Source organism: Bacillus sp. BB081, assembly GCF_008368895.1.
Lineage (GTDB): Bacteria > Bacillota > Bacilli > Bacillales > Bacillaceae_G > Bacillus_A > Bacillus_A wiedmannii.
In genome coordinates this window covers 230685-285816 of the sequence record NZ_QOZX01000016.1, presented here as the reverse complement: position 1 = coordinate 285816, position 55132 = coordinate 230685, and the positions used below count along the sequence as shown (strand labels likewise).

The 55132-nt window shown below is 36.5% G+C and carries 72 protein-coding genes, 1 pseudogene and 1 riboswitch (2 of these 74 only partly in view); of the genes and pseudogenes, 22 read left to right on the top strand and 51 right to left on the bottom strand.

Features of this window, described 5'->3' with window-relative positions; genetic code table 11:
• Positions 1 to 82: the 3' end of a 2-thiouracil desulfurase family protein gene (locus DN394_RS09475; protein WP_048542270.1), read on the top strand. The gene continues 380 nt to the left of window position 1, outside the view; 82 of the gene's 462 nt are visible here — the last part of the coding sequence; its start codon lies off the left edge, out of view; the stop codon is at positions 80 to 82.
• Between the two features lie 28 nt (positions 83 to 110).
• Here the strand turns inward: DN394_RS09475 and DN394_RS09470 are convergent, their stop codons facing one another.
• Both DN394_RS09470 and DN394_RS09465 read right to left on the bottom strand, forming a co-directional pair.
• Entirely contained in the window at positions 111 to 464 is a 354-nt protein-coding gene (locus DN394_RS09470) for a YxeA family protein (protein WP_064472480.1), read from the bottom strand.
• Positions 465 to 569: 105 nt separating this feature from the next.
• Positions 570 to 710 carry a hypothetical protein gene (locus DN394_RS09465; RefSeq protein ID WP_064472481.1) on the bottom strand — a complete coding sequence of 47 codons (141 nt, stop codon included), beginning with the start codon at positions 708 to 710 and terminating at the stop codon, positions 570 to 572.
• A 172-nt stretch (positions 711 to 882) separates the two neighbouring features.
• Between DN394_RS09465 and DN394_RS09460 the strand changes: the two genes are divergently transcribed.
• The gene (locus tag DN394_RS09460; protein ID WP_097994431.1) at positions 883 to 1446 is read left to right on the top strand and encodes a GNAT family N-acetyltransferase; all 564 of its coding nucleotides are present in this window, start codon (positions 883 to 885) and stop codon (positions 1444 to 1446) included.
• A 139-nt stretch (positions 1447 to 1585) separates the two neighbouring features.
• Here the strand turns inward: DN394_RS09460 and DN394_RS09455 are convergent, their stop codons facing one another.
• From DN394_RS09455 to DN394_RS09445, 3 genes are all read right to left on the bottom strand, one after another.
• A complete protein-coding gene (locus DN394_RS09455; protein WP_000573830.1) occupies positions 1586 to 1939 on the bottom strand; it encodes a HesB/IscA family protein in 354 nt (117 codons plus the stop codon).
• 41 nt (positions 1940 to 1980) lie between these two features.
• Positions 1981 to 2847, bottom strand: coding sequence for a diaminopimelate epimerase (gene dapF, locus DN394_RS09450; RefSeq protein ID WP_064472483.1), 867 nt, complete (start codon positions 2845 to 2847; stop codon positions 1981 to 1983).
• 237 nt (positions 2848 to 3084) lie between these two features.
• Positions 3085 to 3324 carry a YuzB family protein gene (locus DN394_RS09445; protein ID WP_000595024.1) on the bottom strand — a complete coding sequence of 80 codons (240 nt, stop codon included), beginning with the start codon at positions 3322 to 3324 and terminating at the stop codon, positions 3085 to 3087.
• A 350-nt stretch (positions 3325 to 3674) separates the two neighbouring features.
• Here DN394_RS09445 and DN394_RS09440 point away from each other — a divergent pair, with 350 nt between their 5' ends.
• The 4 genes from DN394_RS09440 (at position 3675) to DN394_RS09425 (ending at position 6647) form a co-directional block, all read left to right on the top strand.
• Positions 3675 to 4745, top strand: a complete 1071-nt coding sequence (locus tag DN394_RS09440) for an NAD(P)/FAD-dependent oxidoreductase (RefSeq protein ID WP_000682062.1) — start codon at positions 3675 to 3677, stop codon at positions 4743 to 4745.
• A 233-nt stretch (positions 4746 to 4978) separates the two neighbouring features.
• Positions 4979 to 5152 (top strand): aspartyl-phosphate phosphatase Spo0E family protein, encoded by a 174-nt coding sequence (locus DN394_RS09435; RefSeq protein WP_001054620.1) that lies wholly within the window; start codon positions 4979 to 4981, stop codon positions 5150 to 5152.
• Positions 5153 to 5206: 54 nt separating this feature from the next.
• Positions 5207 to 5866 (top strand): ABC transporter ATP-binding protein, encoded by a 660-nt coding sequence (locus DN394_RS09430; RefSeq protein ID WP_098092330.1) that lies wholly within the window; start codon positions 5207 to 5209, stop codon positions 5864 to 5866.
• Positions 5850 to 6647 (top strand): ABC transporter permease, encoded by a 798-nt coding sequence (locus DN394_RS09425; protein WP_048542284.1) that lies wholly within the window; start codon positions 5850 to 5852, stop codon positions 6645 to 6647. The genes DN394_RS09430 and DN394_RS09425 overlap by 17 nt, the downstream gene beginning before the upstream one ends.
• 196 nt (positions 6648 to 6843) lie before the next feature.
• Here DN394_RS09425 and phnA read toward each other — a convergent pair whose 3' ends face one another.
• The 5 genes from phnA to DN394_RS09400 all read right to left on the bottom strand — a co-directional run bounded on the left by phnA (position 6844) and on the right by DN394_RS09400 (position 10461).
• Positions 6844 to 7185, bottom strand: coding sequence for an alkylphosphonate utilization operon protein PhnA (gene phnA / locus DN394_RS09420; protein ID WP_000212737.1), 342 nt, complete (start codon positions 7183 to 7185; stop codon positions 6844 to 6846).
• Positions 7186 to 7420: 235 nt separating this feature from the next.
• Complete coding sequence (locus DN394_RS09415) at positions 7421 to 8215, bottom strand: DUF2628 domain-containing protein (protein WP_149293748.1); 795 nt, start codon at positions 8213 to 8215, stop codon at positions 7421 to 7423.
• Positions 8216 to 8550: 335 nt separating this feature from the next.
• Positions 8551 to 9222, bottom strand: a complete 672-nt coding sequence (locus DN394_RS09410; RefSeq protein ID WP_149293747.1) for a CPBP family intramembrane glutamic endopeptidase — start codon at positions 9220 to 9222, stop codon at positions 8551 to 8553.
• Positions 9223 to 9296: 74 nt separating this feature from the next.
• Entirely contained in the window at positions 9297 to 10184 is an 888-nt protein-coding gene (locus tag DN394_RS09405) for a nucleotidyltransferase domain-containing protein (protein WP_097917431.1), read from the bottom strand.
• The gene (locus tag DN394_RS09400) at positions 10153 to 10461 is read right to left on the bottom strand and encodes a YuzD family protein (RefSeq protein WP_044740522.1); all 309 of its coding nucleotides are present in this window, start codon (positions 10459 to 10461) and stop codon (positions 10153 to 10155) included. The genes DN394_RS09405 and DN394_RS09400 overlap by 32 nt, the downstream gene beginning before the upstream one ends.
• A 206-nt stretch (positions 10462 to 10667) precedes the next feature.
• Between DN394_RS09400 and DN394_RS09395 the strand changes: the two genes are divergently transcribed.
• Together DN394_RS09395 and DN394_RS09390 are read left to right on the top strand one after the other, a co-directional pair.
• Positions 10668 to 10904: a NifU family protein gene (locus DN394_RS09395; protein ID WP_000431159.1), complete on the top strand. Its 237-nt coding sequence runs from the start codon at positions 10668 to 10670 to the stop codon at positions 10902 to 10904.
• 442 nt (positions 10905 to 11346) lie between these two features.
• Positions 11347 to 11562 carry a hypothetical protein gene (locus tag DN394_RS09390; RefSeq protein WP_001125496.1) on the top strand — a complete coding sequence of 72 codons (216 nt, stop codon included), beginning with the start codon at positions 11347 to 11349 and terminating at the stop codon, positions 11560 to 11562.
• A gap of 56 nt (positions 11563 to 11618) precedes the next feature.
• On the opposite strand, the gene yutH is transcribed toward DN394_RS09390, so the two are convergent.
• On the bottom strand, positions 11619 to 12620 hold the full coding sequence (gene yutH / locus DN394_RS09385) for a spore coat putative kinase YutH (RefSeq protein WP_048528362.1): 1002 nt from the start codon (positions 12618 to 12620) through the stop codon (positions 11619 to 11621).
• Between the two features lie 120 nt (positions 12621 to 12740).
• Between yutH and DN394_RS09380 the strand changes: the two genes are divergently transcribed.
• A complete protein-coding gene (locus DN394_RS09380) occupies positions 12741 to 13232 on the top strand; it encodes a phosphatidylglycerophosphatase A family protein (RefSeq protein ID WP_000665100.1) in 492 nt (163 codons plus the stop codon).
• Between the two features lie 20 nt (positions 13233 to 13252).
• On the opposite strand, the gene DN394_RS09375 is transcribed toward DN394_RS09380, so the two are convergent.
• The gene (locus DN394_RS09375) at positions 13253 to 13732 is read right to left on the bottom strand and encodes a GNAT family N-acetyltransferase (protein WP_097917430.1); all 480 of its coding nucleotides are present in this window, start codon (positions 13730 to 13732) and stop codon (positions 13253 to 13255) included.
• Between the two features lie 617 nt (positions 13733 to 14349).
• On the opposite strand from DN394_RS09375, the gene DN394_RS09370 reads away from it, so the two are divergent.
• On the top strand, positions 14350 to 14931 hold the full coding sequence (locus DN394_RS09370; protein ID WP_098092332.1) for an NAD(P)H-dependent oxidoreductase: 582 nt from the start codon (positions 14350 to 14352) through the stop codon (positions 14929 to 14931).
• Positions 14932 to 14964: 33 nt separating this feature from the next.
• On the opposite strand, the gene DN394_RS09365 is transcribed toward DN394_RS09370, so the two are convergent.
• From DN394_RS09365 to DN394_RS09350, 4 genes are all read right to left on the bottom strand, one after another.
• The gene (locus DN394_RS09365; protein ID WP_098092334.1) at positions 14965 to 15495 is read right to left on the bottom strand and encodes an iron ABC transporter substrate-binding protein; all 531 of its coding nucleotides are present in this window, start codon (positions 15493 to 15495) and stop codon (positions 14965 to 14967) included.
• A 115-nt stretch (positions 15496 to 15610) separates the two neighbouring features.
• On the bottom strand, positions 15611 to 16375 hold the full coding sequence (locus tag DN394_RS09360) for a TIGR01457 family HAD-type hydrolase (protein ID WP_033662784.1): 765 nt from the start codon (positions 16373 to 16375) through the stop codon (positions 15611 to 15613).
• Positions 16376 to 16483: 108 nt separating this feature from the next.
• On the bottom strand, positions 16484 to 17116 hold the full coding sequence (locus DN394_RS09355; protein ID WP_048528350.1) for a helix-turn-helix transcriptional regulator: 633 nt from the start codon (positions 17114 to 17116) through the stop codon (positions 16484 to 16486).
• A gap of 86 nt (positions 17117 to 17202) precedes the next feature.
• Positions 17203 to 17643: a DUF86 domain-containing protein gene (locus tag DN394_RS09350; protein ID WP_098084319.1), complete on the bottom strand. Its 441-nt coding sequence runs from the start codon at positions 17641 to 17643 to the stop codon at positions 17203 to 17205.
• Positions 17644 to 17790: 147 nt separating this feature from the next.
• On the opposite strand from DN394_RS09350, the gene glpX reads away from it, so the two are divergent.
• The 3 genes from glpX to DN394_RS09330 all read left to right on the top strand — a co-directional run bounded on the left by glpX (position 17791) and on the right by DN394_RS09330 (position 19913).
• Entirely contained in the window at positions 17791 to 18762 is a 972-nt protein-coding gene (gene glpX / locus DN394_RS09345; protein WP_000439090.1) for a class II fructose-bisphosphatase, read from the top strand.
• Positions 18763 to 18778: 16 nt separating this feature from the next.
• Positions 18779 to 19045 carry a DUF3055 domain-containing protein gene (locus tag DN394_RS09340; protein ID WP_000392614.1) on the top strand — a complete coding sequence of 89 codons (267 nt, stop codon included), beginning with the start codon at positions 18779 to 18781 and terminating at the stop codon, positions 19043 to 19045.
• 370 nt (positions 19046 to 19415) lie between these two features.
• Positions 19416 to 19913 carry a cytoplasmic protein gene (locus tag DN394_RS09330; protein WP_098092338.1) on the top strand — a complete coding sequence of 166 codons (498 nt, stop codon included), beginning with the start codon at positions 19416 to 19418 and terminating at the stop codon, positions 19911 to 19913.
• Positions 19914 to 19949: 36 nt separating this feature from the next.
• On the opposite strand, the gene DN394_RS09325 is transcribed toward DN394_RS09330, so the two are convergent.
• Complete coding sequence (locus tag DN394_RS09325) at positions 19950 to 20261, bottom strand: YutD family protein (protein WP_002008894.1); 312 nt, start codon at positions 20259 to 20261, stop codon at positions 19950 to 19952.
• A 115-nt stretch (positions 20262 to 20376) separates the two neighbouring features.
• On the opposite strand from DN394_RS09325, the gene DN394_RS09320 reads away from it, so the two are divergent.
• Complete coding sequence (locus tag DN394_RS09320) at positions 20377 to 20955, top strand: YhcN/YlaJ family sporulation lipoprotein (RefSeq protein WP_046954398.1); 579 nt, start codon at positions 20377 to 20379, stop codon at positions 20953 to 20955.
• A gap of 30 nt (positions 20956 to 20985) precedes the next feature.
• On the opposite strand, the gene DN394_RS09315 is transcribed toward DN394_RS09320, so the two are convergent.
• Positions 20986 to 21717, bottom strand: coding sequence for a MerR family transcriptional regulator (locus DN394_RS09315; protein WP_098092339.1), 732 nt, complete (start codon positions 21715 to 21717; stop codon positions 20986 to 20988).
• A gap of 99 nt (positions 21718 to 21816) precedes the next feature.
• Here DN394_RS09315 and DN394_RS09310 point away from each other — a divergent pair, with 99 nt between their 5' ends.
• Positions 21817 to 22632, top strand: coding sequence for a YhfC family intramembrane metalloprotease (locus tag DN394_RS09310; protein WP_141475160.1), 816 nt, complete (start codon positions 21817 to 21819; stop codon positions 22630 to 22632).
• A 23-nt stretch (positions 22633 to 22655) separates the two neighbouring features.
• On the opposite strand, the gene DN394_RS09305 is transcribed toward DN394_RS09310, so the two are convergent.
• Entirely contained in the window at positions 22656 to 23099 is a 444-nt protein-coding gene (locus DN394_RS09305; RefSeq protein ID WP_141498616.1) for a hypothetical protein, read from the bottom strand.
• 134 nt (positions 23100 to 23233) lie between these two features.
• Between DN394_RS09305 and DN394_RS09300 the strand changes: the two genes are divergently transcribed.
• Together DN394_RS09300 and DN394_RS09295 are read left to right on the top strand one after the other, a co-directional pair.
• Positions 23234 to 23788 carry a histidine phosphatase family protein gene (locus DN394_RS09300; RefSeq protein ID WP_097917423.1) on the top strand — a complete coding sequence of 185 codons (555 nt, stop codon included), beginning with the start codon at positions 23234 to 23236 and terminating at the stop codon, positions 23786 to 23788.
• A 74-nt stretch (positions 23789 to 23862) separates the two neighbouring features.
• Positions 23863 to 24342: a YbaK/EbsC family protein gene (locus tag DN394_RS09295; RefSeq protein ID WP_000272726.1), complete on the top strand. Its 480-nt coding sequence runs from the start codon at positions 23863 to 23865 to the stop codon at positions 24340 to 24342.
• Between the two features lie 20 nt (positions 24343 to 24362).
• Here the strand turns inward: DN394_RS09295 and lipA are convergent, their stop codons facing one another.
• Positions 24363 to 25259, bottom strand: coding sequence for a lipoyl synthase (lipA, locus tag DN394_RS09290; protein ID WP_000166369.1), 897 nt, complete (start codon positions 25257 to 25259; stop codon positions 24363 to 24365).
• A gap of 189 nt (positions 25260 to 25448) precedes the next feature.
• Between lipA and DN394_RS09285 the strand changes: the two genes are divergently transcribed.
• On the top strand, positions 25449 to 26432 hold the full coding sequence (locus DN394_RS09285) for a M23 family metallopeptidase (RefSeq protein WP_000944677.1): 984 nt from the start codon (positions 25449 to 25451) through the stop codon (positions 26430 to 26432).
• A gap of 36 nt (positions 26433 to 26468) precedes the next feature.
• Here DN394_RS09285 and yunB read toward each other — a convergent pair whose 3' ends face one another.
• The 3 genes from yunB to DN394_RS09270 form a co-directional block, all read right to left on the bottom strand.
• The gene (gene yunB / locus DN394_RS09280) at positions 26469 to 27200 is read right to left on the bottom strand and encodes a sporulation protein YunB (RefSeq protein ID WP_000021814.1); all 732 of its coding nucleotides are present in this window, start codon (positions 27198 to 27200) and stop codon (positions 26469 to 26471) included.
• A gap of 54 nt (positions 27201 to 27254) precedes the next feature.
• Positions 27255 to 27557, bottom strand: coding sequence for a YunC family protein (locus tag DN394_RS09275; protein ID WP_000248463.1), 303 nt, complete (start codon positions 27555 to 27557; stop codon positions 27255 to 27257).
• Between the two features lie 65 nt (positions 27558 to 27622).
• Positions 27623 to 29014, bottom strand: a complete 1392-nt coding sequence (locus tag DN394_RS09270) for a bifunctional metallophosphatase/5'-nucleotidase (protein WP_149293746.1) — start codon at positions 29012 to 29014, stop codon at positions 27623 to 27625.
• A gap of 589 nt (positions 29015 to 29603) precedes the next feature.
• Between DN394_RS09270 and DN394_RS09260 the strand changes: the two genes are divergently transcribed.
• Together DN394_RS09260 and DN394_RS09255 are read left to right on the top strand one after the other, a co-directional pair.
• Positions 29604 to 29933, top strand: coding sequence for a PadR family transcriptional regulator (locus DN394_RS09260; RefSeq protein WP_098092341.1), 330 nt, complete (start codon positions 29604 to 29606; stop codon positions 29931 to 29933).
• The gene (locus DN394_RS09255; protein ID WP_098092343.1) at positions 29933 to 30679 is read left to right on the top strand and encodes a VanZ family protein; all 747 of its coding nucleotides are present in this window, start codon (positions 29933 to 29935) and stop codon (positions 30677 to 30679) included. Before DN394_RS09260 ends, DN394_RS09255 begins: the two co-directional genes overlap by 1 nt.
• A gap of 415 nt (positions 30680 to 31094) precedes the next feature.
• Here DN394_RS09255 and sufB read toward each other — a convergent pair whose 3' ends face one another.
• The 12 genes from sufB to DN394_RS09195 all read right to left on the bottom strand — a co-directional run bounded on the left by sufB (position 31095) and on the right by DN394_RS09195 (position 41477).
• Positions 31095 to 32492 (bottom strand): Fe-S cluster assembly protein SufB, encoded by a 1398-nt coding sequence (gene sufB, locus DN394_RS09250; RefSeq protein ID WP_001118829.1) that lies wholly within the window; start codon positions 32490 to 32492, stop codon positions 31095 to 31097.
• A gap of 48 nt (positions 32493 to 32540) precedes the next feature.
• Complete coding sequence (gene sufU / locus DN394_RS09245; protein WP_000009525.1) at positions 32541 to 32972, bottom strand: Fe-S cluster assembly sulfur transfer protein SufU; 432 nt, start codon at positions 32970 to 32972, stop codon at positions 32541 to 32543.
• On the bottom strand, positions 32962 to 34182 hold the full coding sequence (sufS, locus tag DN394_RS09240) for a cysteine desulfurase SufS (RefSeq protein ID WP_001020769.1): 1221 nt from the start codon (positions 34180 to 34182) through the stop codon (positions 32962 to 32964). The genes sufU and sufS overlap by 11 nt, the downstream gene beginning before the upstream one ends.
• Positions 34182 to 35474 (bottom strand): Fe-S cluster assembly protein SufD, encoded by a 1293-nt coding sequence (sufD, locus tag DN394_RS09235; RefSeq protein WP_000152177.1) that lies wholly within the window; start codon positions 35472 to 35474, stop codon positions 34182 to 34184. The genes sufS and sufD overlap by 1 nt, the downstream gene beginning before the upstream one ends.
• A 15-nt stretch (positions 35475 to 35489) precedes the next feature.
• A complete protein-coding gene (gene sufC / locus DN394_RS09230; RefSeq protein WP_000929162.1) occupies positions 35490 to 36275 on the bottom strand; it encodes a Fe-S cluster assembly ATPase SufC in 786 nt (261 codons plus the stop codon).
• Positions 36276 to 36513: 238 nt separating this feature from the next.
• On the bottom strand, positions 36514 to 37320 hold the full coding sequence (gene metQ, locus DN394_RS09225) for a methionine ABC transporter substrate-binding lipoprotein MetQ (RefSeq protein ID WP_000722407.1): 807 nt from the start codon (positions 37318 to 37320) through the stop codon (positions 36514 to 36516).
• A gap of 71 nt (positions 37321 to 37391) precedes the next feature.
• Positions 37392 to 38204, bottom strand: a complete 813-nt coding sequence (metQ, locus tag DN394_RS09220; protein WP_000735094.1) for a methionine ABC transporter substrate-binding lipoprotein MetQ — start codon at positions 38202 to 38204, stop codon at positions 37392 to 37394.
• 23 nt (positions 38205 to 38227) lie between these two features.
• Positions 38228 to 38893: a methionine ABC transporter permease gene (locus DN394_RS09215; protein WP_000359547.1), complete on the bottom strand. Its 666-nt coding sequence runs from the start codon at positions 38891 to 38893 to the stop codon at positions 38228 to 38230.
• On the bottom strand, positions 38886 to 39911 hold the full coding sequence (locus DN394_RS09210) for a methionine ABC transporter ATP-binding protein (RefSeq protein WP_000601756.1): 1026 nt from the start codon (positions 39909 to 39911) through the stop codon (positions 38886 to 38888). The genes DN394_RS09215 and DN394_RS09210 overlap by 8 nt, the downstream gene beginning before the upstream one ends.
• Positions 39912 to 40088: 177 nt before the next feature.
• A riboswitch (SAM riboswitch) is annotated at positions 40089 to 40196 on the bottom strand.
• Between the two features lie 125 nt (positions 40197 to 40321).
• The gene (locus DN394_RS09205) at positions 40322 to 40666 is read right to left on the bottom strand and encodes a hypothetical protein (protein ID WP_000781217.1); all 345 of its coding nucleotides are present in this window, start codon (positions 40664 to 40666) and stop codon (positions 40322 to 40324) included.
• 154 nt (positions 40667 to 40820) lie between these two features.
• Positions 40821 to 41129, bottom strand: a complete 309-nt coding sequence (locus DN394_RS09200) for a thioredoxin family protein (RefSeq protein WP_002008881.1) — start codon at positions 41127 to 41129, stop codon at positions 40821 to 40823.
• 3 nt (positions 41130 to 41132) lie between these two features.
• Positions 41133 to 41477, bottom strand: a complete 345-nt coding sequence (locus DN394_RS09195; RefSeq protein WP_000640866.1) for a toprim domain-containing protein — start codon at positions 41475 to 41477, stop codon at positions 41133 to 41135.
• Positions 41478 to 41544: 67 nt separating this feature from the next.
• Here DN394_RS09195 and DN394_RS09190 point away from each other — a divergent pair, with 67 nt between their 5' ends.
• Positions 41545 to 41781, top strand: coding sequence for a hypothetical protein (locus tag DN394_RS09190; RefSeq protein ID WP_097917418.1), 237 nt, complete (start codon positions 41545 to 41547; stop codon positions 41779 to 41781).
• A gap of 158 nt (positions 41782 to 41939) precedes the next feature.
• Here the strand turns inward: DN394_RS09190 and gcvH are convergent, their stop codons facing one another.
• From gcvH to DN394_RS09155, 6 genes and pseudogenes are all read right to left on the bottom strand, one after another.
• Positions 41940 to 42323 (bottom strand): glycine cleavage system protein GcvH, encoded by a 384-nt coding sequence (gcvH, locus tag DN394_RS09185; protein ID WP_000026896.1) that lies wholly within the window; start codon positions 42321 to 42323, stop codon positions 41940 to 41942.
• 41 nt (positions 42324 to 42364) lie between these two features.
• A complete protein-coding gene (locus DN394_RS09180) occupies positions 42365 to 42730 on the bottom strand; it encodes an arsenate reductase family protein (RefSeq protein WP_000218969.1) in 366 nt (121 codons plus the stop codon).
• Positions 42731 to 43476: 746 nt separating this feature from the next.
• Positions 43477 to 43863, bottom strand: coding sequence for a hypothetical protein (locus DN394_RS29360; protein ID WP_170955594.1), 387 nt, complete (start codon positions 43861 to 43863; stop codon positions 43477 to 43479).
• Between the two features lie 102 nt (positions 43864 to 43965).
• Entirely contained in the window at positions 43966 to 44229 is a 264-nt protein-coding gene (locus DN394_RS09170) for a DUF3937 family protein (RefSeq protein WP_080345555.1), read from the bottom strand.
• Between the two features lie 99 nt (positions 44230 to 44328).
• A pseudogene (locus DN394_RS29775) lies at positions 44329 to 44454 on the bottom strand (quinol oxidase); the annotation flags it as partial.
• A gap of 186 nt (positions 44455 to 44640) precedes the next feature.
• Positions 44641 to 45168 (bottom strand): hypothetical protein, encoded by a 528-nt coding sequence (locus DN394_RS09155; RefSeq protein ID WP_097917416.1) that lies wholly within the window; start codon positions 45166 to 45168, stop codon positions 44641 to 44643.
• A gap of 143 nt (positions 45169 to 45311) precedes the next feature.
• Here DN394_RS09155 and DN394_RS09150 point away from each other — a divergent pair, with 143 nt between their 5' ends.
• Positions 45312 to 45959, top strand: coding sequence for a phosphatase PAP2 family protein (locus DN394_RS09150; protein ID WP_046960002.1), 648 nt, complete (start codon positions 45312 to 45314; stop codon positions 45957 to 45959).
• A 55-nt stretch (positions 45960 to 46014) separates the two neighbouring features.
• Here DN394_RS09150 and DN394_RS09145 read toward each other — a convergent pair whose 3' ends face one another.
• The 10 genes from DN394_RS09145 to DN394_RS09095 form a co-directional block, all read right to left on the bottom strand.
• Positions 46015 to 47028, bottom strand: a complete 1014-nt coding sequence (locus DN394_RS09145) for a PTS sugar transporter subunit IIC (protein ID WP_000666176.1) — start codon at positions 47026 to 47028, stop codon at positions 46015 to 46017.
• A 22-nt stretch (positions 47029 to 47050) separates the two neighbouring features.
• A complete protein-coding gene (locus DN394_RS09140; protein ID WP_240514102.1) occupies positions 47051 to 48001 on the bottom strand; it encodes an L-lactate dehydrogenase in 951 nt (316 codons plus the stop codon).
• Positions 48002 to 48246: 245 nt separating this feature from the next.
• Entirely contained in the window at positions 48247 to 48495 is a 249-nt protein-coding gene (locus DN394_RS09130; RefSeq protein ID WP_001002985.1) for a spore coat protein, read from the bottom strand.
• A gap of 13 nt (positions 48496 to 48508) precedes the next feature.
• Positions 48509 to 48694, bottom strand: coding sequence for a hypothetical protein (locus tag DN394_RS09125; protein WP_001180555.1), 186 nt, complete (start codon positions 48692 to 48694; stop codon positions 48509 to 48511).
• Positions 48695 to 48840: 146 nt separating this feature from the next.
• Entirely contained in the window at positions 48841 to 49554 is a 714-nt protein-coding gene (locus DN394_RS09120) for a CPBP family intramembrane glutamic endopeptidase (RefSeq protein WP_097917414.1), read from the bottom strand.
• A 467-nt stretch (positions 49555 to 50021) separates the two neighbouring features.
• Positions 50022 to 50579 carry a TetR/AcrR family transcriptional regulator gene (locus DN394_RS09115; RefSeq protein ID WP_097917413.1) on the bottom strand — a complete coding sequence of 186 codons (558 nt, stop codon included), beginning with the start codon at positions 50577 to 50579 and terminating at the stop codon, positions 50022 to 50024.
• A gap of 3 nt (positions 50580 to 50582) precedes the next feature.
• Positions 50583 to 51305, bottom strand: coding sequence for an MBL fold metallo-hydrolase (locus DN394_RS09110; RefSeq protein WP_149293745.1), 723 nt, complete (start codon positions 51303 to 51305; stop codon positions 50583 to 50585).
• A gap of 139 nt (positions 51306 to 51444) precedes the next feature.
• Positions 51445 to 53229: an acyl-CoA dehydrogenase family protein gene (locus tag DN394_RS09105; protein WP_000416287.1), complete on the bottom strand. Its 1785-nt coding sequence runs from the start codon at positions 53227 to 53229 to the stop codon at positions 51445 to 51447.
• Positions 53230 to 53373: 144 nt separating this feature from the next.
• The gene (locus DN394_RS09100; RefSeq protein WP_001206340.1) at positions 53374 to 54546 is read right to left on the bottom strand and encodes an acetyl-CoA C-acetyltransferase; all 1173 of its coding nucleotides are present in this window, start codon (positions 54544 to 54546) and stop codon (positions 53374 to 53376) included.
• Positions 54547 to 54567: 21 nt separating this feature from the next.
• Positions 54568 to 55132 carry the 3' end of a 3-hydroxyacyl-CoA dehydrogenase/enoyl-CoA hydratase family protein gene (locus tag DN394_RS09095; protein ID WP_098705160.1) on the bottom strand. 1817 nt of this gene lie beyond the right edge of the window, so 565 of the gene's 2382 nt are visible here — the last part of the coding sequence; its start codon lies off the right edge, out of view; it ends in the stop codon at positions 54568 to 54570.

Here is a 55132-nt window from a genome sequence, read left to right as displayed (position 1 = left end):
CGGGGTAACAACTGCTTTACTCAAAAGACATGGATTTAAAGTCATTTCAGAAGAGGATTTTGAGAATATAAAAAGGAATTGACCCTGTTCGTCAATTCCTTTTTTCTTTCTTATTTTGCACCTAGTTTTTCTTTCACTTTCGCAGGAAGCTCATCTTTCTTTACTTCTTCCCAAGCTGTTACACCTTTTTTATCTGAGTGATATACACGTAAGAATGCATCTTTACGAAGATTTTTTGGAGCTGTGAATTCTAATTCTTTTTCTTCTCCACCTTTATCGAATCCTTTTAATTTATACTCGAAATATTTATGTGGCTCTCCGTTATCAAACTTCTCATTTTTTTCAATTCCATCAGCTGTGATTTGAACGTAATACTCATCTTTCCCCATACGGTTAATATCACAACCAACTAACAAACTTGCGAATACAACTAAAATACTAAACAGTGCAATATATCTTTTCATTTCCTTCACCTCATGTTTTTTTCTTATATTGTTATCTTAAAGCTCAGAGCTTAAAGAAGAAATTCAAAAACATGACATGAACATTACACTTTTGTAAGATAATAATTATTTCTTCACTTTAGAAACCTTCATCCCGTCACCAATTGGCATGAGTACGGATTCTAAACTTGGATGAGTTGCTACTACTTCGTTAAACTTCTTCATACACATAAACCAACCTCTAATTATGCAAAAGACAACAATCATAAGAAAATAGATAAAAAATAATAATTCCTTACTCAACCAACTAACGATTTCGTCTTCAATATATGAAAAGGGATTTCTAAATGATGAATTGAATATATATTTATTGTTTTCTAGCTTTCGAGCAAAAGTTTTTTATATGTCCTAATTTAAAGTTTTCGAGAGGAGAAATAATATGAACCCTATTTTACTAGATGTTCCGTTACAAATAGAAACAGACAGACTCATTCTTCGAGCACCACTTCCAGCTGGTGAAGGGAATATAGTACAACAAGCTATTAAAGATTCCATTAATGAATTAAAGCAATGGTTGTCTCTATTCCAGTCCATTCCTACTGTTGAAGAAACGGAAATTCTCCTGAGAAATGCGCATATAGATTTTTTTAAAAGAGAAAGCTTTCGCTATCTTATCTATCATAAGGAGACGAATGATTTTATTGGAACGGCTAGCCTTCACGGAATTAATTGGAAGGTTTCTAAATGTGAAATTGGCTACTGGATTAACACGCAATTTAGTGGCCATGGATATATGACAGAAACAGTAAGAGCGTTAATAAACCTTGGATTTCAGTTATTCAAATTTAGAAGGCTTGAAATACGATGTGAATCTAACAATACGAAAAGTCGTGCGATCCCTGAAAAATTAGGCTTTGAGCTTGAAGGGATATTACGTAATGAAGATTTTTCAGCTGACGGTAAACAACTAATTGATACTTGCATCTATGCAAAGATAAATTAGATTGTAAAATTCGTTGTGCAACAAGGTCGGTTTTTAAATTGGGAAGGCGACGTTTTAAATTTTTTGCGACAAAAGAAAAGACCTCCTTAACGATTTTATTTCATCGCTAAAAAGGTCTTTCTCTATTCTTGCTAAAAACTTAGCACTCTTCCGGCTTACCTGCATTCGTCGCTGTACGGAAAGATGATCCACATCCGCATGATGCGATTGCGTTTGGATTGTCGATTGTGAATCCACCGCCAAGCATAGATTGTTTATAATCAATTTTTACTCCTTTAACAATTGGAGCACTTTCTGTATCGATAACAAATTCAACACCGAAAAATTCAAGAACTGTGTCGTCTTCTTTTGGTTCTACTTCAAATCCTAATCCGTAAGAAAGGCCAGTACATCCGCCGCCATGTACAGCAAGGCGCACGTACTTCTCTCCATCTTCAGCATCTTTTAACATATCTTTAATTTGAAAAGCTGCTTGTTCTGTTACTTCAATCATGAAATACACCATCCTTTCTGTTCTCATTCTATTATACATCTTTACGCTTCTATCTTGTACTCATACACTCCGCGGCAAATTACTTCTGCTGGTCCTTTCATTAACACATTGCCTTCTTCTGTCCATGCAATCATTAAATCGCCACCAGCTAAATGAACTGTAATTTCCTTACCACGTTCCATCTTTCCATTTAAAATAGAGGCTACAACCGCAGCACATGCCCCTGTTCCGCAAGCTTGTGTTACACCAGATCCACGTTCCCAAACACGGAAGTTCATCTCTGCATCATTCAAAATCTCGATGAATTCAACATTTACTCGCTCTGGAAACATTTCATGTGTCTCCAGAACTGGACCAAGTGTTGTAAGAGGTGCTTGTTCTACATCATCAACAAAAATAACCGCATGCGGATTCCCCATTGAAACAGCTGTAAATGCATAACGATGATTATTGTATAAGAAGTTTTCACGAATAAATGGTGTTTCACCTTCACCAAGCATCGGTATTTCTGCACGTGTTAAACGTGGTGCTCCCATATCGATTTTCGCTAACGTAACTTTCCCTTCTTCTACCGTTACTTCCGCTGTTACAATACCAGCTAACGTTTCAATTTTGAAAACTGTTTCTTCTACTAGTTTATGCTCATACGCATATTTCGCTACGCAGCGTAAACCGTTACCACAGCTCTTTCCTTCTGAACCATCATTATTAAACATACGCATTTTCACCGGAGCTACGTCAGATGGACAAATTAAAATCATTCCATCTGCTCCAATACCAGTATTAATATTTGAAACCTTTTCCGCCACAAGAACTAAATCTTCTTCAGGAATTTGTTCTTCAAACATATTTACATATATATAACTATTGCCAAGACCATGCATTTTTGTAAAAGAAAATTGGCTCATTTGTATTCACTCCAAAAATAGTTTGTTATTTTAAGTATAAAATGCACGCTTTTAGAACACAATATGAATGTCCCCCGTTTCTCATATTTGACAACATTTGGCGATGAGCCATTCTTGCACAAATTGTGTAAGAAAAAAGCCCTTCTACAAGGGCCTTTTTTATTTACATACAATATTATCCTCCCCCGCGAAAGAAGATTTTATCTAATAGAAAAAGGTGCTGCTGATTGCAACACCTTAAAACATTGGGTTTTCATCCAAATACTCATATACATTATGGACAAGTTCTTCTACTGTAGCACCTTGTACGACTTCACCATTTACAAGTGCAAACGGCCCTTCAAAACAAATACCACAATATCCTAAACAACCATATTCCATTACATCTAAATTCGGATCTTTTTCTAATTTCTCTAAAGCTGCTTGTGAACCACTCGCAAGGTTACCTACACAAAATTCAATTAATGGTTTAATCAAAATTCTCCCCCCTGTACTACAAAACAAATTACCTTCTGACTATCTATAAGAAGAAAACTAAGCTGTCTCTTGTTGTTTTCGTTATACATTCTAAACTATTTAGTTACTTCACTATTTCACTTCAAAGTAGATGGACTTATTTTATATAACATGCTGCTCGCAATGAAATAGTAACTAAAAAGGAAAAACAGTTTACTTTACTTTTCTTCTTATTGTACAACAGAGTATTCATTCATGCATTGTTATTTGTTCACAAATTCGATATAATTTGATTGAGTAAAGTCAAAATATTTTATTAATATAAAATTGTATGATTAGGGGATATTTCAACAGAAAAGGGGTAATCCATCATGAAACACCTCGTAATACTAGGTGGCGGCTACGGTGGAATGAGAATTCTGCAGCGGCTACTTCCAAGCAACCAACTTCCAGATGATGTACAAGTGACATTAATCGACAAAGTACCATACCATTGCTTCAAAACTGAATATTATGCATTAGTTGCGGGTACTATTTCAGAAACACATATTCGTATACCGTTTCCCGAGCACCCACGCCTCAATATTCAATACGGCACAATAACAAATATTGATCTCGAAGAAAAAGCTGTTCATCTCGATGGCGGCGAAGCAATCCCATATGATGATTTAATTATCGGTCTTGGCTGTGAGGATAAATATCATAACGTTCCTGGGGCGAAGGAATATACACATAGCCTACAATCGATTGAACAAACACGTAAGACATATGAACAATTAAATAGTCTAGAACCAAACGCAACAGTAGCTGTCGTTGGTGCTGGATTAAGTGGCGTTGAAGTTGCAAGTGAACTTCGCGAAAGCCGTTCTGATTTAAAAATTCACTTATTTGATCGAAAAGATAGAATTCTATTCCCATATCCAGAGAAATTAAGTAGATACGTAGAAGAATGGTTCGTAAAACATAAGGTTACTATTATACGAAACTCTAACATTACAAAAGTAGAACCAAATATTGTGTACAACCACGATGAACCACTTGAATGTGATGCAATCGTCTGGACAGCTGGTATTCAAGCAAATGAAGTTGTTCGAAACCTTCCAGTTGAACAAGATGGTAGCGGACGGGTTGTTTTAACAAAATATCACAATATTCCAAATAACGAGCACGTGTATGTTGTAGGAGATTGCGCAGCACTTCCACACGCTCCATCTGCACAACTTGCTGAAGGTCAAGGAGAGCAAATTGTCCAAATATTATTAAAACGTTGGAATAATGAACCACTTCCTGACGAACTACCTGTAATTAAATTAAAAGGTGTTCTCGGCTCTCTTGGTAAGAAGCACGGCTTCGGTTTACTAGCAAACCAACCATTAATGGGACGTGTACCGAGATTATTAAAATCCGGTCTTCTTTGGATGTACAAGTATCATAAAGGTTAATACTTTACAGACTGTCTACTAAATAGGCAGTCTCTTTTATGAGTTAAAATATAATTATCAGACACATCTTTCTCAATATGAATAATGATTTATTTTTCATTTTCATATTAAAAACTATCGATAAACAGTGTATGCTATTTATAAGTTGTTTTATTATTTCCTTTAAGACCGAAGTCATTCGGTCTTATTTTTTATGTTGTAAATACTTTTACAGGAGGTATTCCATTTCACTTATGAACTTAACGAAACTAAACGATCGAATAGAAGCGAAGAAGAAAGAATTGATCTATCTCGTTGAAAAGTACGGATTCACTCATGATAAAGTGATTTCTTTCAGCCAAGAATTAGATCGTTTACTTAACTTATTAATAGAACTCAAGACGAAGAAAAAACGTTGCTCTTTATAACCTTTATCCTCCCTTTTTTGATACGATAGAACTAGAATCAGAAAGGAGCCATCTATGTTTATATTAAAAGACGTTACATATAAAGATATACTACAAATTCCTTATTTACAGATTCAAAAAGAAAAAATCACATGTATTATCGGTGAGAGTGGGAGCGGAAAAAGTACATTGCTCCGCATGCTAAATGATTTGCAATCTCCAACATCCGGTACAATTAAATATAACGGAAAACTGATTTCTGATTATCCTCCTATTCAATTACGACGTGACGTAGTCATGCTTGGGCAAACGCCACCTATTTTTGATGGAACGATTAAAGACAATCTATTAATGGGACTTCGTTTTTCTGAAAAACCATTTCCAAATGACGATGCCTTGCGAAGCGCATTAACGACTGTTAGCTTAGAAAAAAATTTAGAAGACAACGCTGATTCATTATCAGGCGGAGAAAAACAACGACTTGCTTTTGCACGTATCGTACTTATGGATCCACCTGTTTATTTATTAGATGAACCAACCTCGGCACTAGATAACGATACAGAACGCCGCGTTATGAAACAATTTACTATGCTAGCAAGAGAAAAGAAAAAAACAGTTATCTTCATTACACACTCACAACAACTTCCAGAAAAAATTGCAGACGATATTATTGAAATTAGTAAAACAAACGGTGCAACTAGAAAGGAAGTTCTCTCAATTGAAGGGCGTTATTGAACTCCAAATTTGGCAACTTGCCGCTGCATATATTTTTATTCTTATTTTAATTGGACTTGTAAAATTAAAAGGGATTCCGCGTGAAAAACAAATTGCGCTCGCAACATTCCGTATGACGATTCAGCTCGTACTTGTTGCATATGTCCTTACATACGTATTTGAAAATAGTAATCCATTTTATACAATTGCCCTTATTACTTCTATTACTACCTTTGCAATTTTTAATATTTATAAACGAGTCAATATCCCGATGTCTAAAGAATTAAAACGAGTAGCCGCGCTTTCCATGGTTGCCGGATCAATTGGGCCACTTCTACTATTTATCTTTGTTATTATCGGTCATGATCCTTGGTATGCGCCGCAATATATCGTTCCGATTACAGGAATGTTAGTTGGGAATGCGATGACAGGTGTTTCTCTCGGTGCAAATACGTTCTTAAATAATATGAAATCGCAAAGAGGTCAAATTGAAGGCGCACTTATGCTCGGGGCAACACCGAAAGAAGCCGCTGCGCCGCTCATACGAGACGCTTTTGACTCTGCTATTTTACCAACGATCAATTCTATGGTCGGAATGGGGATTATAAGCTTACCAGGCATGATGACTGGTCAAATCTTATCTGGTGTATCACCATTTACAGCCATTCAATATCAAATCGCCATTATACTTGGTATTTCAGGAAGTACTGCCTTTGCTGTTATTATCTTCTTACAGCTTGGATATAAAACATTCTTTAATAAGCGGTGTCAGTTGAAAGAGATTGACTATGCTGCGAAGTGAATCGTAACTCTCGCTTGGTAAATGATGCACCGTTCTCGGTGAGTGAAATTATATCGACGATTTTTCGAATATATCTATCATAACTCAAAATATATCAACGATTTTTGAAATATATCGACGATTCGACAAGGAATATCGACTTACCGACAAAAAATGACATAATAAAAAGAGGAGGCCTATTCGCCTCCTCCTTTACTTACGCCTTCTTCACGAATTGTGATTTTAACTTCATTGCTCCGAAACCGTCGATTTTGCAATCAATATCGTGATCGCCATCAACTAGACGGATACTCTTTACTTTCGTACCGATCTTCACAACTGAAGAAGTTCCTTTTACTTTTAAATCTTTAATAACAGTAACAGCATCGCCGTCTTGAAGAACGTTTCCGTTCGCATCTTTTACAACTTTTGCACCATCATTATTTTCAGCTTCTGCTTCTTGGCCCCACTCATGAGCACATTCTGGACATACGAAAAGAACGCCATCCTCATACGTATATTCTGAATTACATTTTGGACAATTTGGTAAAGTAGCCATAAATTCATTTCCTCCGTTCATTATTTATACGTAAAAATCAAATTTGATGTTTACATCTCGATAAATAAAATTTGTATAGCATTTCTTTATAGTGCCATAGTCTCACGTTATTGACAACCCTACCTCAAATTCTCATTTTTTATTGTATTTTACAAAATTCCAATTCGTATAGTGTTTCCAAGTAAAAAAGAAGAACCCTCACAAGATTCTTCTTTTCAAAATGAACGAGTTCTGACTAGAACCCCCAACCATTTTCTTCAATATAAAATTGATACTCTTCTAACTCTTCTTCACTTAACTTCTTATTATTCTCATATACTTCTTCCCATTCAAAATAGTCTTCACTGAAATAAACAGCAAATTTAATTTTCACGTTTTTCTTCTCTGTATAATCATAACCAGTAAACTCTATTACGTCATAATCTTTTTCTTTCTTCACAAACTTCCAAGTTGGATTATCCGTCATAACCTCTAAAGTAATACCTTCACTACTTGAACGAACGACATTTTTAATATTCGGCTCAGTTGGTAAAAGTGAGAATCCGAACATAGCTCCAACAAATACTATCATCACTATAACCTGTAAACCAATCATACCAGCAAAACTAGCGCTACCCTTTGATTGTAAGTAATACGCCTTCTCATGATCAGGCATATCTTCTTCTTTATGTAAAACACGAACAGCATGCTTATAATATAAACGGTTTCCTTGCCATCCAGTAAATATCATCATTCCTAATTGAACAACTAAACTACATGTTAAATAAATCCCATCTGAAATATCTATAAACGGAGTTACAACGATACTAGGTACCGCAAATAACGTAAGTATAATAAATAACTTATACATTTTACGATAAGCTAACCAAAAAGTCGGGAAGAAAAAGGCTACCCAATTCCACGTATTCCCTTGCGCTGGATTTTCTACTTTGCCCCACTTAAAGTCATAATAAGCTGTATTCTTTTGAACAACTTTATGCAACTCTTGCGGGGAATTTGTTTCTTGTAAAACAGTGTCCTTCACGTACATCATCCTTTTCTTCTTTCTGCATACATGTATTTTATAGAAAGAAAAAGAAGGAATCTAACAAAAAGTACATATATTTCATAAAATTGAACGGAAATCGAATATATTCCGACAATTACCGGTTTCTTATTCCATTTTACTTTTAAATATATTAGAATACTTACGAATGATACGTTTAATACACTAAGTTAAGTATTTTACATATTTAATAATAAAAATGTTTCACATGAAACTATTTATATTTTGTATTACCTTTCCTCTACATAATACTTGTAAAGCCTTTTCTACCTACTACAAAATACGAAAGACGCCCTTTTCAAAAAGGCGTCTTTTTACAGTTAAAAATTTACTAATATAAAAAATGCATTATTTAATAAATGAATCCCCCATGGGACGAGTAAGTTATTTGTTTTCTTATACGTATAAGCTAAACATATACCGCCACCAAAAATATATAAAACACCACCTAAAGTAAGCGGATGTCCTAAAGTAAATATAAAAGCACTTATAACAATACTAGTAAGTGTAGAAAAGTGCTGAGATAATTTTGTGAAAAACATCCCCCGAAATAAAAGTTCTTCCCAAATCGGTGCAAAAGTGGTGAGTACCACTACGTATAAAATGATTTCACTTTTAGTAGGCTCTATTACTATACTAGATTCATTCACCCCAAGCCCATGTGGTAAAACTACATTTAATACTGCAAGATATATAAGTAGTACAATCATCGTCATTACTATCGTTACATAATGTTTTAAATTATTAAACTGCATTGATTTTATTAACTGCACACAGTAATTTCTTGCGGGTGCATATATTAAAATAATAGTAAGAAATGTTAAAGGCGGAATAAGATGATCTACATACCATGGATATAAGGAAGAGTCATATATAAAGTTCAAAAAACCAATTCCATACATTATCCCAAAAATAATTACTATCATACTGATTACTTCGCGCATACTCATTACTACATTCTTTTCTTCATATGTAGCTAATTCTGTATTCATCCTATCCCCTCCAGTATAATTAAACCTTTTAATACATTATATACCAATTTAAATGCAAAAATAGACGATACAATTTACTGTATCGTCCATTTCTCTCTACATATTTCAATTAAATGCAATAAATACCTCCTCGTCACATCTGCCCTTCTCCACCTTGAGAGCATGCGCTTTTCTTTTGGGTTCTGCCGTATTCTCGCTACTTCTTTTAATAAAAGCTCCCATTCTTCCCCTGAACGTTCTAACAAGTATTGCAATCCTCTATCTTTTGAGACAATTGTTTTATTCTCTAACGTATATAAAATACGTCCCATCGTAACGACAGCTGATTCTACCCACTCTTCTATAAAAAATAAATATGGTTGCTTCGCTTTTTCACTCCAGTACTGTTCTACGTTGTATTTCATCGTATTTACTACATCATCCCACCTTATTTGAAACGAAAGGTCTTCTGCTTCTTTCCCGGTAACTGTAATACCTTGATTTTTTAACGTCCACCATGTGACCGCATTAATATCCCAATGACCTATATTCGCTTTACCATCTGCACAATACACGTACTCATTCATTTCATCATTGTATTTCCCTAAATCAGCAAGCGGAATATACATACCGTCCATTCTTTTGCCTAACGTACTACCACTAAGTTTCTTATGTAATTCTACAAGTTGTTGTTTTTCAGCCTCATTCACGGAATCACTTATTACCGTAACAAAATCAACATCGCTCGTTTCTGCATGAAATGCACCGAGTGCAATGGAGCCGTAAATATATACCCCGACTATTTTTTCATCTAAAAAAATTTCTTTTAATTCTACTGTGTACCGCTCCATTAACTGTTGTACTTCTGTTGGTAACGCATGCTTCACTCCATTTTTCACATCTATCCCTCCAATAAAAAAAGCCTTTGCAAATTCGCAAAGACTTCCTGCTTTATAAATATTTCTCGATTTCTTCGTAAACATCCTTCAAACGAGGATTTCCTTCTCCAACAATTTCTCCATTTACAAGAACAACTGGATAAAATAAATCTTCTTCCACTACTCGCTCGGCGAATGCTTTTTTATCTTCATCTTCTTGTTCTTCTTGAAAATCAATATACTCGAAATTAAATTTATTTTCTTTTCCTTCATATTTACGACCAATCGCCGCTTGTAACCACTCAAACGTTTCTGTTGAAGATGGCATTCCAACGCAGCTCGCACAAATTACTTTCGTCCCATACACTTGCACATTAACCATTTCTTCTCCCCCACTTCTTGTTTCAACAGTATATTCAGATGTCTTAGTGCATAAGCACATCATTTTACAAACTTATTCCATACCCCTATACTGAAAAAACACGTTGTAAACATGATAAAAAATTTCGACATTAAAACAAGAACAGAAAAAATAGATTTTCCCCTCTATCTTGATTATAATAAAACTGATGAAAGGAGTCGATAAAAATGGAAAACCCACATATGCAAGAACAAGTACTAGAAGTATTAGATAAATTACGTCCATTCTTACTTCGCGATGGCGGAGACGTTGAATTAGTAGACATTGAAGAAGGTATCGTAAAATTACGCCTTATGGGTGCTTGCGGAAGCTGCCCAAGTTCTACAATCACACTAAAAGCTGGTATCGAACGCGCATTACTTGAAGAAGTACCAGGCGTTATTGAAGTAGAACAAGTATTTTAAGTTAAAAGCGGCGGTGGCTCGTTCAGCTCTGACTGGCTAAGGTTCTTTCGCATAGAAGGCGCTTTTTGCCTTCTTATGCGGAAGGTTCTTAGACACGAAGAGCTAGCCACCAGAGCTGGATAATATTAAAAGCGGAAGCGGCTCGTTCAAAACAGGAGGTCATTGGAGCTCCTTCCTGTGAGGCGCTTTTTGCCTCACAGGAAGGCGCGAAATGGCCGACTGTTCTAGCCGCTGGAGCTAGATATTAATCTAAAAGCGGAAGCGGCTCGTTCAGAATCGCTTCCTAAAGAGAGACCCATTTGGGTCTCTTTTTTTATTCAAATAACACTTCTCCTTTAACATCATAAAACAAAATTGGAAATCCTTCTCAAAAAATGCGATAATTAATACTATATAGTGAATCGTTCACACATATAAAGTAAAAAACATAGGGGGACGACACATGCCAAAGATGGGGAACACTTTTTTAACAATTCAAGAACTAGAAAAGAAAAAAGAGTATTTATTAGGTCTTTCATCCGTTATACCAACATGGAATGCGAGCTATCAATTTTTATTTAAAGAAATCCAGCAAGAATTATTGGGTAAAGTAAATGAAAAACTCGAAAAGCATCAATTCGTTTTAAATATATGTGCAGAACAACAAGTAGGGGCATAATGTATTACATACAATTGTGATATAAAAAAGAGACCTCCATCGGTCTCTTTTTTATTTTAAGATAGCCAATCTAATTTCCTAATCCCTAACTTATCGACCGGTAAACGAAGTGAGCCATAAAAGTGCTTCATAAATTGCTCAGAGCGGTTCACATCGTGTAAAATGGCTTCTAGTCGATCTCTGTATATGCTTTTTTGTTCTTCATTTCCTGTTTGGTAATATCGTTCGACTGTTTCAAAGTAGTGAAGTGGGAACAGGAGCCTTGCAAATAATAGGCGCCAACCAAATGAGGATAGCGAATAATTCCGTTCATAATCTGTAACAAATTGAACGATTGTTTGCTCCCAGTCTTTCTTTTTTTCTATCATCATATAGCGGATTAATTCTGCCATATCTCGAGTTGGGTGATCATACACCCAATCAAAAGGAAGTTTGAGACGCTTCGTTTGATGCCATAATAAAGGTGTGAATCGTTCTTGGCAAATTGTTGCTGCATCCGTTAGTTGCGGCGTATCATCCATCTCTGTATCGACAACATACTGAATTGCATTTTCTGCAACTCCTAAGTAATACGGGAAGGATTCAATAAACAATTGATCGAATACGTCTGTAGGGTGGTTCATCACTTGTGATTGCCAAAACTTTTCTAATTGATCGAGCCTTTTTTCCCATAACGCTTTCCATTCGCCTATGCGGCTTAATTGCTCGATTTCTTCTGGAAAGAATGCACCTCGTTTATGGAATATAGAAAGCTCACTTCCTAATGATGTAGCATGTCGTTCTAACGCACGCATACCTTTTAATAAGCAGTAATTTTGTTCTTCTATCTCACTTACATAGTAGCCGTGTATAGTCGGAACGAAAGTCGCTACAGTTATATCCCCTTGCTGGTTCATATAATCACTGAGCTTTTTCATCTCTACAAGTACTTCTTCCTCCATTTCTCCAATTGGAACAAGTACATAAATTTTGTTACGAATCCAAAAGCTTTTATAGGGGCCAAGGGGGATTAATTCTTTAACATGCATATGATAATGCTCATAAATATGATGAATCATCGCAGTCGCCACCTATGGTTTTTCTTTATATATATGAGCTTGTGCTCGCCTTTCATTCCTATGCACATGATAAAGCAACGAAACGTATACAAATACTAAAAAGAAAAAAAGGTGATAAACATGAAAGAATCAAATCAACTACAAGAAAGAGCATTACAACTATTACAAGAACGTGGTGTAACAATTGACGATATTGCTGAGCTTGTTCATTTTCTTCAAAAAAAATATCATCCAAATTTAGAAATGTCAGAATGCCGTTATAACGTTGAGCGTGTATTATCAAAACGTGAAGTACAAAACGCACTAATTACTGGTATCGAACTCGATGTCCTTGCTGAAAAAGGAATGTTAAGTGAGCCGTTACAAGATATCGTAAAACGTGATGAAGGCTTATACGGAATTGATGAAGTGATCGCACTTTCTATCGTTAATGTGTACGGCTCTATTGGTTTCACGAACTTTGGATATATCGATAAATTAAAACCTGGTATTTTAGAATTCTTAAATGATAAATCATCTGGAAAGGTGCATACATTCCTTGATGATATCGTTGGCGGGATCGCTGCCGCTGCTTCAAGCCGTTTAGCGCATAGAGCTGAGCATTCGGAATAAAATATGAAAGACCGTCAGTTTCATACTGACGGTCTTTCATATTCCATGAGCATAAATTCTCTCCCGCGGCTCAAAAAAATAGGACCTTGCTGAAAACCTATGTTTTTATATAGCGTAATCGCTCTTGTATTAAACGTCGCTACACTAAGTCGAAACGTTTTCGGCCTAAATGCTTTAATAGCAAAGGCTATCCCAGCTTGAAAAAACATTTTCCCCATCCCTTTCCCTGTTAACGCTGGCTTCATGCCAAGTCCGATATCAATTACATCTTCTCCACCATATAAATGAGCATCTCTTCCACCTGGTACTTGTGCATTTTCCCCAAAACAAAAATAGCCGATAAACTCTCCTTTATCGTCACAACAGCCATAATATGTCCCATCTAATAATTCTTCTATTACTTCTTTCTCACCTGAAAAATCATACAAATTATAAGGTTCTTCGTACGTCCACGTATTTATCTCATTTGCTTCTTCTACCGTTAACTTATGTATATCCATCCTTCTCTCCCCTAATCAAATATTCTATATATACTCATTCATTTTTCGCGCCTCATTTCCCTCTAATTAGAATATGCATAATTACATACGCACACCTATGAAACAAATGGTACAATTTATTTGAATCGCTGTTGCTACACTTCTTGATCAAAGAAAAGGCGTTAAAACGGATATTAGCGCCTTATCAAACTCAAGCAATTGGCACATTTTGTCATCATGAAAGACACTCAAAAGAGTGTCTTTTTTTTATATCTTACAAGGACTTACTCATTTCAACATATAAACACATAAAATAATGTAACTCTTTACACCCATGAATCTTTTTCTAAAAGTTGTGAAGTAGACTCAAAATAAAAAAGCACTCTTGGCTAGAGTGCTTTTTACTTTCAAATAAGGAGGTTACATAATATGGATAGTACTCTCGTATTTAATTTCGGCATTGGTATTGTCATCATTTTATTCGTCTTCTTTGTTCTTTGTATGAGCGGAGTATAGAAAGACGATTTTTGGCGTCTTTTTATACATATCTATTATTTGACTCTCACAACGGAAGTAACCATACTAGTTACACAAACACATAAAAACTATTCACATATCCACAAATAGGAGGAAGAACAATGAAACATGTAATCGTTTATGCACACCCAAATACAGAAAGCTTCAACCATGCGATTTTAGAAACTGTAAAAAGTGAGTTAGAAGGAAAAGGTCATGAAGTACGCGTTCGCGATCTATACGAGTTAAACTTCAATCCAGTATTAGGCGCTTCCGATTTCATCTCATTTTCTCAAGGAAACACACCAGAAGATATTAAAGAAGAACAAGAGCATATCTCTTGGGCTGATAGCATTACATTCATTTACCCAGTTTGGTGGGCGGGTCTTCCTGCTATTTTAAAAGGATACGTTGACCGTATATTTAGCCACGGCTTCGCTTATGCTTACGGCGACAATGGTATTGAAAAGTTATTAAGCGGTAAAAAAGGCTTATTATTATCCACAATGGGAAATTCGAAAGAAGCATACACAGCAGGCGGTATGTTTGACGCAATGAAGAAAACAGCGGATGTTGGTATTTTTGAATTTACAGGCATCGAAACAATTGAGCATACATTCTATACGAGTGTTCCTTCTGTGGATGATAGTGTGCGTAAACAATATCTTGAAGAAGTGAAAGAAGTAGTGAATCGTGCATTTTAATAAAAAAACTCCGGTTTTAACAACCGGAGTTTTTTATTTCATCATCAATTTCGGAATATATCTTTGAAGAATGCTTTCTAATTCACTCATATCTTCTTGTCTAATAAGTAAATTCACATTGTCATTCATTTTTTCTCGCCCGCGATATAAAAATATATTTTCTTTTGGATTTTCCCATGTTGATGTTTTATAGCCTTTTAATTCTTCATATGAATAAAAGTTCAATCCATCTATTACACCGTTTTCATATATTTGTACACTTTTAATAAGATGGATAGCTATTAAAGTCATAAAACAACTTGCTACAACATAACTACCCGACTGAATAAGAAACTGTTCAGCTGTATCAATATTGCCACTTACGTACTGAGCATATATATACATACATTGTCCAATGAAATATGCTGGCCCAAGTAACGCAATCCACCGTCTCTTCACTCGAGGGTACATTGCAATGAGTTTTCCCGCACTTTTTTTCATTTTATTTATTTTATATATTTTCCATAGAACAAAGAACAAAACACATAATGTAAAAACAAACATCATACATGACATCCAGTACACTCTTATTCCCCTCCTCTAATATCATTACATATAAATTTTACATTATATATAACAACAGCACATATGCAATTATGCATAAAAAAACAGGTAACCTCTTCCGGTTACCTGTTTTTCATTACATTTTCTCAATCCACTCCGTCAAGTTATGCACAACTTGCGTCGGTTGTACTTCATATTCTGTTAACTTCTCCACAGTTGTGACTCCAGTGTGGACAAGAAGCGTATGCATGCCAGCATTTATTCCCGCTAAAATGTCTGTATCGTAGTTATCCCCAACCATTAATGCTTCATTTTTTTCTATGCCAAGCACTTTTAAAGCTTGTTCCATAATAATTGATTCTGGTTTTCCGATAAAGATTGGATCCACGCCTGTTGATACTGCTACAACTGATGTTAATGAACCGTTACCTGGTAATAATCCGCGCTCAGTCGGAATGGCAATGTCTCCATTTGTAGAAATAAACGTTGCGCCGTTACGCACAGCAAGACAAGCTTTTGCTAATTTTTCATATGTGATGTCACGATCTAAACCAACAACAACGAAATCAGGATTTTCATCCACAAGTTCAAATCCTTTTTCCACAAGCGCATCATGTAAGCCTTCTTCACCAATCATATATACAGTCGCATCTTGTTTACGTTCATAAATGAAATTCGCTGTAGCCATACTCGTTGTGAATACTTGCTCTGCTTCCGCTGGAATATCGAAACGAACAAGTTTTTCTGCCACTTGTTCTGGTTTACGCGTTGAATTATTCGTAACGAATAAATAAGGAATGCCGCGCTCTCCTAATGCTTTTACGAAGTCGCTCGCTTCTTCAATTTGTTCTTCTCCGCGATACATCGTACCGTCTAAGTCAATTAAGTAACCTTTATACATCATTATGTCTCTCCTTCTATGCTAACGTTCTCACCTTATCATACCACTCTTATATTACCCGCTTTTTCCAAAGAAAAAAACGCTTTACCTAAAAGCGCCCCATAACGTTCATTTTTTCTCTTTTACTTGGTAAGAACAACTACAATCGCCCTCGCACATATTTGCTAACGTCTTTACATCTGCTCCTGCAAATAAACGATTATACATCTCTTTTTCATCTTCACATACTTGCGGGAATCTCTCTGCAATTTCTTTTAACGGACAGTTTTGTTTTTCAATTACGAAAGAGTTCTCTCCATCTCTCTTTATTTGAACCATATAACCATTTTTCTCTTGCATAGCTGCTATTTCTTGCACTTTATATGCTAAATTCTTTTGATTACTCACTCGCTTTTGCAACTGCTCTTCCATTCGCTTCGTTCTCTCTTTTAAAACGTAACGAAGTATTTTTTCATCGCCCATTCGAGCTAAATCTTCTAGCATATCAATAGCAAATTGCTTATACTCCTTCGGGAATGTATCTTCTCCCTTTTCGCTTAATCCATACAAATAAGTTGGTCTTCCGACATGTTGTCTTACCATCTTAGAATAAATGAAACCATCTTTCTCAAGATTACTTAAATGTCTTCGGATCGCCATTTCTGTAATCTCTAAAACGTCAGCTAGTTCCGCTACTGTGTGCTCTCCCTTAACTTTCAACAATTGTACAATTTCATCTTTCGTCGTACGTGCTTCCCCCATGCTTAACCCTTCTCCCTTTTCCCTTTACTTTCTCACATACAATATAAGATCCCCAAAAGGCAGTCCCGGGGATCTTATAAGCATAATTATTCTGGTACAAATGCAGATACAGGTCCTAATTCCTTCTCTAAATAACTGCGAATATTTGCTGGGTATTTCTCTACCACTGCAATATGTTTTTGAATCGTCTTATATAATTCATCATGATTCATTTGAATATAATCTTGCGTAAGCATTTTTCGAAGAAGGATAATTTCTTTCATTCCTTTTCCTTCTTCTGCACTTATCACTCGCTCGTCCATCAAAATATCAATAATATCTTCATAACTTCCTGGATCGCGCATAATAAATCCATCAATCATCGCATTCCCTACATCTAATACACAATCAATAATTAGATGAGCTATACGTTCTAATGCGTAAAATTCAAACTCGGTTTCATATATCTTTTTCTCTTGAAATGTACTTGTTGCTCGTTCTAAACATACTAGCATTTGTTCTATTTTCTTTCTGTCTACAAAATACATGAATGTCACCTACCTGGAAATTAAAGCATTTACATTTTAATTGTAACGCTTTCTTCTGAAAAAATCGACAATTTTTCGAATTCACCTTTTCTCCGTTATTTGTTATAGTTATATTTGTATGATTTTTGAAATTGGAGGAATGGAATCTTGGAACGTGAACTCGCACTAGAAATTGTCCGTGTAACAGAAGCAGCAGCATTAGCATCCGCACAGTGGATGGGCCGCGGAAAGAAAAACGAAGCAGATGATGCAGCAACTACAGCAATGCGTGATATGTTTGATTCAGTAAACATGGCAGGTACAGTTGTAATTGGTGAAGGAGAACTTGATGAAGCACCGATGTTGTATATTGGTGAAGAACTAGGAACAGGTAACGGTCCAGAAGTAGACATTGCCGTTGATCCATTAGAAGGTACAAACATCGTTGCAAAAGGTCTTGCAAATGCAATGGCAGTTATCGCAATCGCAGATAAAGGAAACCTTCTTCATGCTCCTGATATGTACATGGAAAAAATCGCGGTTGGTCCAAAAGCAGCTGGTAAAATTAGCTTAGATGATCCAATTGAAAAAACAATTGAAATTGTAGCAGAAGCTAACAATAAAAAGATTCGCGATCTAACAGTTATCGTGCAAGAACGTGAACGCCATCAAGATATTATTGACCGTGTTCGTGCAAAAGGTGCACGCGTAAAATTATTTGGTGATGGTGATGTTGGTGCGTCAATCGCAACAGCACTACCTGGAACGGGTATTGATTTATTCGTAGGTATTGGCGGAGCTCCAGAAGGTGTTATTTCTGCAGCAGCATTAAAATGCCTTGAAGGTGAAATGCAAGCTCGCTTAGTTCCAATGAACGAAGAAGAAGAAGCTCGTTGTCGTGAAATGGGATTAGAAGATCCTCGTCAACTTCTTATGTTAGATGACTTAGTATCTGGGGATGATGCAATCTTCTCAGCAACTGGTGTATCTGCTGGTGAGTTATTAGACGGTGTTAAATTCCTTGGCGGAGATCTAGCTGAAACATATTCTATCGTTATGCGTTACAAAACAAGAACGGTACGATTCATTAAAACGCATCACCATTTAGATCATAAACCACACTTAAACTTAGATATTTAATAAAGGAGCCATGTGTATGGAAGAACGTTTCTTTCTGTACGACGATACAGTCGCTACAAGAACTCGTTTCGTTAGCTTTATGGGAGAAAATGAGCGTCATGATTTAGCGCTTTTATACTCCGATCGTCATTACGGTAAAACAATTGTCCTTGATATACAGCGCAATAGATTTGCAATCATCGGTCCTGACGATTTAAACGAACCAGGCTACTTAGAGCACGCATTTTCTATGACTGAAGAAATTGCAGAAGAACTACGCTCATTTTTATTTGAACTTATATAATTTATCTCAAACACCTGCTATTTTAGCTGGTGTTTTTTCACTTTAAGTATTTTGAATTTTCAATCTTATATGTTATAATTAAGAATAAATCTATTTGGATAGAAAGGACGTTATCTACGTATGCCGACATTTACTTTGTAATGGACCAGCAATTGGATAGCATTACTCTCAAAAAAGCACCACGCTTTTTCAAGGGAGTAGTCTGCCCATTCTCATTACAAAGGAACGTAACGCATCTGTAGTATGATGTTTACGGAGCTTCCTAAGGGAATCTCCTTTTATTTTTGTCTATTTTTCATGCCTTCATACTACAAGACATCCAAATAGCTGTATTACGTTCCTTTACCACTAATATAAGAGGTGAAGGAAAATGCAGAAAGTACAACTTTCTTGGAGTTTATATGAAAATGAGCAAGGTACAATTGAAAAGTATTGTAAAAATTGCAGACGCACTACCTTATTTACTGACACGAATATTCGTAGGCATAACGCCAACGGAAAAAATATATATCGTTTTGCCATTTATAAATGTCCGAAAGATCATACGTGGAACCAAAAACTTCGTATTTATAAATCATTTACTGATCATGTGGAAACAGTCGATATGACGCAGCAAGATCAAACAGAAACAACTACTACCATTTCCATTACGCAACATAAAGAAAACGGCATAGCCGAAATCACGATCGTATTAGATATCGTTTTCGGTTCCCACCGAATGGATAAAGCTTTATCCACATATATTTCCGACTGGAGCCGTACATGCATTGTGGATAAAATTAAAAATGGGGATATTCAATTGAACGGACAACAAATGAAACCAAATACAATACTTTCTGAAGGCGATCATATCTCGATTTGTTTATAATGCAAAAAATCCTCTTACAATCGTAAGAGGATTTTTTTATTTCTTCACTTTTCGTAATACGAAGTGTGCACAACCGAAATTACAGTACTCGTATAAATACTCCGTTAACGTACTAATTTTCGTATCATATGTCGAACGTTGATTACTATCATCAAAGAAACCGCGCAATCTAAGTTGCTCATAACCCCAATCCCCTACGATGTAATCATATTTATTTAAAATTTCTGCATAACGCTCTTTAAATGCTTCTTCACTAAAACCGTCACGAAAGTTTTTAATTACTTCGTACTGCACATTATTAATGCTCACCGTAGCATGCATCTCTTGCTCTTGCTTTTGCTCCATCATTAACTTCCTCTCTAAGCATTCTTCTTTTTATCGTATCACAAAGCATACCAACCAACAATTTCAAATACAAAAAATTGAAAATTAGTGCATGCTATGGAGAAGGAGGTGATACATCGTGAAAAAACAAATTATACTCTCTCTCCTCACTCTTTCCTTATTCGCAGGCTGTCAATCATCTAATAAAGCCGAAATGGAACGTGAAGAAGGAAGTCGTGTTCTTGTTTCCAATAAAAACGACATGTATCATACGGAAAATACAAATACAAGATTAACGAGAGTCGGTTATTCATCTAAACAAAAACATGAAGTATCTAACAAACAAGTAGGAGCCATTAACCGTGAGAAAGTCGCTGAAATGATTACAAGCATGACAGTCAAACTTCCTGACGTTACAAACGCTGCTACGCTCGTTACCGATGATGAAGTATTTGTTGTATACCGTGCAAACACAACGGATCCAAAACTCGTAGCAGATCAAGTATATAAAGCTGCTTTGTCCATCGTCCCTCGCTATTATAAAGCATATGTATCAACAGACCAAAAGTTGATTTCTCAAATTCAAGGCCTTCAATCAGGTAGCTTAAATGATACAGAATATACACAGAGCCTCGACATGCTAAAGCGAGAAATGAGCAAAAATCCTCATTTAAACAATACGGGGGATCAGACTTTGAATGATATGATTAAAAAATAAAAAAGGTGGAGAAAACCTCCACCTTTTTTACTATTTCTTACGATCCGCATAAACCGTCATCGCATCACACATAAACTGCGCTAACCCCTCACCAAACTTATCGATATTTTTTGTGAAGCGCTCATCTGCGACGTACATTTGACCGAGTCCTTTAAAAGCATCTAATGAATATTCTCCGAAGTTTTGCAAGTAATCGTACCATACCCCGATTGCTTCTTGTGCCTCTTTAGAATCTGGTGCGCCGTGTCTAAGCGCCGCTAAATTTCTGTAAATCGTATTAAACTCTTCTTGATTTTCTTTTGACATACCTTTCGCATATTCATTCGCTTTATCTACAGCTGCGTCTCCCCATCTTTCACGCGCTTCTTCTTCGTACGGATTATGGCTGAAATCAAAGCCTTCAAATTTCTCTTTATTCGTCATTTCAATCTCTCCTTTTGTATGCTGAATTGTTTTATCAATCGTCGCAATCACCTTATCTAATCTGGCACGTTTTTCAAGAAGCATTTTCTTATGAAGCTGTAGTGCTTCTTCGTGGTCAAATGATGGACTCATGATAATTTCTTTAATTTTCTTCAAAGGGAGGCCTAGCTCTTTAAAAAATAAAATTTGCTGCAATGTCTCTAAATTTTCATTGGAATACAGACGATATCCAGACTCTGTCGTCTCGTCTGGGGTTAACAACCCAATTTCATCGTAATGATGCAGTGTGCGCACACTAATTCCAACTAAATTAGCTACTTCTTTTACCTTCATTGTCATGTGTATCTCCCCCTTAATACATACGATAAAGTATGACGCAACGTTAGAGTCAATAAGTAAATTCATTTTTTGTTAAAAGTTTCATCTCCACTATATTTCATGCATAATAGATATGTACATATATTAGAAAGCGGTGAAAGTATGGTTTCAAATACTGTAATTGCCAGCATCATATTTCAACTCGTTGTTTCGGTTCTGGTCCCAATTATTGTACTCGTTTATTTCCGTAAAAAATATAATATTAATTGGAAAGTGGTCGGCGTTGGTGTTCTTATCTTTATTGGATTTACCCAAATTCTCGAAACACCGTTCCACCTATTTATGCGTGGTAATCCAGCAATCGCTCCATTTTTAGAAAATCCGTTTATCTTTGCAATTTATGGCGGACTAACTGCTGGTATTTTTGAAGAATTAGGACGCTTCGTTGCCTTCTTCTTCCTACTAAAAAAATATCTAGAATATAAAGATGGCTTCGCTTATGGAATTGGTCACGGCGGGATTGAATCCATTTTAGTTGGCGGATTCTCTGCATTGCAGACACTTATATTCGCTAATGCTATTAACAATGGTAGCTTCGCTCAAATGGCAGAAAAACTACCACAATTAAATCTTGTAAAGGATATGTTAATAGAACAACCTGCTTATTTATACTTCCTTGGCAGCTTTGAAAGAATTATGGCTCTTGTATTGCAAATTGCCTTTACGATGCTTGTCTTATACGCAGTAAAACAGAAGAAATATATCTTCCTTGTTTACGCTATATTATTCCACGCATTTGTAGACTTTTTCGCGGCACTTTATCAAACAAAAACAATTAACATCTTTGTTGCAGAAGGAATTACCCTTCTCTTCACAATTGGTGCTGTCATTCTTATTCGTAAAATGAAAGAGAAATTAATGAGTGTACCGGAATAAAAAATAACCCACCAACTGGTGGGTTATTTTTTACCACGTTTTTCGCACTGATGATAACTCTTACCCTCTTGCAGCTCCCTCTTTGTTTCTGCGTCTATAACGATGTACTTATGAAACTCTTCTACTTCATTTTGAGAAAAGGAAGCGAAAAAATAAACTTGGCGATCAGGATGAACAAAAAAATCTTGAAGCATCACACTACTCCGACAACCCATGGCTGTTTTTTGTAGGAAAGAAAATTCCTCATCAGCCACTTCTTTAAATAAGATTTTTTTCCGAACACTATATGCTGCATTGTTGTATTCTTTATAGATTTTCTTATCTAAATGTTCGTAAAACACATCCTCACTCACAAACGATTTATTTCGATTGCTTGGATAATTTAATTTTTGATTGGATTCTGCATATGTTGTGGACAAGTGTATAAAAAAACAAAGACCGAATATAATACATATCATTTTTTTCATCATTACACCTCAAATGTTCATTTATCCACATTACTTTTCCACATATTTAAATCAATATGCCGTTTCCAATAAAAAGGGATTTTTCCCGCATTTGTCGAAGTATATAGCGTCAACTTGAAAGATGGGGATGAATTATGAAGAAATTGATTGTAATACGACATTGTTCAGCAACTGGGCAAGAACGTGATGCCGAATTAACGATTGCAGGAAAAAATCAAGCAAACACTCTTGCTACATTCCTCTTAGAAAACCAACTACAAATAGATCATATTATTTCAAGCCCATTTGTGCGAGCTACCGATTCTATTCGGCCCTATGCGCTCCAAGCTAACTTGTCTATCCAAGAAGATGAACGATTAGCTGAACGCATATTAAGCAACGTTCCAATGGACGATTGGTTGCAAAAACTAGAATCTACTTTTACAAATATAGATATTGCCTTTTCAGGCGGAGAGTCAACAAAACAAGCGACGGATCGTGCTATATCACTTATCCAAGGCGTTTTAAAGTTAAAGCATACTACAACACTACTTGTTACACACGGCAACTTACTCACGCTCATTTTAAAGCACTTTGATCATACGATCGGCTTTATTGAATGGAGAGCTTTAACGAATCCTGATATTTACGAAATTACACTCGATAAACAATGTCTCCTAAAACGATTATGGGAAGCACCGTCCAAGTAATATCTCTTTCCAACACATTCAGTTGACGCCACGAGAAGAAACTGTACTAACAATAGAAAGGGGTATCACTCCATATGTACGAAGATGTACTTGCTTTACTACATAAAACAAATGCTTCTTACGAAAAGTTTGAACACGAACCAGTACTCGATTATGAAACAGATCGTATCGTACGTGAAAGGCTTGGCTTACACGGCACTCCAAGTAAAAGCTTATTTTTAAAATCAAAGTCTGGAGATTATTACGTATTTTTTACGTTAGAGGGTACAAGGCTCAACCGAGGAGAGATGAAAGAAATAACAGGAGAAAGCTTATCTCTCTGTTCTCCTGATGAGCTAAGAGAAGAAACAGGCTGTACTCCAGGATGTGTAGCTCCTTTCGGTTATTCACAACATGTAACGATTATTGTGGATAGTGCTATTTATGCTTACGATAAAATTTTAATTACACCTGGTGTACCTGAATTTACAATTGAATTATCCACAGAGGAATTAAAGAAAATCTTATTAACATGCCCAAATACTGTTTTAGAATATAAACAAAAAGAGAGCTAATGATTAGCTCTCTTTTTTCATTATTTTGCTTCTGCTGTTTTTTCTTTTGCAGAACGAACCTGCTCGTCCGCATGGTAAGAAGAACGCACAAGTGGGCCAGCTTCACAGTGGCTAAAGCCTTTGCTAAGTGCAATTTCTTTAAGCTCTGCAAATTCTGCTGGTGGATAATATTTAAGAACTGGTAAATGCTTCTTAGATGGTTGTAGGTATTGTCCAAGAGTTAAAATATCCACATTGTTTGCACGTAAGTCATCCATCGCTTCAATTAAATCTTCTCTCGTTTCACCTAAGCCCACCATAATGCTCGATTTAGTTGGAATATCAGGCTGCATTTCTTTCGCTCGACGTAAAAACTCTAATGAACGGTCATATTTTGCTCTAGCGCGAACTCGGTCAGATAATCGACGTACTGTTTCAATGTTATGGTTTAAAATATCTGGTTTTGCATCCATTAACATTTTTAAGTTTTCTTCTACTCCACCCATATCAGATGGTAATACTTCGATTGACGTAAATGGATTTTTACGACGTACAGCGCGTACTGTTTCAGCAAAAACAGCTGCTCCCCCGTCCTTTAAATCATCACGTGCAACCGCTGTTATAACAACGTGCTTTAAGCCCATTTGTACTACAGAATCTGCTACGCGTTCTGGCTCTTGTAAATCAAGCTCCGTTGGTAAGCCTGTTTTAACCGCACAAAAACGACAAGCACGTGTACAAACCGCACCTAAAATCATAAATGTTGCTGTTTTCCTTACAGCCCAGCATTCATGAATATTCGGACATTTCGCTTCTTCACAAACTGTATGAAGATTCTTAGAACGCATCATTTTCTTTAAGCCTGTATAGTTTTCATTCGTGTTTAACTTAATTTTCAACCATTCGGGCTTGCGCTTATATTCTGTTTGTTTTGTCATGGTTATCAACTCCGCACAATATGAAATAGTTTACCGTGTTCGCTTCTTTCAATGTAACATATCTATTCTAACGTATGAAAGCGATTTGCTCAAATGAAGATTCTAAGATTTTTTCCAATCGTTCCCTATAATGAAATACTCCGTATATCCCACACTAAAAAGAGTGATGTTGTGAAAGGAGTCTATTTCATGCTTCGAAAAATTTCTCTTTTGCTTTCAATTTGCTTTCTTCTCCACCAAAACATCGCTTACGGTGAAGATAATCAGCAAAGCATATATGAAAAGCGCATGGCACTATATAAAGAAACCGAGCAATCTTCAGGCATTCCGTGGTATTACTTAGCTGCAATGGATCAATACGAAAGAAATATACGGAGCGTAAGAAAAGATATTCCGAAAAAACCAGATGCCATTATTTCCCTTTATTTCAAACCAGAAATATGGGCTGGACCCGTTAATGGTAACGACACTCTCCCCCATACAATTTCTCTATTTGGTGGATTGGGTTTAGATGGTGACAAAGATGGATTTGCAAACGCAAATAACGACCGTGATCTTCTGCATACAGCAGCGACAATTTTAAAGAAACAAGGAACGTCCGAAGACCGTGTTCACATTATGCTTTGGGAATATTATAGACGTGCGAAAACAGTTGAATTAATTACCGAATACGCCCAAATTTATAAACATTACGGACGTATTAATTTAGAAGGAAATGCTTTCCCTCTTCCGATTCGTAGTGACCATAGCTACCGTAGTACTTTCGGTGCTGGAAGAAGTTTTGGGGGGCGGAGAGTTCATGAAGGAACTGATATTTTTGCAGGCTATGGTGTACCAGTAAGATCTACTTGCTATGGCATTATTGAAACAAAAGGCTGGAACCGTCTTGGCGGATGGCGCATCGGCATTCGCGACCTTCATAATAATTACCATTATTACGCTCATTTAGGCGGATTCTCAAAAGAAATACAGCTTGGACAAATTGTCGAACCAGGAAAAGTAATCGGATTTGTCGGTAGCACCGGTTACGGCCCTCCCGGCACAGCTGGAAAATTCCCGCCCCACCTACATTTCGGTATGTATAAAGACAATGGTTATACAGAATGGGCTTTCGATCCATACATGCATTTAAGTCTTTGGGAGCGAAAAGAACGCACGAATACAAAACGATAACCGTAGCATATTGCTACGGTTATTTTTTTAATTCGGCTAACTATCCGTTTTCTTTTTATCAGGTACAACAACACTCCCACTTCCATAATAAGTAGGCACTTCCCCTTGAACAATACGCGTTGCAATCGGAACATCTTGTTTTACCTTTATTTCTTTCGTATGAAATGGAATAATCACTTGCAACGTGACTTCCATCTCCATAATAATTTGAATCGCTGTCGTATTGATCCCGTGCGGTTCAATTTTTTGTTTAATATCCGTATTCACATGACCAATCGTCGTAAAATCAATTGGAATATCGGGTCCTATATTTCCAAGAAGCGCATTATCCGTTACACGACCAAAAGGAACTGCCATCGTTGCTCCATTTTTTTCAGAAATACCTAGCCCCTTCAAATCACCTTGTTCTACTTGCTGTAAATATTTTTCTATGTATGTGGTCGTTGACGTTACGATTTCATTTACTTGCTTTGTATTTAAATTAATTGTGGATACTTTCCCGTTTTTATCATTTTGTACTTTCATTAATGAATCGACATCAAACCCTTCATTAATTCTATCTTTTACCGCCTTCGTCATAACCGCTGTCGCCATTTTATGCGTCTCTACTTCCCCATATTTAAGTAATGTCGGCTGAATGCTTTTATTCACAATCCATAATCCTTGCACGAGTAATATGACAAAAAGAATAAACGACATAAGCAGTATGTGCCGAAAGGTAATTGGTCCCCTTCGAAACCGCGAATTTTTCGAACGAAATATACTCATAAAAAAACCTCCTTCTTATATCATTTCTATGCAAGAAGGAGGGACGATATATGCTTATCTCATTTTTAATAATGCTTCTTTTCCGATTGTGCCTGCCGTAATACCTAATGCTTCGGCTTCAATCGTTACTGATTCTAGCGGCGCTTCAAGAAGTTGTTCAATCGTTCTTACACCAACCGCACGGCCAGCAATAATTCCTCGATCACCTAACTTCTCATTTAAAAGACCTACATCTAATGCACCGCACATAATATATCCTTTATCGCTCATTACAGCTAGCAAATTTGTCTTTGGAAGTTTGACGCTAACCGCAATAAACGTATAATTATCGATTATAATTGGCTCCACATTAACCATAGTTCACACTCCTCTCTTTCTTATCTTTATGACAAGAGAAAAATGAGTGTTACAAGTTAACTAGCCTATAGTTTGACGGAAGATGTATGAGTTATCAACACGTCTGTTAACACATCTCTGAGTAACTCTGGCATATAATATTGTTTGTCAGAAAGTGTGGATAGCTCTGGGTATAAGTATCCGAATGTAAACATATCAATCGTTCCTACCGTATATATACGATCTAATTCCAGCGATTCCCCGTTAATCAATACATCTTCCAGTAAAATTTTATTCCCAGGAATCATATCTGGAATGACTTCGACACCAGCGTAAATCATTTTCCCCATCACTTTTCCACGAAATCCGAATCCTTTTACCTCAAGGTTCTCCATATTCGGGCGACGTGCTTTCAAAATAACTTCTCTTAACGTTTTCCCCGGCACTTTTAATAAACATGGATTAATTGGATGTGGACAAATTCTGTGAATATCTCCGCGCGTCACAACACCTTCATTTAATCCCTCTAATAGCACACCAGCGTTCACCATTCCAATTTCTGCACCGCACCACGTTTTCAGCGCACTTGCTAACATGTGCGAAAATGATGTCTCCTGAAACCAATTGACCCGTAATGCTTCCTTTAAATGAACGACAGGCTCGGCCATAATCTGTTTACTTTCTTCCTGTAGCGCTTCAATTGTGGATAACGGTTTGCTATAAGCACCTAAACGTTCTGTCTTAATCGCTCTACCGTCCTTTTTCAACAGCTTCTTCGTCTCTTTATCCATAGTAAGCTGAACGTGCCCAACGTAACGTCCCCACTTTTCACAACAACAAAGTAAAGTATTATTCATAAGAATGCCACGCTCAAATAAATGGTGCGTATGTGCACCTAAAATAACATCTATATCATAATGCTCTGCCATATACTCATCCATGCTTTTTCCAAGATGAGAAAGGACAACCGTAATATGAGCCTCATCTCGCACTTCTTCTAAAATAGACTCTAAATGGATAAGTGGATCTTCAATATGCCAATCGAGCATATGATAAAACTCTGGATAAGCTACCGTTAACCCGATAAAGGCAATCGTAATCCCATCTGTCGTTGTATGTAATTTATAAGGCTTTGCCCACGCTGGACGTACCCCTTCTTTTTCAAATAAATTCGCAACGAGCACCTCAAATCCAGCATCATCATATAGACGATTCAAATGCTCCTTCGCTAACGTAATTCCTTCATTATTTCCGATCGTTACATAATCATATAACGCCTCATTCAAAAGCTTCGTATTGCCCAGTCCATTCGTCGCTTCCGAAATGCTATGAAAACGATCCACATGATCGCCGATATCAACCGTCAAAACGGTCTCTCCCGCTTCCTGTCTTCGCTTTTTCTCCCCTTGTACAAACCGAGAAATTTGCGGCCAATTTTCAAAATGACTATGTATATCGTTTGTATGATAAAGGTGGATGATTGTTTCTTTATTTATATTCAGAGAAAAAACCTCCTCTCAGTTCCTTACTGCCATTTACGCTACACGTACGCAATAATCCTGTAAATACTTTTCGTCTTTTCTTGCTATTTTACATTGTACTCGCATTGAGAGAAAAAGCAAAAGATTGTCCTTTTTGATAAGAAAACTTTTTCTAGTGTGTGGAAGGGCTTTAGATGATTGAACGAGGGATTTGGTTGGGGTTCGGGGGATTTGTCAAAAAGTTTAACAGAGAGTTCGGTAGGTGGGGCTTCAATTGGATTTTCCAATAGATTGCCAGTGGATTTGTCAGTATCTTTGCCTTACTTCCAGTCGTTCTCTTTTCCTACAACATATTGTGGGGTATATGAAGAATTTCTTTTGTCTTACTTTGTCGATAAGTCGATATCCCTTGTCGAATCGTCGATATATTGCAATAATCGCTGATATATTCCGAGTTATGGTCGATATATTTGAAAAATCGCTGATATATTTCAATGCATACTAGATGGGGTATCATCCGGCAAATACACCTTGTAACACGACATATGTCGTGTTACAATCTCATCATAAGGTGGTGAACCATAAAATGGATAAAGAGATATTAAAAGGAAGTATTGATATTTTACTTCTCTCCATCATTAAACAGCACGATACGTACGGATATGACATTATTCAAAAACTAAAAGGAAACAGCAATGATTTATACACGATGAGTCAAGGTACACTCTATCCAGCACTCAAACGTCTGGAACAAAAGGATTTAATCAATTCCTACTGGGGTGAATCTGAAACTGGTATGAAACGAAAATTTTATCGCATTACTACGAGCGGAAAGAAAATTTTAGAAGAAAAACTAACAGCGTGGGATTCAGTTACAGCTCTTATTAAAAGTTGTCAGAAAGGAGCTTTAAATTAATGACGATTGAAGAATACATAAAGAGTATCGTTCAAAAAACAAACCTATCGCAATCCGATAGAGACGAACTATACTTCGAAATTTACGATCATCTTACAAGTTTAAAACAAGAATTTCTCGATCAAGGAAAATCTGAAGAAGAAGCTACTACATTAGCCATTCAAAACTTCGGAGAAGCCTCTACTTTAGGAACTGAAATTGAAAAAGCGATGCAATCTTCTACGCAAAAATATGTACAGTGGATTGGCTGGGGATTATTTTTACCGTATTCATTTGTTTTATTATTTAAACTATTGCTAGAGAGGTCATCCGTTTACTTTTATGATTTGAAGTATTTATTTGAAACGGGAGACTGGCGCTTTATACATGGTGGATTAATAAACTTAATTCCTTTTAAAAGTACAATCAGCTATCTAAGTGGATTCGATCCTACACATTTACTAGATCCTTATAATATAGAAATCGTACTTATGAATACATTAGGGAACGTCATCATATTTATCCCATTCGGATTCCTTCTGCCGTTATTATTTAAACAAATAAACAATGTAAAAATAGCATCAAAAATTTTCATTAAGTTTATTTTATTAATTGAATCATTACAACTCCTTACTTTTACTGGTGTTTTCGATATTGATGACATCATATTGAATATGTTAGGTGCTTTAATTGGGTATGGTTCTTTCATTGGGATGAAACATATTTTGGAGCGTATTAAATCTGTGGATAAGGTGGATACGATATAGGTTCGGGGTATACAGCCTGTTCTTCCTGTCGTAATTTGTTGATAAGTCGATATATTTAGTTAAACACCGACTGGATAGCCCAGCCTGCCCTGAACTGACCTAAACTGAACCCAATCAAGCACAACATAAAAAAGCGCCCTGCATAGCAGGGCGCTTTCTTCATACATATATTATCCAGTTCCAGCGGCTAGAATGTTCGGTGGCTTCACTTCTTCCTATGAGGCAAAAAACGCCTCTACGTCAGAAGCTCCATCCCCCTCACATTCTGAACGAGCCACTTCCACTTTTAAATATTGTCCAGCTTCGCCTCCTAGACCCTCATGTCTAAGAACCTTCCGCACAAGAAGATAAACAACATCTTCTGTGCGAAAGAACCTTAGCCAACGGGTCTGAATAGTCGGCTCCGCATTTCTATTTAACCAATAGAACCTTCCATCTCAAACTTGATCAGGCGGTTCATTTCAACTGCGTATTCCATTGGAAGTTCGCGAGTGAATGGCTCGATGAAGCCCATTACGATCATTTCTGTAGCTTCTTGCTCAGAAATACCGCGGCTCATTAGGTAGAATAATTGTTCTTCTGATACTTTCGATACTTTCGCTTCGTGTTCAAGTGAAACGTAATCGTTTTTGATTTCGTTGTAAGGAATTGTATCAGATGTAGATTGGTTATCCATAATTAACGTGTCACACTCGATGTTAGAGCGAGAGTTTTTCGCTTTTGGTCCGAATTGTACGATACCACGGTAAGTTACTTTACCACCATGCTTCGCAATCGATTTAGAAACGATTGTTGAAGACGTGTTTGGTGCTAAGTGAATCATTTTTGCACCAGCATCTTGGTGTTGGCCTTTACCAGCAATCGCGATAGATAATGTTAAACCACGAGCGCCTTCGCCTTTTAAGATAACTGCTGGGTATTTCATCGTTAATTTTGATCCGATGTTACCGTCAATCCATTCCATCGTTGCGTTTTCTTCACAAACCGCACGTTTTGTAACTAGGTTGTATACGTTGTTCGCCCAGTTTTGGATTGTTGTATAACGGCAATATGCATCTTTCTTAATGATGATTTCTACTACCGCACTGTGAAGTGAGTTAGTCGTGTAAACAGGTGCTGTACAACCTTCTACGTAGTGTACGTGTGCGCCTTCGTCTACGATGATAAGCGTACGCTCGAATTGTCCCATATTTTCAGAGTTAATACGGAAGTACGCTTGAAGTGGTGTATCCACTTTAATACCTTTTGGAACGTAGATGAATGATCCACCAGACCAAACTGCAGAGTTTAATGCAGAGAATTTGTTGTCTGTTGGTGGGATTACTTTTCCGAAATGCTCACGGAAAATATCTTCGTTCTCTTTTAATGCGCTATCTGTATCTTTGAAGACGATTCCTAGAGCTTCTAGGTCTTCTTTCATGTTGTGGTATACAACTTCAGATTCGTACTGTGCAGATACACCAGCTAAATATTTTTGCTCCGCTTCAGGAATACCTAATTTATCAAATGTCGCTTTAATTTCCTCAGGTACTTCATCCCAAGACTTCTCAGATTTCTCAGATGGTTTTACGTAGTACGTAATTTCATCGAAATCTAAGTCGTTTAAGTCGCCGCCCCATTGTGGCATTGGCATTTCATAGAACTTATCCAGTGATTTTAAACGGAAGTCTAACATCCACTGTGGTTCTTCTTTCATACGTGAAATCTCTTCAACGATTTCTTTTGTTAAACCGCGTCCAGCACGGAAAATCGAAACGTCTTTGTCTTTGAAACCATATTTATAATCGCCGATATCTGGCAGTTGCTTCGCCATGTTGGTGTGTCCCTCCTTAGATAACCTCGTTTTTAGGAACCTTTAACATTACTTATCTTCGTTTAAGCCCTTTTCTAACGCTTTCCACGCTAATGTTGCACATTTAATACGTGCAGGGAACTTGCATACGCCTTGTAATGCTTCAATATCTCCTAAATCAATGCTGTCATCGTACTCTTTTCCTAGCATCATGTCAGAGAAAATTTTAGAAAGCTGAAGTGCCTCTTCAATTTTCTTACCTTTTACTGCTTGTGTCATCATCGAAGCTGAAGACATTGAGATAGAACACCCTTCTCCTTCAAACTTCGCCTCTTGTACAATACCTTCTTCTACTTTCATCGTAAGTTGAATACGATCGCCGCAAGTCGGATTGTTCAAGTTAACAGTAACACTATCTTCTAACACGCCATTGTTACGAGGATTCTTATAATGATCCATAATAACTTGACGGTATAACGTATCTAAATTATTAAATGACATTTGTGAAATACTCCTTTGTCTTGATTAGCGATTCAACAAATGTATCAATTTCTTCTTTTGTATTATATAAATAGAAGCTCGCACGTGCTGTTGAAGAAGCTTTCAGCCACTTCATAAGCGGTTGTGCACAGTGGTGTCCTGCGCGAACCGCAATGCCTTCTACATCTAATACAGTTGCTACATCATGAGGATGTACGTCTTCAATATTAAATGTAACAAGACCAGCGCGATGCTTTGGACCATAAATTGTAACGCCATCTACTTCTGATAGTCTTTCTAAAGCATATTGCGCTAATTCATGTTCATGCTTTTCAATATTATGAAGACCGATTTCTTCTAGGAAATCAATTGCCGCACCAAGTCCGATTGCATTACCGATAATCGGTGTACCTGCTTCAAACTTCCACGGAAGCTCTTTCCAAGTAGATTCTTGTAAATCTACGAAATCAATCATTTCACCGCCAAATTCAATTGGCTCCATATTGTTCAGCAATTCTTTTTTACCATATAATACGCCGATACCTGTAGGTCCGCACATCTTATGAGCAGATAATGCGTAGAAATCACAGTTTAAATCTTGTACATCCACTTTCATATGAGGTGTACTTTGTGCACCATCAACGACCATAATTGCACCGTTTTCATGTGCAATTGCTCCGATTTCTTTTACAGGGTTAATCGTTCCAAGTACGTTTGATACTTGCATAATAGAAACGATTTTTGTATTCGGTGTAACTGTTTGACGAACATCTTCTAAAGAAATTGTACCGTCTGGTTGAAGCGGAAGGTATTTTAAAGTTGCACCAGTTTTCTTCGCAACTTGTTGCCACGGAATGATGTTACTATGGTGCTCCATGTAAGAAATAACGATTTCATCGCCTTCTTTTACATTTTCAAGACCATAGCTAGCCGCTACTGTATTTAATGCAGTTGTCGTTCCGCGCGTGAAAATAATCTCTTCCATTGATTTCGCGTTAATAAACTTGCGAACTTTCTCTCGTGCACCTTCATACGCGTCGGTAGCTTTCGTACCGAGCGTATGAACACCGCGATGCACGTTAGAATTATATTCTTTATAGTAACGTTCTAACGTTTCAATGACTTGAATTGGTTTTTGAGAAGTTGCTGCACTATCGAAATATACAAGTTGTTTGCCGTTCACTTTTTGATCAAGAATTGGAAACTGTTTGCGTATTTCATGAATATTCATTAGCGAACTTTCCTTTCAATTACCTCAACAAGCTGTGCTTTTACTCCTTCAATTGGAAGCTCATTTACTACAGGTGCTAAGAATCCATGGATGACTAAACGTTCTGCTTCGCGTTTTGGAATACCACGGCTCATCAAGTAGTATAATTGGTACGGATCTACGCGGCCTACTGAAGCTGCGTGACCTGCCATTACATCATCTTCGTCGATTAAAAGAATTGGGTTTGCATCACCGCGAGCTTTTTCATCTAACATAAGAACGCGAGAAGATTGTTGTGCATTTGATTTAGATGCACCGTGTTCAATCTTACCAATTCCGTTAAAGATAGATGTTGCACTATCTTTTTGTACACCGTGTTTTAAAATCCAACCTTCAGAGTGTTTACCGAAGTGAACAACTTTAGTTGTAAAGTTTTGTGTTTGGTTACCACGGCCAATTGTTACTGTTTTCGTATCAGCATATGATCCGTCGCCCATTAAGTTCGTAACGTTCTCTGAAATTGTGTTTCCGTCATTCATAAGGCCTAGAGCCCAATCAATGCGGCCGTCGCGTCCAACAACACCGCGGCGGTTAACGTAAGTTGTTACATCTTTTGCTAATAGATCAACCGCACCGAATTTCACTTGTGCGCCTTGTTCCACGATTACTTCTGCTACGATATTTGCAATACCTTTAGCATTTTCATTTGCAACGTAGTTTTCTACATAAGTTGCAGTACTGTTCGCATCAGCTACGAATAATACGTGGTTATATACGTTAGCTTCTTCGCCGTCTACTAAGAATACAGCTTGAAGTGGAGTTTCAAGAACAACGTTTTTCGGAACATATACGAATGCACCGCCGTTGATTAATGCAGCATGAAGTGCAGTTAAACGATGCTCGTCTACCTTCACGCCGTCTTTCATTAAATACTTTTGTAATAGTTCAGCATGCTCTGTTGCAGCTGTTACGATGTCTGTAAAAATAACACCTTTTTCTTTTGCTTCGTCTGCTAAAGAAACGAATGCAGTTGTACCAGTACGTTGTACTAATACGCTGTTATTTTCATCGATTAAGTTTTTCACTGCTTCTGGAAGCTCTGTTAAAGAACTTACAGGCTCTTGCTTAGCAGCGTCGCCTTTTCCGATAAAGTCCCATTTTTCAATTTTCGTTTTATCAGGCGTTGGCATTGGAAGTTCAGTTGCTTGTGCAAGAGCTTGTAAGCGGAACTCAGTCAACCAAGCAGCTTCGTTTACTTCGCTTGCGCGCTGACGGATTGTTTCTTGATCGAAAGGTAATGTACCGATTGTCATGTTTATGCTCCTCTCTTACGCTTCTTGCTCTGCTGTTTCGTCTTCAATACCTAATTCTTTTTTAATCCAGTCGTAACCTTCAGCTTCTAGACGTTGTGCAAGCTCAGGGCCACCAGATTTAACGATACGACCGTTCATCATAACGTGAACGAAGTCTGGAGTGATGTAGTTTAATAAACGTTGGTAATGCGTAATCATTAGGCAACCGAACTCTTCGCCGCGCATTTGGTTAATACCTTTAGATACAACTTTTAATGCATCGATATCAAGACCTGAGTCGATTTCGTCTAAGATTGCGATTTTTGGCTCAATCATCATTAATTGAAGAATTTCGTTACGTTTTTTCTCTCCACCAGAGAAACCTTCGTTTAAGTAACGTTGTGCCATTTCTGGATCCATTTCTAGGAATTCCATGTTTTTATCTAAAGTACGGATAAATTTCATAAGAGAAATTTCATCGCCTTCTTCACGACGTGCGTTAATTGCAGAACGTAAGAAGTCAGCGTTTGTTACTCCGCTAATTTCACTTGGATATTGCATTGCTAGGAATAGACCTGCTTGTGCACGCTCGTCTACTTCCATTTCTAATACATCTTCACCGTCGATGATGATGCTACCTTCTGTTACTTCATATTTTGGGTGACCCATAATTGCAGAAGATAAAGTTGATTTACCTGTTCCGTTAGGTCCCATAATTGCGTGGATTTCTCCACCTTTTACTTCAAGGTTTACACCTTTTAAAATTTCTTTGCCGTCAATTGATACGTGTAAGTCTTTAACCGTTAATGTAGAACCAGCCATCTCAATACCTCCATTAATCCTCTATATACATTTTAAAAATTCCTAAAACGTTCATATTCTCATTTTATTCTCATTCTAATTTTATATCAAATAAAATGATATCGCAAACGACGAAAAAAAGTAACAATTTTTTCACAAATGTATATAAGTATTTCCCTTGCATCCTTCTATGATACACCTTTCTTCTTATTTATATAAAGAAAAAAGGACTGGAAAATTTCCAATCCTTCCCTTACACTTATTCACTTACTGGAAGTACAGCACCTTTATATTCTTTAGTAATAAAATCTTGAATTTCTTTTGAATGCAGTACTTCTACTAATTCTTTAATTTCTTTTTTCTTCTCGTCACCTTTGCGAACTGCAATAATATTTGCGTACGGAGAATCTGATCCTTCAATCGCAATTGCATCCTTTGTTGGATTTAATTTCGCATCAATTGCGTAGTTTGAATTAATGAATAAAGCATCACCTTCATTATTTTCATACAGCTTTGGTGACAATCCAGGCTCTACATCTGTTTTAAACTTTAAGTTTTTCGGATTTTCTACAACATCTTTTACTGTTGCTTTAACAACATCTACACCGTCTTTTAATTTAATAACGCCGCCTTTTTGTAACAATGCGAGCATACGGCCACGCTCCGCTACGTTATTGCTCATAATAACTGTTCCGCCATCTGGCAATTCTTTTAAACTTTTATATTTCTTAGAATAAATGCCCATTGGCTCTAAATGGATTTTTCCTGCGTTTACAATTTTATATCCCTTTTCTTGAATTTCTTTATCTAAGTAAGGAATGTGTTGGAAGTAGTTCGCATCAATTTCCTTATCCGCTAACGCTTTATTCGGCAAAACATAATCCTGGAACTTTTTAATCTCTAATTTAATGCCCTTTTTCTCTAGTATCGGCTGTGCCTTTTCTAAAATAACAGCATGCGGCACGTTAGAAGCTCCAACAACAAGCTTATTCTCTTCTTTCCCTCCGCAAGCAGCTAATGTAAATACAGACAGCGCTGTAACAACTGACAATAGAATCTTTTTCATATGATGTCCCCTTCTCCCCTATAGTTATGTAGTTATAAAAAAGGCTGGCATACACCAGCTCTTTTCAGCAATTATTCTTTTACAGGAACAACCGCTCCTTTATATTCTTTATTAATAAAGTCTTCAATTTCTTTAGAATGCAATACTTCTACAAGCTCTTTAATCCCTTTTTTATCTTTATCACCTTTACGAACCACTAATACGTTTGCGTATGGAGAATCATCACCTTCAATTGCAATTGCATCTTTTTCTGGATTTAATTTCGCATCAATTGCATAGTTCGAGTTAATTAAAACAGCGTCGCCTTCTTTATTGTTATACACTTGTGGTAACAAACCAGGCTCGATATCCGTTTTGAACTTTAAGTTTTTCGGATTATCTACAATATCTTTTGGAGTTGCACTAACTGGATCTACTCCGTCTTTAATTTTTAAAATGCCTTCTTTTTGTAAAATTGCTAAACCACGTCCATGGTCAGTAACGGAATTACTCATAATAATTGTCGCCCCGTCTGGAAGTTCTTTTAAGCTCTTATATTTTTGAGAATATACACCAATTGGTTCCAAGTGAATTTTCCCTGCTATTTCAAAATCATATTTTTTATCTTTCATTTCTTTTTCTAAATACGGAATGTGCTGGAAGTAGTTTGCATCTAAATCCTTATCCGCTAACGATTTGTTTGGCAACACGTAATCTTGGAACTTTTTCACTTCTAATTCAATTCCTTTTTTCTCAAGTAACGGTTTTGCCTTTTCTAAAATTTCAGCGTGCGGTACGTTAGAAGCGCCAACAACAAGTTTCTTTTCATCTTTATCTTTCCCGCCACAAGCAGCTAACCCAAAAATTGAAGTTGAAATAAGTGCTGTAAGTAATAATTTTTTCATTTGAAACATCCTCCCATTTTTTATTATCGTTTATCTATTCGAGTCGTTACACGATCACCAATCCACTGAATGAAAAATACAACTAGTAATACACAAATTGTCGCAACGATTGTTACATCGTTATTTCCTCGCTGGAATCCTTCTAAATAAGCAAGTGTTCCAAGGCCACCAGCACCAACAACTCCCGCCATTGCTGTATAGCCTACTAAAGCAATTGTCGTAACCGTAATACCAGATACTAATGCTGGTAACGATTCTGGAATTAACACTTTCAAAATAATTGTGCTTGTTTTTGCTCCCATTGCTTTTGAAGCTTCAATTACACCTTTATCAATTTCGCGAAGTGCAATTTCAACCATTCTCGCGTAAAACGGTGCCGCTCCAATAATTAAAGCTGGCAGTGCTGCACTCGCTCCAAGAATTGTTCCAAGCAGAATCTTTGTGAATGGGATTAATAAAATGATTAAAATGATGAACGGTATCGAGCGGAAAATGTTTACGAACGCTCCAATCGCCGTGTTAACCGATTTGTTTTCCCATAAATTATCTTTCGCTGTCATAAAGAGTAACAATCCTAAAATTAGTCCTAAAACAAATGTGGCAAGAGCTGCGATTGCCGTCATATATAACGTTTCACCAGTTGCTTCTAACATTTGATTCCAATCAATATTTGTGAGTAACTTATCCATGTGCAATCACCTCCAGCTCTACTTGATCTTGATGTATTCCCTCTATTGCTTGCTGAATCGCTGTTTCCTCACCATTTAAATGAACAACTAAACTACCGTAAGAGCCGTTATTTGTTTGGGCGATGTTTCCTTGCAAAATGCTAACTTCTATATCACTGCGTTGCATTAATCTTTGAAGTACTGGTCTTTCTACAGCTTCACCGATAAACTGCAAACGAACTACTTTACCATCTGGATACTTTTCAATTAAACTTTCAATCGTTTCATTTGTATCTTCAGAATCCGTTAACTGCTGTACAAATCGCTTTGTAATGTCTTTCTGCGGATTGCGGAATACATCAAGTACTGGACCCGTTTCTACAATCTTCCCTTTCTCCATTACCGCCACTCGATTACAAATCTTTCGAATCACGTGCATCTCGTGTGTAATGAGTACAATTGTTAAACCGAGACGCTTATTAATATCTAATAATAAATCTAAAATTTGATCTGTCGTTTCTGGATCAAGAGCTGATGTCGCTTCATCACATAAAAGCACTTGTGGATTGTTAGCTAATGCTCTTGCAATCCCAACGCGTTGCTTTTGTCCTCCGCTCAGCTGAGATGGATACGCGTCTCCTCTTCCTTCTAATCCAACAAGATGAATTAACTCATCCACTCGTTTTCTTCTCTTCGCCTTATCAACACCTGCAATTTCAAGTGGGAACTCGATATTTTCGCGTACAGTTCGTGACCAAAGTAAGTTGAAGTGCTGAAAAATCATTCCGATTTCTTGCCTTGCCTTACGAAGTTCACTCCCTGTAATTGCTGAAATCACTCGATTTGCAATTGTAATTTGGCCAGAAGTTGGTTTCTCTAACTGATTGAATAATCTGATTAAAGAACTTTTCCCAGCGCCACTATATCCGATAACACCAAATATTTCACCTTTGTCTATTTTTAAATTGGCATTATCTACAGCAGTGACATCACCGCTTTTTGCTTTATATATTTTCTTTACATTTTCTAACAAGATCATGATGTTCACCCCTTTTTGTTTTGATCGACTCCGCAATTTTTTATTTTTGATGCGTGTAGTCCACCGTTATCATTACTTTTATTATTTGAATGTCCTCCACATTCAAACAACAAAAAAACCTTTCCGCTTTAGAGAAGCAGAAAGGTTTATATGCGTATATAACAACATTATCCCTCTCTCTCATCTCTCAAAGCATTTGCTTTGCAGGAATTGGCACCATTTCAACATAAGTTGACGGTTGCCGGGCTTCACAGGGCACAGTCCCTCCACCTCTCTTGATAAGAGAAATCAGATTACATTTTCGTCTGATTTGTAATTTATGAAATTGTCTATATTTTATGAATTGAATTGTATCAATATCCACACATCATGTCAACAGAAATTTTCTTAAAAAATGAAACTTCAGAATTTTAAGCGCCTACTGACATTGGTTTACATATATGAAACATCGATTCAACTAATAGCATCGTTCGATACGTTCCCGAATATTGTACACGTCCATCGTTCATTAACATTTGCAATCGTACATTGCCGTTCACCAATTGTTTTACATCTTCCTCATCTACACAAACGATTTGCTCCGTTCCTCTTTCCTCATGTAACAGCTCTATATAATCTCTTGAAATTTGTAACGAACAACTTTCATCTCCAAAGCGGAAATTAACAGTTTTTTCTCCTTGTCTTAAAAGCGGCTCTAAATGATATTGACCATTAGCGTAATTTACAAATGATTGCAGCAAAGAATATAATTTCACCCTAAATCACATCCTTCATATCACTTTCTATTACACATACCATTCCCTCTCACTAAAGAGCAATCCTGTTACTTTCGCTCGACAAATACTGTAACCACCCTGTATCTCGACATATTTCCCGAGAAATATGTCGAGGCGGCAAAAACTTTGCCGCCTACTTTAATTCCGTATATAAATATTCAACCGAATGAAATGCATATATCTTCTTCATGAGTGTCCCATTTTCAAAAACAAGTAAACACGGTACACTTTCGATTCCATACTCTTTCGCTAAATGCGGAGCATAATTTAAATCTAACATTCCAATTTTCAAGTCTTCAATTGTCATCTCAACGACTGTTAACATCTTTTTTGCTAATTGGCATGTTCCACACATTGGAGTATATACATATAACACTGTTTTTTCTTCGTTCTCTATTAGGGCTGTAGCTTCGGCTCCTGTCCAATCAATCACTTCTATCATTCCTTACCGTAAATATTCTGTATAAACGTCAATGTCAGCTCCCCATAATACATTTGCTAAGTGTGAAGATGGCGCAGTTGCCACTTCTCGGTACGAGCGATCAATATAAATATGCTCTGCTTGCGGAAATTCTTTTCGAAATTGCTTCCTTAACTTTTCTCCAGCATCATCAGCATCCACTAGTACATACACTTCCTTATCAAAAAACTGATCAATGAGCTCATCCATTTTCGATAAACCAATTGTACCATTTGTACAAACAATTTCCACCGGTTCACGAATAATAGATTCAATCTTTCTTCTATCTGATTTACCTTCTACAATAATGACTTTTTCCACATAAATCATATGTCATCACCCGATCACCATATACTATACAACCTTTAACTTAGTATATAGTATATTCGTTATTTTCATGTTGTTTCCTGTTTATTTTTGCAAAAGAAAAGCAGAAGCGGCTTGCTTAGAACAAGAGGGCATTGGAACTCCTGAACTAAAGGCGCTTTTTGCCTTGCAGGAAGCAGCGAAGCCACCGAGCAATCTAGCCGCTGGAGCTGGACAAAGAAAAGCGCAAGCGGCTCGTTCAGAACAAGAGGGCATTGGAACTCTTGAACTAGAGGCGCTTTTTGCCTCAAGTGAAAGAGTGAAATGACCGACTGTTCTAGCCGCTGGAGCTGGACAATAAAAACTTAAATGAAAGTTTTTTCAAAAAACGTTCTCCTACACGATAATTAGTATATGATTCTACATTCATTATTTTACACAAAATAAAAAAGGACAGCACAAAGGCTGTCCTTCAGTCGACTATAATTAGTCTTGGTTTGTCATTTCTGCATATTTTTCTGCAGTTAATAACTTCTCAACTTGGCTTGCATCAGAAAGTTCAACTTTAACCATCCATGCACCCTCGTATGGAGATTCGTTAACAAGTTCTGGTTGGTCACTTAATTCTTCGTTTACTGCTACAACTTTACCACTTACAGGTGCGTATAACTCAGAAACTGTTTTAACAGATTCTACGCTTCCGAATGGCTCGTCAGCTTCGATTGTTGCACCTACTTCAGGAAGTTCAACGAATACGATATCGCCTAACTCACCTTGTGCAAAGTGAGTAATACCGATAACAACTTCATTACCTTCAGTTTTTACCCATTCGTGTTCTTCAGAGTAACGTAAATTATTTGGAATGCTCATGACTGTACCTCCAGTGAATGTATTAATTATGTAAAAATACCTTATTGGTACTTTTTCCACACACTTTCAAACTGCTCTTCGTTAAAACCAAGTGTTACATTCGTTCCATTTGTTACGATTGGACGTTTAATCAACATGCCATCAGATGCTAAAAGTTCGTACATTTCGTCTTCACTTGCATCCTTTAACTTATCTTTCAGACCAAGTTCGCGGTAACGCATTCCACTTGTATTAAAGAATTTTTTTAATGGTAATTCACTTTTTTCATGTAAATTACGTAAATCTTCTTTTGACGGTGGATTTTCAACAATATGAATCATCTCATATGCTACATCGTTTGCCTCAAACCATTTCTTTGCTTTTTGACATGTGCCACACTTTGGATATGAATAAAATGTTACTGTCATAAATTCACCTACTTTTTTACTAACCTTTACCTTTATCATATAGAAAACGTTTTATTATTTCAAACGATTATTCGCTAAACTTTTACTTATTTCGTGATAAATTTTAATAATCCTGCGAATTTTCCTTATTTTCCCGCCATTTGTTAAGAAAAAAATAAATATATAATTTTTTTAGATTTTTCTCTCATTCTGTACCGAACGTATATATTAAACAAGCGTTTGATTAATTTCTTATTTTTCGTTGTTAACCTTTGAACTGCATTGATCCTTTCTTACCGAACATACATCTTAAACAAACGTTTGATTAATTTCCTATTTCCCTTTGTTCACCCTTGAGCTGCATCGATTTCTTCCTACCGAACATACATCTTAAACAAACGTTTATTTAACCATTTCAGCCTATAGTAACAAAACCTGGAAACAATCTAAATGACAAAAGCTTACAGATAAAAGGAACTAACGATTTTGACCGTAGTAGTGAGCCCGCAAGAAAGTTATTAAACCTATCATCAATAAAGCCAAAGTAACTGCTCCTGAGAATATGAAATTCAAATTACTGACTGAAATATAAAAAGAAGTACCCTTGATTAGAGACAGAGGTACTTCTTTTTTTATCATGAATCTAAAGGTAAACGTATCCTTTATTAAAGTAGAAATGTATACTTTTCTACTTTTTCGTAGTTTATTCAAAATCTTTGCGGAACCGCCACTAGCTCATTTACATAATTATCGTTAGGTGAAGTTAATTATATTTTTCTACGTACTAAATAAAAAGCTAAGGAACCCATAATAATAGGTGCAACTAAACTAGAAGAATATGCACTAGTAATAGTAAAAAGAGAGAGTATAAATATATAGATAAGAGCTAGTCCAATAAATACAGGAATTCCAAATCGAAACTTCCTACATTGTTTTATGTTCCTGTATAACATTTCTCCAATTAGGCAAGCTATAAGATCTAATATGCTACCAAATATAATGAGAATTACCATGAATCCTAATATGTTAGGTAAATCATTCTCGTAAGAATAACTAGGATCAGAAATATACGGTATTAAGAACCATATGATAATAAAAGTAAGCAGGCTTGCAGCATAACTAATTAAAAATTTCCCCAACGTAATCATCCTCATAATTTTCTAATATTATCTTCATTGTATGACATAATGTCCTATTATTAATAGCAAGACTACCATCCACGAAATTGCTAATTGCATGAAATAAAAAAGACGCATTTAAATTGATGCGTCTTTTGGCGATGTTTCTTTTGTGAAATCATATAAAGCAATCGCGCCTAAAATAACCAATATACCTTCAGGAGCATCCAATAATACAGTTCTCCAAGTTTCTGATATTACCCATTTAATACCTGCTGCTGATTCAAGATATACTTGAAAATAACCAATTGTAAAATCAATTCCCCATAAACATACAAGTAATGTTAGACCAAACCGAATTAATTTCTTGTTTTTAAACATGTAACACCTCTCAAAATTCATTGGATATTTCTGTTTTCAGTTCTTTATATACAAAAATCCCTATATTTAATTTTAACATACAAAATATCCAAATAAATACAATATGCACATTTGCATATTTCATGAATATTTAGGAATTACTGTTAATAAAAAATCCCTACTAGTGTAGGAGAAAATAGCTTTAGCAATCCCAACAAGTAATCGCATAAATAACGAAATCATTTGAACCACTATATAACCGATTCCTGGATGCACCTCATTAAAACTTTATAATAAAATCCGCAATAGCTGATATAAAATTATAAATCGGTATCATTACATCTGCGAATGCATCTCGCATACGTTGTAAAGCTTGCGTGAGCTTCTCAATCACATTGTTATATACTTATACTTCTACAAAAAAATAAGAAGCCTCTTATACAGGCTCCTTCATCATCTATTCAAATAATCTGCGATGGTTTGAAATACGACAATATACATATTATGAATACTTTCTTCTGTATTTCCGCCATTAGATAAACCAACTGCCCATTGTTGTCCTTCACCACTTCCGATATTTGCAAACCCTTGCGTATACATAGCATTTACATCTTTTCGGGCACTGTTATACTCTATCCCTTTTGTAATAAAAATCGAATATGATTTATCTTGTAAACCGATAAAAAACACTGGTTTCTTTAGCGATGAAAATACATTTTTATATTGCTCTGTTGAGGCTTCTTGAAAGTGATCTTTCATTATTAAAAAACCATCCACTTCCTTAGATTTCTTTTCCAGTTCCTCTAACTTCATTTCCTCAAACTTTATATTCCTAAACGTATCTTTCGGTTTTTCTCCAATGACTCCAATTACGAGTGCTCTTCCGTTATATTCTAATTTCTCTCCTTCTTTATCCTTTGCACACCCAGCACCGACTAGGCATATCAATATAAAAAATAAGAAATACGATAAACGCTTCATTTAGCACCCTCCCCTTCTTTTCAGTCAAGTGACAAAAACGTAAGGTTCATTCAAGAAAATGTAAGCAAAATCAATAGCTCAAATGACGTTTCTATATTATAATCAATTGAATTTACTTACATTACTAAACATAGGAGATTATCATGAAGAAATTTAAACTTTCATCTTTTCTTCCGTTAAGTTATATACTTCTACTCGTACTCGTAAGTCCCCTTTACGATGTATTAAATAAATCGGCTGTTCACGCAGTAGATGTCACAACTGTAGTAGATAATTGGATTCCATTTGTGAAAGCATTTATTATTCCTTATTTACTTTGGTTTCCTTACTTATACGGCGCACTTATTTATTACTGCTTTGCAGATCGAAAGCAATATTATGCCACTTTAAGTAGTGTTATTCTTGGAAAACTTGCTTGTTTTTCTATTTATTATTTTTGGCAGACAACTGTACCACGTCCAACAGTCGTTGGAACAGACGTATTTTCCGAACTAGTCCGCTATATTTATAGTATCGATCAACCGGTAAACTGTTTCCCAAGCATTCACGTTCTTACTACATTTGTCATTATGCTAGCTGCCTTTAAACGTAGAGAACAACATGCTTTTGAATATTACATCCTTACATTCTTCGGTACACTTATTATTTTATCAACGCTATTTACGAAGCAACATGCATTTGTAGACGCCATTTCTGGAATGACGCTTGCAAGCATACTTTACTTCGGCGTTCAGTTGTTATTAGCAAAAGAAACTGTACGTGTTCCAGTAAAACAAAATCAAAAAATGTAAAAAGCAGACTGTGGCTTCCAGTCTGCTTTTCTATATATAAAAGGAGATTTTCAATTTAAGATTGCGGTACAGTCATATCACCAGAGTGAATACGCCCTGCTTTTTTAAGGGCAATGTAAAGTATATAAGAAACAGCTACCGGAATGATAATGTAAGTGATCACCATCGCTGGGACAACTTCCCATCCTTCGCTAGAAATTAAATTAATTGGTGCGATAAGAGAACTTAATCCAAGACCTGCAATTTCTTTTCCTGCTTCTAGTTGGAAAATTAATGCGGATACTGGACCAACTATAGCACTGGCGACGACAGTTGGGACGAGAATCATTGGATTTTTAGTGATATTTGGCAACTGTACTTTCGGAGTACAAAGCGCTTGAGCTAATATGCCGCCTAAATTATTTTCTTTCGCTGAGATTACAGAGAATCCGATAAACTGAGCAACGCAGCCTGCAAGAGCAGCACCACCTGCAACACCGTCTAAGCTAAGTGCGATCGCTAACGCAGCTGATGAAGCTGGAGAGATAAGTAATAGTCCCCAAACGACTGCAATAACGATAGAAGCGATAAACGGGCTACCAGCTGAGCTATCTTTAATAAACGCTCCAACTGTATTTAACACAGGAGTAATATTATGAGACAACCAAATACCAACTAAACCAGAACCTAATATTGCCGCAAATGGAACGAGCATCATATCTAACGCAGTTTTTCCACTTAAACGTTTACCAATATATACAGCTAAAGTCGCTGTTAATAATGCACCGATTGGCTCACCTGTTTTAATAATTAGACCTGCTTCAGTAATTGAAATGGATCCGGCACCAATCGCTCCAGCTACCATAGCCGAGAAGATTACAAGACCATTTGCACCGAGCATAAAGGCAATTCCGGCACCAATGGCTGGTGCCATAAGTGATTTTGCAACAACTCCGATTGTAATCAGCAATGGAATATCAACAATTCTTCCTATATTTTCGATTAGTAAACCAATTCCAAGGGATACGAAAATACCTTGTGCGATTCCAGCTGATGCTTTAAATACACGAGACATTATATATTCCTTCATTTGTTTCACCTTCTCCTATAAGTTAGTAACCAATTGTTTTCATATAATCACGTAAAATATCGTTTGATTTTGCGAATCGAGATTCTTCATCCTCTGTTAAGTTTAGTTCTACAACTTCTTTCATACCATCTCTAGTAATAATAGCTGGCACTCCTGTACAAATATCATATTCACCGTACTCCCCATCTAAAATGGCTGATACAGCAATTACACGGTGATCATCGTTAAAGATTGAACTCGCAATATACGCTAAAGAGTTTCCGATTCCGTAATAAGTAGTACCTTTTCGTTTATAAATTTCCCATCCAGCTTTTGCAGTCTTCTCAACAATTTCATCTAAGTCTATTTCACCAAATTGGTCTTTTTTCTCTTCTAAAATTTGCAGAATTGGCTTTCCACCAACAGTTACATGTGACCAAGCAACCATTTGAGAATCACCATGTTCTCCTAAAGAATACCCATGAATACTACGAGGATCTACATGTAACATTTCAGATAAAATTGTTCTTAAGCGAGAAGAATCTAGTGATGTACCAGTACCGATCACACGATTTCTAGGTAATCCAGATAATTTCCACACTTCATATGTAATAATATCAACTGGGTTCGATGCAATTAAGAAAATACCATCAAATCCACTTTCCATTACGCCACCAACAACGCTTTCCATAATCTTTGCACTCGCTCCTAAAGTGTCTAAGCGACTTTGTCCAGGTTTTGGTGCTGGTCCTGCTGTAATAATAACGATGTCCATATCTTTGCAGTCTTCATAGCTTCCTGCATATACTTTTGTTCTTGTATTTGTAAAGTTAATGCAGTGTGATAAATCCATTGCTTCCCCAACTGCACGTTCATGATTTATATCAATTAATAATAGTTCTTCGCAAATGCCTTGATTTACAATGGAATATGCACAACTTGATCCAACTAATCCAGTACCGATAATTGCAATTTTTCTTGTATTTCGTTTCATGGCAATCTCTCCTAATTGATCATATAATCTATCTCTTTTGTTCTTTACACCCCTAATTATATAGATTCCCACGATAGAAACCATGGATACTTTGTGAAATATTGAGCAAACTTTTGTCCTTTTTGTGAATTGTTATATTCCATTTTCGTCATATTTGTTACAACTGAAAAAATATTTATTATATATTTATTGACATGCCAAAAATAAAAAAACGAGCGACTTCATTCGCTCGTTTTTTTATCCCATTATTCCGCACTTAATTGACCTTTTAACTGCTGTACAATCATTGGGTTAGCAGGTGCAGCTGGCTTATAATAGCTCTTTTGCTTTGCGTACTCATACATATTACGTTGACGCATCTCATCTTGATTACGAATTTGGATTAACGTTTGATGTAACTGTTCATTATCAGACTGAGCAATATAATTTGCATAACTTGTTAAACTTGCATTTAATCCTGCTAAATAATCATTTACCATATCTTTTTCATTCATTTTCCGCTTCCTCCTATCCTAGGAAAGTCATTAATTGCTGTTTCGTATTTCGTGCATCTTGCGCATCCTTTTGTAACATTTGTTTCAGTTGTGGATCTGTACACGTCTGTGCATACTGCTCCAACTTGTTAATAATTGTTGCATGTCCACCAATTAAATGGCGTAAGTTTTCTACTTCAAGCTCTGTTAAATTTTGCATAGAATACTCCTACCTTTCTTTATTCGTTCACTGTTAGTATTTAGCTATTTTTTGATTGTATACATAAATTAACTTTTTCACGTGCATACAAAATAAAAGATGAATAGCTAAGCCATTCATCTTTTATACGGGTTATGTATTTATTTTTATAGAGATACAATCATACTTATACTCACAAGTAAGTTCCATACAATGTGTAAAATAATACTAGGTATAATAGATTGCGTCTTTTTGTATAACATTGCAAATACCATTCCCATAATCGTTGCCGTAATTAGAAGACCTCCATGAAGAATTCCAAAAATGAAGGAAGAAATAATGATACCAACTAAAAAATTATATTTCTTTTCTAAAAATCGATATAAAATACCTCGAAATAGAATTTCTTCTTTAACCGGTGTAATGATAGCAACACTTAACACATATATAATACTTTGTATGCTATTTTGAATCCCTAAACTCCCTAATTGTTTCTTTTGTTCTGCTGCACTTTCAAAACTAAACACATGTAACATTAAATATTGTGATAACGCAATGACAATAAAACCAATTAATAGATATAAATATGTCTTCCCATTCTTCAAAACGGATAAATCCCAAATATATTTAATAAAATGAAGAACTGGTTTATAAGCTAATAAAACGATGGCAACAACAGCTGCATCTATTAAAAGGAAATAGTACCCCTCTAAATTATCTCGCAACGCTTCCTCACCATAAATTCCAAAAGCTAAGCCGAGGAATAACCCTCCTAGAAGTAAGAACCCTAAAATGGTTGCTATCATTACAAATAGATTTTTATATGTTATATTCTCGATTTTTCTTTCCACACTATACGCTTCTAAAACTGCTTTACTCATACTATTCCTCCATTTGTTTTCATTTTTCCTAATGAAAATCCTTTAATGTAAATATAAAGATAATATAACAAAATTTTCAAAAAGAATAATATGCAATTTTACATATTATGAAAATTTTATATTCTATAGTTTTAGGAATTAGATTGCTATACAATAATTATTATATGAATTGTCAAAAATTTTTCTATCCACCATAACACTCGTATCATATAAAACTTATTAGTTAAAGGAGCAATGAACATGAAAACCCACGACTTCCTTACAGAAATCCAGAAAGGCTCTGAACCTAACCCCTATCAAGATCCTATCGCATTCAGTTTCGTTTGCTTTTTTTTAGCCATATACACATTTTTCAAACCTGCAAAATAATATCATTTAATGAGAAAAAGCCTACCATTCTTTTGGAATCATATGTACAAAAAAACCTTAGAATTGCTTCTAAGGTTTTCGGTTGTCTCACATCTTATTCACTTTCGCATTACATGTAATCCTTTAATAAACGTTTCCAATAATACATGTAAACTTGTATCTAAATCTAGTGGCAAACCAAATCCACCCTGCTGTTCAATCGACGCAAATCCATGACAAATACTTCTGAATCCACGTGTCGCATGAAGTGCATTCTCTCCTTCTAAGCCGTATTGCTGTAAAACCTGAAGACAAAGATTTACAATTCCGTCACCTGCTTTTCTTACTTCTTCATCTCGTAAAAAGGTTGCTTCATATAGTCCAGGATGTTTGCGGACAAATGCTACATACGCTTCTCCCAAAGCATGAATTGCTTCATCCATCCGTTTACCCTCGGCCGCTTCTTCCAGTTTGTTATACAGCTGTTTGATTCCGTAAATACCAAGATTTTTCCGTACATCTTGTAAACCTTTCACATGATTGTATAGCGAGGGTGAACGTACCCCTAATGTTTGCGCTAATGAAGCTAACGTTACTTCTTGTATTCCATTTGTATCTGCAATTTCTGCTGCTGTTTCTACAATTTTCTGTAATGTAAGTCCGATTCTCGGTGACATAAATTACCCCTCTTTCCTACTTTCTATATTCCGCTTAGCTTCCTTAATAGCAAGTTTTATGACAGTGCCTGGATTCTTTATCATTTTTCCATGTCCTGCCGCAAGTAAGGAAGGCTCATATTCGCTTAGCTTCTCTGCACTTTGTAATGATATTTCTTTGCTCCACGTTGCCATTGCAGGAAACGGAAACCAAAATTTCATTTGTCCCGAAACAGCCATACCTCCTCTTGTTTGGAATGCATCCCCGACAATAAGAGCTTTATTTCGTACATCAAGAAACGACATGGAGCCTGGCGTATGTCCCGGTGTCATAATCGCAAGAAGCGATCCAACTCGGTCGCCATCTTCCAATAAAACATCAGGTACCGTTTTTACTTTTCTAGGTACACCACCTTTTATCGGTATATTCGGTTCATCCTTTTGTAACGTCGTATCGCCTTCTAACAGCTTTGCGTCCCGCTTAGAAATATAGACTGGAACATGAGGAAGCACTTCCTTTAGTGCGTCTAATGCACCAATATGATCATCATGCGCATGTGTTAATACAATCTTAGTAATTGGTTTTCCTATTTTCTCAGCCGCCTGTAAAATACCTTTTGTGCTATATGACAAAGCTGCATCAATTAAAGTTAAACCATCTTCTTCCTCCACAAAGTAACAATTCACTGGAAACACTCTTGGCAAAAATGACAATTGATATACCGTTTTTTCATGTATCATTCTCATATTTCCATCTCCCTTTTCACGAAAACTAATACCATTAGTTTTATTATACTAATGGTATTAGTTTTGTGTCACTAAAAATTTCATTTTTACAAAAAAAAAGAAAAGTAGCCGTTTATACGACTACTTTTCTTTACAGCTATTAAACTGTGTAACGCTCATCTTCTAAAATTTTCGCAGCGATTTCACGTTTCTTCGGAATTACGTTAAGTGGTGTGTGGCGAGTTAATTTACGTAATGATGATAACATCATGCGCAGCATGTCGCCGTTTTCAACTGCGATAAGTGTTTCTTTCGCATCTGCTTCGATTTCGTTGAATGCTTCTTGGCAGAATACTTCAGTGTATAACACTTTTTGTTTATTCTTTTCAAGACCAGTTGTTTTAATTGCTTTTTCTGTACGAAGAACAGCTGACTCCATTGCGTATAGGTTGCTTACGATGTCAGCGATATTCACAAGAATTTCTTGCTCTTTATCTAATGCTTTACCGTATTTTTGAGCAGCTAATCCAGCTACCATTAAGCCGATTTTCTTCGCATTAGTTACTAAATATTTTTGAAGTGCTAATGGCTCATCGCCTACTTCTTCTGGCATCATCATCATTAACTCTTCTTGTAATTTTTGTGCTTTTTGAAGAAGTGGTAATTCACCTTTCATCGCTTTACGTAAGAACGTACCTGGTACGATTAGGCGGTTAATTTCGTTCGTTCCTTCGAAAATGCGGTTAATACGAGAATCGCGGTACATTCTTTCAATCTCATACTCTGCCATAAATCCGTAACCACCGTGAATTTGAACACCTTCATCAACTGTATAATCTAGTACTTCAGAACCGAATACTTTATTTAAAGAACACTCGATTGCATATTCAGCGATAGAAGCTGCTACTGCTTTACCGTCCTTTACTTCCTCTTCAGATAATGTGCTCATGCGGCTTTCGAATAAACCTACTGTACGGTATACAGAGCTTTCAGCTGCATATGTTTTCGCTGCCATATTCGCAAGTTTCTCTTGAATTAATGGGAAGCGAGCGATTGGTTGTTTGAACTGTTGACGTTGGTTTGCATATTGTGCTGAAATTTCTACTGCACGTTTCGCAGATCCAACTGTACCAACACCTAATTTATAACGGCCGATATTTAAAATGTTGAACGCGATAATATGACCTTTACCGATTTCACCAAGTAAGTTTTCTTTCGGTACTAATGCATCTTCTAAAATTAACGTACGAGTTGAAGAACATTTAATACCCATTTTCTTTTCTTCTGGGCTTGTAGATACGCCAGCATATTCTTTCTCTACGATAAATGCTGAGAAGTGCTCTCCATCAATTTTTGCGTATACGATAAATACGTCAGCGAATGCAGAGTTTGTAATCCATTGTTTTTCACCATTTAATACGTAATGTGTACCTTCTGCATTTAAACGTGCAGTTGTTTTTGCACCTAATGCATCAGACCCTGAACCTGGCTCTGTTAATGCGTATGCAGCTAATTTTTCACCAGTTGCAAGTAATGGTAAATACTTTTTCTTTTGCTCTTCATTACCGAATAACACGATTGGTAATGATCCGATACCTACGTGAGCACCATGAGTAATTGCAAAACCACCAGCGCGCGAGAATTTCTCTGCGATTAACGCTGAGCTTACTTTATCAAGGCCAATTCCGCCGTACTCTTCTGGTACGTCAGCGCCTAATAAACCAAGTTCCCCAGCTTCTTTTAAAAGACGAACAGAACGATCAAACTCGTGTTGCTCTAAATATTCAAGCTCTGGAAGAACTTCATTTACGATAAAGTCCTCTGTCGTTTTTGCAATCATTTTATGCTCAGATGAAAAATCCTCTGGCGTAAACACTTGATCAATCGTAATCTCATCAACTAAAAAGCTACCGCCTTTAACCGCATTTCCTACTGTTTTTTCCATGAAAATTTCCTCCTTCATATTTTCATGAGCAGCTTCTTCCTTTTTGAAAGAAGCTGGCTCTCAATTTTATTTTTTATAAACCTTTGTTGCTTCCATTCTTTGCTTTAGTGTCCTCTCGTTCTGAGCAAGCCACTTCCACTTTTTTTATAGTAATTCAAACACTCCTGCTGCTCCCATTCCGCCGCCGATACACATTGTTACGATACCGAATTGTTGGTTGCGGCGTTTCATTTCGTGAATAAGAGATAGTGTTAGTTTTGCTCCTGTACAGCCAAGTGGATGTCCAAGTGCTATTGCACCGCCGTTTACGTTTACTTTTTCTTCATCTAAACCAAGTTCACGAATAACTTGGATCGATTGAGAAGCGAATGCTTCATTTAGTTCGAATAAGCCAATATCAGATAGCTCTAAACCAGCTAATTTTAACGCCTTTGGAATTGCAGCGATTGGACCAATTCCCATTACTTCTGGTGGTACACCAGCTACTGCAAATGAACGGAATTTCGCAAGTGGTTTCATGCCATCACTCACTGCTTTTTCCCGATCCATTAATAGTACAGATGCTGCACCGTCACTCATTTGTGAAGAGTTACCAGCTGTTACAGAACCGCGAACGTTAAATGCTGGACGTAATTTACCTAAAATGTCTAGCGACGTTTCTGCTCTTACACCTTCGTCTTGTGCGAAAATGATTGTTTCTTCTTGCAGTTTATTGTTTGATCCAACAGTACGTAACGTTACATCTACAGATACTGTTTCATCAGCAAAGTTCCCTGCAGCTAATGCTTTCGCAGCACGTTGATGACTTCTTACTGCAAATGCATCTTGTTCTTCACGAGAAATTCCATATTTCACAGCAACTTGCTCTGCTGTATGTCCCATACCCATATAATATTCTGGAGCTGCTTCAACAAGGCGACTATTCGGACGAACAACGTGTCCCATCATCGGAACTAAACTCATTGATTCCGCTCCGCCTGATAATACAGCTTCCGAGTGACCAAGCATAATGCGCTCTGCTCCGTAAGCAATACTTTGTAACCCTGAAGAACAGTAACGGTTAATTGTAATAGCTGGAACATCGTAAGAAAGTCCTGCTAATCCGCCGATATTACGAGCCATATTTAACCCTTGCTCTGCTTCTGGCATTGCACAACCGAAAATTAAATCGTCGATTGGTCCTTCATAATTCGCACGCTTTAACGTTTCCTTTACTACTAACGCCCCTAGATCGTCAGGACGAACTGTTTTTAATGAACCCCTCTTTGCTTTTCCAATTGGTGTTCTTGCTCCCGCAACAATGACAGCTTCTCTCATGAACGATATCTCCCCTCGTTATTAGTTACGTAATGGCTTTCCTTTTACAAGCATGTGCTGCATTCTTGCTTGTGATTTCATCTCACTTACTAAGCTAATAAATGCTTCACGTTCTACATCTAATAAATACTGCTCATCAACTTCTGTTCCGTACGGCACTTTTCCGCCCGCGATGACATATGCAAGTTTCTTCGCAATGTGAAGATCATGTTCAGAAATGTAACCTGATAAGTGCATTGCTTCTGCACCAAGTACAAGAGTTGCATATCCTGTTTCACCAACAACTGGTATCTTTTTACGAATCGGCGCTTTATAGCCAGCTTCATATAAAGAAAGTGCTTTTTGTTTCGCATCATATAGTAAGTGATCACCATTCACACTAATACCGTCTTTATCGCCTAAGAAGTTGTTCGATACAGCTTCTTGTGCTGATGTAGAAACTTTCGCCATCGCTACAGATTCGAATACTTTATTCGCAACTTTTTGCAGATCAAACTCTACACCGTTTGGCATTTTATTTAAGTGTTTAATGTATAGCTCTTTATTACCGCCTCCGCCAGGGATTAAGCCAACACCAACTTCTACT

Excerpts from the sequence above, each read along its gene's own strand:
- DN394_RS09470 (WP_064472480.1), bottom strand. The coding sequence starts at position 464 with ATGAAAAGATATATTGCACTGTTTAGTATTTTAGTTGTATTCGCAAGT.
- DN394_RS09465 (WP_064472481.1), bottom strand. The coding sequence starts at position 710 with ATGATTGTTGTCTTTTGCATAATTAGAGGTTGGTTTATGTGTATGAAG.
- DN394_RS09460 (WP_097994431.1), top strand. The coding sequence starts at position 883 with ATGAACCCTATTTTACTAGATGTTCCGTTACAAATAGAAACAGACAGA.
- DN394_RS09455 (WP_000573830.1), bottom strand. The coding sequence starts at position 1,939 with ATGATTGAAGTAACAGAACAAGCAGCTTTTCAAATTAAAGATATGTTA.
- dapF (WP_064472483.1), bottom strand. The coding sequence starts at position 2,847 with ATGAGCCAATTTTCTTTTACAAAAATGCATGGTCTTGGCAATAGTTAT.
- DN394_RS09440 (WP_000682062.1), top strand. The coding sequence starts at position 3,675 with ATGAAACACCTCGTAATACTAGGTGGCGGCTACGGTGGAATGAGAATT.
- DN394_RS09435 (WP_001054620.1), top strand. The coding sequence starts at position 4,979 with ATGAACTTAACGAAACTAAACGATCGAATAGAAGCGAAGAAGAAAGAA.
- DN394_RS09430 (WP_098092330.1), top strand. The coding sequence starts at position 5,207 with ATGTTTATATTAAAAGACGTTACATATAAAGATATACTACAAATTCCT.
- phnA (WP_000212737.1), bottom strand. The coding sequence starts at position 7,185 with ATGGCTACTTTACCAAATTGTCCAAAATGTAATTCAGAATATACGTAT.
- DN394_RS09415 (WP_149293748.1), bottom strand. The coding sequence starts at position 8,215 with ATGTACGTGAAGGACACTGTTTTACAAGAAACAAATTCCCCGCAAGAG.
- DN394_RS09410 (WP_149293747.1), bottom strand. The coding sequence starts at position 9,222 with ATGAATACAGAATTAGCTACATATGAAGAAAAGAATGTAGTAATGAGT.
- DN394_RS09405 (WP_097917431.1), bottom strand. The coding sequence starts at position 10,184 with ATGTTTACGAAGAAATCGAGAAATATTTATAAAGCAGGAAGTCTTTGC.
- DN394_RS09400 (WP_044740522.1), bottom strand. The coding sequence starts at position 10,461 with ATGGTTAATGTGCAAGTGTATGGGACGAAAGTAATTTGTGCGAGCTGC.
- DN394_RS09395 (WP_000431159.1), top strand. The coding sequence starts at position 10,668 with ATGGAAAACCCACATATGCAAGAACAAGTACTAGAAGTATTAGATAAA.
- DN394_RS09390 (WP_001125496.1), top strand. The coding sequence starts at position 11,347 with ATGCCAAAGATGGGGAACACTTTTTTAACAATTCAAGAACTAGAAAAG.
- yutH (WP_048528362.1), bottom strand. The coding sequence starts at position 12,620 with ATGATTCATCATATTTATGAGCATTATCATATGCATGTTAAAGAATTA.
- DN394_RS09380 (WP_000665100.1), top strand. The coding sequence starts at position 12,741 with ATGAAAGAATCAAATCAACTACAAGAAAGAGCATTACAACTATTACAA.
- DN394_RS09375 (WP_097917430.1), bottom strand. The coding sequence starts at position 13,732 with ATGGATATACATAAGTTAACGGTAGAAGAAGCAAATGAGATAAATACG.
- DN394_RS09370 (WP_098092332.1), top strand. The coding sequence starts at position 14,350 with ATGAAACATGTAATCGTTTATGCACACCCAAATACAGAAAGCTTCAAC.
- DN394_RS09360 (WP_033662784.1), bottom strand. The coding sequence starts at position 16,375 with ATGTATAAAGGTTACTTAATTGACTTAGACGGTACGATGTATCGCGGA.
- DN394_RS09355 (WP_048528350.1), bottom strand. The coding sequence starts at position 17,116 with ATGGGGGAAGCACGTACGACGAAAGATGAAATTGTACAATTGTTGAAA.
- DN394_RS09350 (WP_098084319.1), bottom strand. The coding sequence starts at position 17,643 with ATGTATTTTGTAGACAGAAAGAAAATAGAACAAATGCTAGTATGTTTA.
- DN394_RS09340 (WP_000392614.1), top strand. The coding sequence starts at position 18,779 with ATGGAAGAACGTTTCTTTCTGTACGACGATACAGTCGCTACAAGAACT.
- DN394_RS09330 (WP_098092338.1), top strand. The coding sequence starts at position 19,416 with ATGCAGAAAGTACAACTTTCTTGGAGTTTATATGAAAATGAGCAAGGT.
- DN394_RS09325 (WP_002008894.1), bottom strand. The coding sequence starts at position 20,261 with ATGATGGAGCAAAAGCAAGAGCAAGAGATGCATGCTACGGTGAGCATT.
- DN394_RS09315 (WP_098092339.1), bottom strand. The coding sequence starts at position 21,717 with ATGACAATGAAGGTAAAAGAAGTAGCTAATTTAGTTGGAATTAGTGTG.
- DN394_RS09310 (WP_141475160.1), top strand. The coding sequence starts at position 21,817 with ATGCATAATAGATATGTACATATATTAGAAAGCGGTGAAAGTATGGTT.
- DN394_RS09305 (WP_141498616.1), bottom strand. The coding sequence starts at position 23,099 with ATGAAAAAAATGATATGTATTATATTCGGTCTTTGTTTTTTTATACAC.
- DN394_RS09300 (WP_097917423.1), top strand. The coding sequence starts at position 23,234 with ATGAAGAAATTGATTGTAATACGACATTGTTCAGCAACTGGGCAAGAA.
- DN394_RS09295 (WP_000272726.1), top strand. The coding sequence starts at position 23,863 with ATGTACGAAGATGTACTTGCTTTACTACATAAAACAAATGCTTCTTAC.
- lipA (WP_000166369.1), bottom strand. The coding sequence starts at position 25,259 with ATGACAAAACAAACAGAATATAAGCGCAAGCCCGAATGGTTGAAAATT.
- DN394_RS09285 (WP_000944677.1), top strand. The coding sequence starts at position 25,449 with ATGCTTCGAAAAATTTCTCTTTTGCTTTCAATTTGCTTTCTTCTCCAC.
- yunB (WP_000021814.1), bottom strand. The coding sequence starts at position 27,200 with ATGAGTATATTTCGTTCGAAAAATTCGCGGTTTCGAAGGGGACCAATT.
- DN394_RS09275 (WP_000248463.1), bottom strand. The coding sequence starts at position 27,557 with ATGGTTAATGTGGAGCCAATTATAATCGATAATTATACGTTTATTGCG.
- DN394_RS09260 (WP_098092341.1), top strand. The coding sequence starts at position 29,604 with ATGGATAAAGAGATATTAAAAGGAAGTATTGATATTTTACTTCTCTCC.
- DN394_RS09255 (WP_098092343.1), top strand. The coding sequence starts at position 29,933 with ATGACGATTGAAGAATACATAAAGAGTATCGTTCAAAAAACAAACCTA.
- sufB (WP_001118829.1), bottom strand. The coding sequence starts at position 32,492 with ATGGCGAAGCAACTGCCAGATATCGGCGATTATAAATATGGTTTCAAA.
- sufU (WP_000009525.1), bottom strand. The coding sequence starts at position 32,972 with ATGTCATTTAATAATTTAGATACGTTATACCGTCAAGTTATTATGGAT.
- sufS (WP_001020769.1), bottom strand. The coding sequence starts at position 34,182 with ATGAATATTCATGAAATACGCAAACAGTTTCCAATTCTTGATCAAAAA.
- sufD (WP_000152177.1), bottom strand. The coding sequence starts at position 35,474 with ATGACAATCGGTACATTACCTTTCGATCAAGAAACAATCCGTCAGCGC.
- sufC (WP_000929162.1), bottom strand. The coding sequence starts at position 36,275 with ATGGCTGGTTCTACATTAACGGTTAAAGACTTACACGTATCAATTGAC.
- metQ (WP_000722407.1), bottom strand. The coding sequence starts at position 37,320 with ATGAAAAAGATTCTATTGTCAGTTGTTACAGCGCTGTCTGTATTTACA.
- metQ (WP_000735094.1), bottom strand. The coding sequence starts at position 38,204 with ATGAAAAAATTATTACTTACAGCACTTATTTCAACTTCAATTTTTGGG.
- DN394_RS09215 (WP_000359547.1), bottom strand. The coding sequence starts at position 38,893 with ATGGATAAGTTACTCACAAATATTGATTGGAATCAAATGTTAGAAGCA.
- DN394_RS09210 (WP_000601756.1), bottom strand. The coding sequence starts at position 39,911 with ATGATCTTGTTAGAAAATGTAAAGAAAATATATAAAGCAAAAAGCGGT.
- DN394_RS09200 (WP_002008881.1), bottom strand. The coding sequence starts at position 41,129 with ATGATAGAAGTGATTGATTGGACAGGAGCCGAAGCTACAGCCCTAATA.
- DN394_RS09195 (WP_000640866.1), bottom strand. The coding sequence starts at position 41,477 with ATGATTTATGTGGAAAAAGTCATTATTGTAGAAGGTAAATCAGATAGA.
- DN394_RS09190 (WP_097917418.1), top strand. The coding sequence starts at position 41,545 with ATGTTGTTTCCTGTTTATTTTTGCAAAAGAAAAGCAGAAGCGGCTTGC.
- gcvH (WP_000026896.1), bottom strand. The coding sequence starts at position 42,323 with ATGAGCATTCCAAATAATTTACGTTACTCTGAAGAACACGAATGGGTA.
- DN394_RS09180 (WP_000218969.1), bottom strand. The coding sequence starts at position 42,730 with ATGACAGTAACATTTTATTCATATCCAAAGTGTGGCACATGTCAAAAA.
- DN394_RS29360 (WP_170955594.1), bottom strand. The coding sequence starts at position 43,863 with ATGAGGATGATTACGTTGGGGAAATTTTTAATTAGTTATGCTGCAAGC.
- DN394_RS09170 (WP_080345555.1), bottom strand. The coding sequence starts at position 44,229 with ATGAATTTTGAGAGGTGTTACATGTTTAAAAACAAGAAATTAATTCGG.
- DN394_RS09155 (WP_097917416.1), bottom strand. The coding sequence starts at position 45,168 with ATGAAGCGTTTATCGTATTTCTTATTTTTTATATTGATATGCCTAGTC.
- DN394_RS09150 (WP_046960002.1), top strand. The coding sequence starts at position 45,312 with ATGAAGAAATTTAAACTTTCATCTTTTCTTCCGTTAAGTTATATACTT.
- DN394_RS09145 (WP_000666176.1), bottom strand. The coding sequence starts at position 47,028 with ATGAAGGAATATATAATGTCTCGTGTATTTAAAGCATCAGCTGGAATC.
- DN394_RS09140 (WP_240514102.1), bottom strand. The coding sequence starts at position 48,001 with ATGAAACGAAATACAAGAAAAATTGCAATTATCGGTACTGGATTAGTT.
- DN394_RS09130 (WP_001002985.1), bottom strand. The coding sequence starts at position 48,495 with ATGAATGAAAAAGATATGGTAAATGATTATTTAGCAGGATTAAATGCA.
- DN394_RS09125 (WP_001180555.1), bottom strand. The coding sequence starts at position 48,694 with ATGCAAAATTTAACAGAGCTTGAAGTAGAAAACTTACGCCATTTAATT.
- DN394_RS09120 (WP_097917414.1), bottom strand. The coding sequence starts at position 49,554 with ATGAGTAAAGCAGTTTTAGAAGCGTATAGTGTGGAAAGAAAAATCGAG.
- DN394_RS09115 (WP_097917413.1), bottom strand. The coding sequence starts at position 50,579 with ATGTCACCGAGAATCGGACTTACATTACAGAAAATTGTAGAAACAGCA.
- DN394_RS09110 (WP_149293745.1), bottom strand. The coding sequence starts at position 51,305 with ATGAGAATGATACATGAAAAAACGGTATATCAATTGTCATTTTTGCCA.
- DN394_RS09105 (WP_000416287.1), bottom strand. The coding sequence starts at position 53,229 with ATGGAAAAAACAGTAGGAAATGCGGTTAAAGGCGGTAGCTTTTTAGTT.
- DN394_RS09100 (WP_001206340.1), bottom strand. The coding sequence starts at position 54,546 with ATGAGAGAAGCTGTCATTGTTGCGGGAGCAAGAACACCAATTGGAAAA.